General features: G+C 70.8%; 50 protein-coding genes, 1 tRNA gene and 1 pseudogene (1 of these 52 cut by a window edge). 24 read left to right on the top strand and 28 right to left on the bottom strand.

Going from position 1 to position 56,923, the window contains the following annotated elements; genetic code table 11:
• Window positions 1–71 precede the first annotated feature (71 nt).
• Window positions 72–869 (top strand): SMP-30/gluconolactonase/LRE family protein, encoded by a 798-nt coding sequence (locus HS104_07915; protein ID MBE7479894.1) that lies wholly within the window; start codon window positions 72–74, stop codon window positions 867–869.
• Window positions 870–895: 26 nt separating this feature from the next.
• Window positions 896–2,056 carry a DUF2330 domain-containing protein gene (locus tag HS104_07910; GenBank protein MBE7479893.1) on the top strand — a complete coding sequence of 387 codons (1,161 nt, stop codon included), beginning with the start codon at window positions 896–898 and terminating at the stop codon, window positions 2,054–2,056.
• Here HS104_07910 and HS104_07905 read toward each other — a convergent pair whose 3' ends face one another.
• Window positions 2,057–2,254 carry a hypothetical protein gene (locus HS104_07905; protein ID MBE7479892.1) on the bottom strand — a complete coding sequence of 66 codons (198 nt, stop codon included), beginning with the start codon at window positions 2,252–2,254 and terminating at the stop codon, window positions 2,057–2,059. It lies immediately after the preceding gene.
• A 208-nt stretch (window positions 2,255–2,462) separates the two neighbouring features.
• On the opposite strand from HS104_07905, the pseudogene HS104_07900 reads away from it, so the two are divergent.
• A pseudogene (locus HS104_07900) lies at window positions 2,463–2,633 on the top strand (isocitrate dehydrogenase (NADP(+))).
• Window positions 2,634–2,825: 192 nt separating this feature from the next.
• Here HS104_07900 and HS104_07895 read toward each other — a convergent pair.
• The 3 genes from HS104_07895 to HS104_07885 all read right to left on the bottom strand — a co-directional run bounded on the left by HS104_07895 (window position 2,826) and on the right by HS104_07885 (window position 7,048).
• Entirely contained in the window at window positions 2,826–3,194 is a 369-nt protein-coding gene (locus HS104_07895; protein ID MBE7479891.1) for a glutaredoxin, read from the bottom strand.
• 2 nt (window positions 3,195–3,196) lie between these two features.
• A complete protein-coding gene (gene aceE, locus HS104_07890) occupies window positions 3,197–5,806 on the bottom strand; it encodes a pyruvate dehydrogenase (acetyl-transferring), homodimeric type (protein MBE7479890.1) in 2,610 nt (869 codons plus the stop codon).
• 162 nt (window positions 5,807–5,968) lie between these two features.
• Complete coding sequence (locus HS104_07885) at window positions 5,969–7,048, bottom strand: hypothetical protein (protein MBE7479889.1); 1,080 nt, start codon at window positions 7,046–7,048, stop codon at window positions 5,969–5,971.
• An 87-nt stretch (window positions 7,049–7,135) separates the two neighbouring features.
• Here HS104_07885 and HS104_07880 point away from each other — a divergent pair, with 87 nt between their 5' ends.
• Window positions 7,136–8,185, top strand: coding sequence for a hypothetical protein (locus HS104_07880; protein ID MBE7479888.1), 1,050 nt, complete (start codon window positions 7,136–7,138; stop codon window positions 8,183–8,185).
• Window positions 8,186–8,189: 4 nt separating this feature from the next.
• On the opposite strand, the gene HS104_07875 is transcribed toward HS104_07880, so the two are convergent.
• Window positions 8,190–9,368: a metallophosphoesterase gene (locus HS104_07875; GenBank protein ID MBE7479887.1), complete on the bottom strand. Its 1,179-nt coding sequence runs from the start codon at window positions 9,366–9,368 to the stop codon at window positions 8,190–8,192.
• A gap of 83 nt (window positions 9,369–9,451) precedes the next feature.
• Between HS104_07875 and HS104_07870 the strand changes: the two genes are divergently transcribed.
• Both HS104_07870 and HS104_07865 read left to right on the top strand, forming a co-directional pair.
• Entirely contained in the window at window positions 9,452–10,759 is a 1,308-nt protein-coding gene (locus tag HS104_07870; protein ID MBE7479886.1) for a right-handed parallel beta-helix repeat-containing protein, read from the top strand.
• 2 nt (window positions 10,760–10,761) lie between these two features.
• On the top strand, window positions 10,762–11,832 hold the full coding sequence (locus tag HS104_07865; protein ID MBE7479885.1) for a c-type cytochrome: 1,071 nt from the start codon (window positions 10,762–10,764) through the stop codon (window positions 11,830–11,832).
• A gap of 4 nt (window positions 11,833–11,836) precedes the next feature.
• Here HS104_07865 and HS104_07860 read toward each other — a convergent pair whose 3' ends face one another.
• Together HS104_07860 and HS104_07855 are read right to left on the bottom strand one after the other, a co-directional pair.
• On the bottom strand, window positions 11,837–12,559 hold the full coding sequence (locus HS104_07860) for a hypothetical protein (protein MBE7479884.1): 723 nt from the start codon (window positions 12,557–12,559) through the stop codon (window positions 11,837–11,839).
• 24 nt (window positions 12,560–12,583) lie between these two features.
• Window positions 12,584–14,158 carry an FAD-dependent monooxygenase gene (locus tag HS104_07855; protein MBE7479883.1) on the bottom strand — a complete coding sequence of 525 codons (1,575 nt, stop codon included), beginning with the start codon at window positions 14,156–14,158 and terminating at the stop codon, window positions 12,584–12,586.
• Between the two features lie 46 nt (window positions 14,159–14,204).
• Here HS104_07855 and HS104_07850 point away from each other — a divergent pair, with 46 nt between their 5' ends.
• Genes HS104_07850 through HS104_07835 form a run of 4 tightly spaced genes read left to right on the top strand, consistent with a single transcriptional unit; the run spans window position 14,205 to window position 18,018 of the window.
• Window positions 14,205–14,753 (top strand): hypothetical protein, encoded by a 549-nt coding sequence (locus tag HS104_07850; protein MBE7479882.1) that lies wholly within the window; start codon window positions 14,205–14,207, stop codon window positions 14,751–14,753.
• The gene (locus tag HS104_07845) at window positions 14,750–16,000 is read left to right on the top strand and encodes a peptidoglycan DD-metalloendopeptidase family protein (GenBank protein ID MBE7479881.1); all 1,251 of its coding nucleotides are present in this window, start codon (window positions 14,750–14,752) and stop codon (window positions 15,998–16,000) included. The genes HS104_07850 and HS104_07845 overlap by 4 nt, the downstream gene beginning before the upstream one ends.
• Window positions 15,997–17,193, top strand: coding sequence for a 2-hydroxychromene-2-carboxylate isomerase (locus HS104_07840; GenBank protein MBE7479880.1), 1,197 nt, complete (start codon window positions 15,997–15,999; stop codon window positions 17,191–17,193). Before HS104_07845 ends, HS104_07840 begins: the two co-directional genes overlap by 4 nt.
• Window positions 17,194–17,196: 3 nt before the next feature.
• Window positions 17,197–18,018, top strand: a complete 822-nt coding sequence (locus HS104_07835) for a pentapeptide repeat-containing protein (protein ID MBE7479879.1) — start codon at window positions 17,197–17,199, stop codon at window positions 18,016–18,018.
• Window positions 18,019–18,222: 204 nt separating this feature from the next.
• Here HS104_07835 and HS104_07830 read toward each other — a convergent pair whose 3' ends face one another.
• Window positions 18,223–21,423: an AAA family ATPase gene (locus HS104_07830; protein MBE7479878.1), complete on the bottom strand. Its 3,201-nt coding sequence runs from the start codon at window positions 21,421–21,423 to the stop codon at window positions 18,223–18,225.
• Window positions 21,420–22,679 carry a DNA repair exonuclease gene (locus HS104_07825; protein MBE7479877.1) on the bottom strand — a complete coding sequence of 420 codons (1,260 nt, stop codon included), beginning with the start codon at window positions 22,677–22,679 and terminating at the stop codon, window positions 21,420–21,422. The genes HS104_07830 and HS104_07825 overlap by 4 nt, the downstream gene beginning before the upstream one ends.
• Window positions 22,680–22,833: 154 nt before the next feature.
• Here HS104_07825 and HS104_07820 point away from each other — a divergent pair, with 154 nt between their 5' ends.
• The 3 genes from HS104_07820 to HS104_07810 all read left to right on the top strand — a co-directional run bounded on the left by HS104_07820 (window position 22,834) and on the right by HS104_07810 (window position 25,982).
• A complete protein-coding gene (locus HS104_07820; GenBank protein MBE7479876.1) occupies window positions 22,834–24,144 on the top strand; it encodes a 6-phosphofructokinase in 1,311 nt (436 codons plus the stop codon).
• A 140-nt stretch (window positions 24,145–24,284) separates the two neighbouring features.
• The gene (locus HS104_07815) at window positions 24,285–25,127 is read left to right on the top strand and encodes an SUMF1/EgtB/PvdO family nonheme iron enzyme (GenBank protein MBE7479875.1); all 843 of its coding nucleotides are present in this window, start codon (window positions 24,285–24,287) and stop codon (window positions 25,125–25,127) included.
• Window positions 25,128–25,166: 39 nt separating this feature from the next.
• On the top strand, window positions 25,167–25,982 hold the full coding sequence (locus HS104_07810; GenBank protein MBE7479874.1) for a hypothetical protein: 816 nt from the start codon (window positions 25,167–25,169) through the stop codon (window positions 25,980–25,982).
• A 1-nt stretch (window position 25,983) separates the two neighbouring features.
• On the opposite strand, the gene HS104_07805 is transcribed toward HS104_07810, so the two are convergent.
• From HS104_07805 to HS104_07795, 3 genes are all read right to left on the bottom strand, one after another.
• Window positions 25,984–27,069, bottom strand: a complete 1,086-nt coding sequence (locus HS104_07805) for a hypothetical protein (protein MBE7479873.1) — start codon at window positions 27,067–27,069, stop codon at window positions 25,984–25,986.
• Between the two features lie 341 nt (window positions 27,070–27,410).
• Complete coding sequence (locus HS104_07800; protein ID MBE7479872.1) at window positions 27,411–28,085, bottom strand: pseudouridylate synthase; 675 nt, start codon at window positions 28,083–28,085, stop codon at window positions 27,411–27,413.
• Complete coding sequence (locus tag HS104_07795) at window positions 28,082–30,220, bottom strand: tetratricopeptide repeat protein (GenBank protein ID MBE7479871.1); 2,139 nt, start codon at window positions 30,218–30,220, stop codon at window positions 28,082–28,084. Before HS104_07795 ends, HS104_07800 begins: the two co-directional genes overlap by 4 nt.
• An 84-nt stretch (window positions 30,221–30,304) precedes the next feature.
• Here HS104_07795 and HS104_07790 point away from each other — a divergent pair, with 84 nt between their 5' ends.
• Together HS104_07790 and HS104_07785 are read left to right on the top strand one after the other, a co-directional pair.
• On the top strand, window positions 30,305–30,724 hold the full coding sequence (locus tag HS104_07790; protein MBE7479870.1) for a hypothetical protein: 420 nt from the start codon (window positions 30,305–30,307) through the stop codon (window positions 30,722–30,724).
• Window positions 30,725–30,968: 244 nt separating this feature from the next.
• A complete protein-coding gene (locus HS104_07785; GenBank protein ID MBE7479869.1) occupies window positions 30,969–31,673 on the top strand; it encodes a hypothetical protein in 705 nt (234 codons plus the stop codon).
• Here the strand turns inward: HS104_07785 and argS are convergent, their stop codons facing one another.
• Together argS and HS104_07775 are read right to left on the bottom strand one after the other, a co-directional pair.
• The gene (gene argS / locus HS104_07780) at window positions 31,674–33,398 is read right to left on the bottom strand and encodes an arginine--tRNA ligase (GenBank protein ID MBE7479868.1); all 1,725 of its coding nucleotides are present in this window, start codon (window positions 33,396–33,398) and stop codon (window positions 31,674–31,676) included. It lies immediately after the preceding gene.
• Window positions 33,395–35,044 carry a fumarate hydratase gene (locus HS104_07775; GenBank protein MBE7479867.1) on the bottom strand — a complete coding sequence of 550 codons (1,650 nt, stop codon included), beginning with the start codon at window positions 35,042–35,044 and terminating at the stop codon, window positions 33,395–33,397. Before HS104_07775 ends, argS begins: the two co-directional genes overlap by 4 nt.
• Before the next feature lie 135 nt (window positions 35,045–35,179).
• Here HS104_07775 and HS104_07770 point away from each other — a divergent pair, with 135 nt between their 5' ends.
• A complete protein-coding gene (locus HS104_07770) occupies window positions 35,180–37,144 on the top strand; it encodes a PAS domain S-box protein (GenBank protein MBE7479866.1) in 1,965 nt (654 codons plus the stop codon).
• On the opposite strand, the gene HS104_07765 is transcribed toward HS104_07770, so the two are convergent.
• Complete coding sequence (locus HS104_07765) at window positions 37,132–37,743, bottom strand: DTW domain-containing protein (protein ID MBE7479865.1); 612 nt, start codon at window positions 37,741–37,743, stop codon at window positions 37,132–37,134. The two genes, HS104_07770 and HS104_07765, sit on opposite strands and share 13 nt — an antisense overlap.
• Window positions 37,740–38,054 carry a hypothetical protein gene (locus HS104_07760; protein ID MBE7479864.1) on the bottom strand — a complete coding sequence of 105 codons (315 nt, stop codon included), beginning with the start codon at window positions 38,052–38,054 and terminating at the stop codon, window positions 37,740–37,742. Before HS104_07760 ends, HS104_07765 begins: the two co-directional genes overlap by 4 nt.
• Before the next feature lie 295 nt (window positions 38,055–38,349).
• Between HS104_07760 and HS104_07755 the strand changes: the two genes are divergently transcribed.
• The 3 genes from HS104_07755 (at window position 38,350) to HS104_07745 (ending at window position 40,427) form a co-directional block, all read left to right on the top strand.
• Window positions 38,350–38,733, top strand: coding sequence for an RNA-binding protein (locus tag HS104_07755; GenBank protein MBE7479863.1), 384 nt, complete (start codon window positions 38,350–38,352; stop codon window positions 38,731–38,733).
• A 58-nt stretch (window positions 38,734–38,791) separates the two neighbouring features.
• Window positions 38,792–39,934, top strand: coding sequence for a cysteine desulfurase (locus HS104_07750; GenBank protein ID MBE7479862.1), 1,143 nt, complete (start codon window positions 38,792–38,794; stop codon window positions 39,932–39,934).
• 190 nt (window positions 39,935–40,124) lie between these two features.
• Entirely contained in the window at window positions 40,125–40,427 is a 303-nt protein-coding gene (locus HS104_07745; GenBank protein MBE7479861.1) for a hypothetical protein, read from the top strand.
• Between the two features lie 100 nt (window positions 40,428–40,527).
• Here HS104_07745 and HS104_07740 read toward each other — a convergent pair whose 3' ends face one another.
• The 5 genes from HS104_07740 to HS104_07720 are packed head-to-tail and all read right to left on the bottom strand — an operon-like array spanning window position 40,528 to window position 43,613.
• Complete coding sequence (locus HS104_07740) at window positions 40,528–41,181, bottom strand: sigma-70 family RNA polymerase sigma factor (protein MBE7479860.1); 654 nt, start codon at window positions 41,179–41,181, stop codon at window positions 40,528–40,530.
• On the bottom strand, window positions 41,139–41,969 hold the full coding sequence (locus HS104_07735; protein MBE7479859.1) for an arsenite methyltransferase: 831 nt from the start codon (window positions 41,967–41,969) through the stop codon (window positions 41,139–41,141). The genes HS104_07740 and HS104_07735 overlap by 43 nt, the downstream gene beginning before the upstream one ends.
• 57 nt (window positions 41,970–42,026) lie before the next feature.
• Window positions 42,027–42,422 carry an arsenite efflux transporter metallochaperone ArsD gene (gene arsD / locus HS104_07730; GenBank protein ID MBE7479858.1) on the bottom strand — a complete coding sequence of 132 codons (396 nt, stop codon included), beginning with the start codon at window positions 42,420–42,422 and terminating at the stop codon, window positions 42,027–42,029.
• A gap of 17 nt (window positions 42,423–42,439) precedes the next feature.
• Complete coding sequence (locus HS104_07725) at window positions 42,440–42,772, bottom strand: winged helix-turn-helix transcriptional regulator (protein MBE7479857.1); 333 nt, start codon at window positions 42,770–42,772, stop codon at window positions 42,440–42,442.
• 34 nt (window positions 42,773–42,806) lie between these two features.
• Window positions 42,807–43,613 (bottom strand): DNA alkylation repair protein, encoded by an 807-nt coding sequence (locus tag HS104_07720; protein MBE7479856.1) that lies wholly within the window; start codon window positions 43,611–43,613, stop codon window positions 42,807–42,809.
• Between the two features lie 193 nt (window positions 43,614–43,806).
• Here HS104_07720 and HS104_07715 point away from each other — a divergent pair, with 193 nt between their 5' ends.
• Window positions 43,807–43,977, top strand: a complete 171-nt coding sequence (locus tag HS104_07715) for a hypothetical protein (GenBank protein ID MBE7479855.1) — start codon at window positions 43,807–43,809, stop codon at window positions 43,975–43,977.
• A 76-nt stretch (window positions 43,978–44,053) separates the two neighbouring features.
• Here the strand turns inward: HS104_07715 and HS104_07710 are convergent.
• Together HS104_07710 and HS104_07705 are read right to left on the bottom strand one after the other, a co-directional pair.
• Window positions 44,054–44,129 (bottom strand) — tRNA-Asn (locus tag HS104_07710).
• Window positions 44,130–44,174: 45 nt separating this feature from the next.
• Window positions 44,175–45,806 (bottom strand): hypothetical protein, encoded by a 1,632-nt coding sequence (locus HS104_07705; protein ID MBE7479854.1) that lies wholly within the window; start codon window positions 45,804–45,806, stop codon window positions 44,175–44,177.
• Between the two features lie 91 nt (window positions 45,807–45,897).
• On the opposite strand from HS104_07705, the gene HS104_07700 reads away from it, so the two are divergent.
• Window positions 45,898–47,469, top strand: coding sequence for an oligosaccharide flippase family protein (locus HS104_07700; GenBank protein MBE7479853.1), 1,572 nt, complete (start codon window positions 45,898–45,900; stop codon window positions 47,467–47,469).
• A 75-nt stretch (window positions 47,470–47,544) separates the two neighbouring features.
• On the opposite strand, the gene HS104_07695 is transcribed toward HS104_07700, so the two are convergent.
• Window positions 47,545–48,519: a hypothetical protein gene (locus HS104_07695; protein ID MBE7479852.1), complete on the bottom strand. Its 975-nt coding sequence runs from the start codon at window positions 48,517–48,519 to the stop codon at window positions 47,545–47,547.
• A 15-nt stretch (window positions 48,520–48,534) separates the two neighbouring features.
• Entirely contained in the window at window positions 48,535–49,500 is a 966-nt protein-coding gene (locus HS104_07690; protein ID MBE7479851.1) for an ABC transporter ATP-binding protein, read from the bottom strand.
• 240 nt (window positions 49,501–49,740) lie between these two features.
• On the opposite strand from HS104_07690, the gene HS104_07685 reads away from it, so the two are divergent.
• Genes HS104_07685 through HS104_07675 form a run of 3 tightly spaced genes read left to right on the top strand, consistent with a single transcriptional unit; the run spans window position 49,741 to window position 53,896 of the window.
• Entirely contained in the window at window positions 49,741–52,131 is a 2,391-nt protein-coding gene (locus HS104_07685; protein MBE7479850.1) for an OmpA family protein, read from the top strand.
• Window positions 52,128–53,342 (top strand): hypothetical protein, encoded by a 1,215-nt coding sequence (locus HS104_07680; protein MBE7479849.1) that lies wholly within the window; start codon window positions 52,128–52,130, stop codon window positions 53,340–53,342. The genes HS104_07685 and HS104_07680 overlap by 4 nt, the downstream gene beginning before the upstream one ends.
• A 32-nt stretch (window positions 53,343–53,374) precedes the next feature.
• Window positions 53,375–53,896 carry a hypothetical protein gene (locus tag HS104_07675; protein ID MBE7479848.1) on the top strand — a complete coding sequence of 174 codons (522 nt, stop codon included), beginning with the start codon at window positions 53,375–53,377 and terminating at the stop codon, window positions 53,894–53,896.
• 6 nt (window positions 53,897–53,902) lie between these two features.
• On the opposite strand, the gene rbfA is transcribed toward HS104_07675, so the two are convergent.
• The 3 genes in view from rbfA to infB are tightly spaced (at most 33 nt apart) and all read right to left on the bottom strand, a layout consistent with a single transcriptional unit that may run on beyond the window.
• Entirely contained in the window at window positions 53,903–54,247 is a 345-nt protein-coding gene (rbfA, locus tag HS104_07670) for a 30S ribosome-binding factor RbfA (protein ID MBE7479847.1), read from the bottom strand.
• A 26-nt stretch (window positions 54,248–54,273) separates the two neighbouring features.
• Window positions 54,274–54,648, bottom strand: coding sequence for a DUF503 domain-containing protein (locus tag HS104_07665; protein MBE7479846.1), 375 nt, complete (start codon window positions 54,646–54,648; stop codon window positions 54,274–54,276).
• 33 nt (window positions 54,649–54,681) lie between these two features.
• Window positions 54,682–56,923 carry the 3' portion of a translation initiation factor IF-2 gene (gene infB / locus HS104_07660; GenBank protein MBE7479845.1) on the bottom strand. The gene runs 392 nt beyond the window's last position, so 2,242 of the gene's 2,634 nt are visible here — the last part of the coding sequence; the start codon falls outside the window, past its right edge; its stop codon occupies window positions 54,682–54,684.

Raw genomic sequence — 56,923 nt, 5'->3', positions numbered from 1 at the left:
CAGGCAGCAGCGGCGCGAGCGGAGCGGCCGGGAGCGGCGGGAGCGAGCCGTGGGTCGATCCCCTCGCTGGCATCGGCGCAGTCGAGAAGGTTGCCGGCGGCTTCAGCTTCACCGAGGGACCGGTGTGGTTCGCCGCGACCGGCAAGCTCTACTTCACCGACATCCCGGCCTCTCGCATCCACGAGCTGACGCCGCCGAGCAGCGTGAGCATCTTCCGGGAGCCGAGCGGTCAGGCCAACGGCCTGGGCGTGGACGCGGCCGGTCTGCTCGTGACGTGCGAGCACCAGGGCCGGCGCGTCAGCCGCACCGAGAGCGGCGGCAGCGTCACGGCCGTGGCGGCCACGTACCAGGGCAAAGCGCTCAACTCGCCGAACGACGTGATCGCGAAGAAGGACGGCACGCTCTACTTCACCGATCCGCCCTATGGCGGCAACCCGAACGAGCTGGGCTTCCAGGGCGTGTTCCGCGTGGATCCGAGCGGCACGCTGCACCTGGTCAGCGACGACATGTTCCGGCCGAACGGCATCGCGCTCTCGCCGGACGAGAAGATCTTGTACGTGACGGACTCCGAGCAGAGCTTCCTGCGCCGCTACGACGTCGGCAGCGACGGCGTGCCTTCCGGCGCCAAGAAATTCGTGGACACCTCCCCCACCCCCGACGGCATGGCGGTGAACCAGCAGGGAGATCTGTTCGTGAGCACTCAGGCCGGCGTCGAGGTCTACAAGGCCGACGGTACGAAGCTCGGCGTGATCCCCGTGGCGGAGCAGCCGTCGAACTGCACCTTCGGCGGCGCGGACGGCAAGACGCTGTACGTGACCGCGCGAAAATCCCTGTATCGAGTCGCGCTCGGCGTCCCGGGTTTGCCCTGAGCCGCGGTCGCGGCACACTCCCGCTCATGCGCTCTTGGGTGTTCGTCGCGGCTCTGCTCTCGGTGTCGTATTTCGCTGAAGGCTCCGCCCGTGCGTGCGGAGCCGTGGTCACGGACGAGAAATCCGTCGTCGTCCAGGCGCAGCAGCGCGTGCTGATCTCGCTGCGTGCCGACGGCTCGAGCAAGATCGTGGTCCAGCTCGGCATCCCGGAGGCCAGCGCGCCCTTCGGTGCGATCACGCCGGTGGGCGGCCAGCCGACCCTGGATCCTGAGCCGGTGGACGCGGAGGAGCTCGACGGGCTCGAGCGGACCACGCGCCCCACGGTCCGGGCAGAGAGCGCGGCCTCCGACTCCGGCGGCTGCGGCTGCGGATCGGCCGACGCAGCAGGTGACGGCAAGGGCCTGGGTAACGGCGGCGTGAACGTGATCCAGATCGTGGACATCGGCCCGGTCACGGCGGCGGCGCTCGCGGCGGACACGACCGCGGCGCTCACCCAGTGGCTCGGCGACAACGGCTTCGTGGTGCCGGCGGCGGACCAGCCGGTGATCGACTCCTACGTGGGCCCGAACAAGTTCTTCATCGCCTTCAAGCGGAGCAGCCAGGCGGCCGCCGGTCCGAGCAGCGTGGGCGTGAGCTTCTCGGTGCCCGGCGATCAGCGCGGCTACCCCTTGCGCATCTCTCGCGTGGGTGCCGGCTCGCGGCTCGGGATCCAGGTGTTCGTGGCCGCGCCCGAGGTCATCTCGCCGACCGGCTCGGCGCCCGCCGGCAACTTCCAGACGCTCACGCTGGCCGACTTCTCGGCCCAGGCCCTGTACGACGACTACACCGGCACGCTGTTTTCCGGTATCGCCCAGAAGGGCGGCAAGGCCTTCGTGGTGGAGGGCGTCTTCGCAGCGAACAGCGGCTGGCGCGGCCAGCTCGGGCCGAAGCTCATCGCCATCACGGAGTCCGGCCAGGTGCTGTCGCGCCTGGCCACCGTGGTCGCGCCGGCGCAGCTGACCGAGGACGTCTCGTTCACCGGCAACGCGCCGAAGGACGTTCCGAGGGACGTGATGGCGCTCTGGCTGCCGCTCGGCGGTCCGGGGCGTGGCGAGCAGCACCGGGATCTGTACCTGGCGGTGTGCGGCCTCGGTCTCGTCGCTTGGAGCTTGCGCCGCAGCCTCCGGCCGGCGACGGCTCCAAGCTGATCAGTCGTCGCAGGTGCCGTCGCTCTTGCAGGGCTTCCCGCCGCAGTCCGACGAGCTCAGGCACTCGACGCAGTAGCCGACCGAGAGCTTGCAGCGCGGGTCGCCGGCCTCGGTGCAGTTGGCGTCGGAGGTGCACTTCTTGGTGCACTTCCAATCCGCGCCGCAGGTTTCGCCCGACGGGCAGTGCGACTCCTGCAAGCACTCGCGGCAGGTCTGCTGGTTCTGGCAATGAGGCTTGCTGCTGGAGCAGTTCGCGTCCGTGAGGCAGTCGACGCAGGTCAGGGTGCTCGGCTTGCAGATCTTGGGGCTGACGCAGGCCGGGCTGCAGGTGGCGCCGCCGGTGCCGCCGCCGCCCGAGGTCGTGCCACCACCGCCGGAGGTCGCGCCACCGCCGCCAGAGGTCGTGCCACCTCCACCCGAGGTCGTGCCACCGCCGCCGGAGGTCGCGCCGCCGCCACCCGAGGTCGTGCCGCCGCCACCCGAGGTCGTGCCACCTCCACCCGAGGTCGTGCCGCCGCCGCCCGAGCTGCCGCCGCCGCCCGAGGTCGTGCCACCGCCCCCCGAGGGCGCGCCAGCGCCGCCCGAGCTGCCACCGCTCCCCGAGCTCCCGCCGGCGCCCGAGCTGCCGCCACCGGTCCCACCGCCGCCGGACGCTTCGTACTGATCGAGATCCTTGGCGCTACAGGCGGCCACGAGCGCAGCGACCAGGGCGAGTCCGAGACGCGAAGTCATCGGCATAGGGTCGCGCACCGGCTGGCCCCGCGCAACTTCAGGCGCCCTCGAGCCGCTTCTTCAGGCTGCCGTCCTCGAGGGCCGCGAGGGTCAAATCCTCGCCGCCGAGGAGCGTGCCTTTGACGAACACTTGCGGGAACGTGGGCCAGCCGCTCCAGAGCTTGATGGCGAGCCGCCGGCGCCACTCCGACAGGTAGCTCCCGTACTCGAGGTAGCGGTACTCGACGCCTGCCCGATCGAGGGCCTGACGCACCTTCCTGACGTGGGGGTTCTGGGCCATGCCCACCACCACCACCGGCGAGTCCTCGATGGCGCGTTCCACCTCGCGGACGACCTCCGGGTGGAAGGACGCGATCTTGTCCTGGGCGGGTCCCGAGATCCTGCTTTCGTCGAGCACGTTTCGCATGGTCACACGCTGGTGGGGTCGATTTTGTCGGCGTCCACGCCGAGCTCGGCGATGGCGCGGGCCACGGTCTTGGCGTCGAGCACGCCCTCGAGGCGCAGCGCGTCGAGCGCCGCGATGGCGATGTTCTCGGCGTCCACCTCGAAGTGACGGCGCAGCGCCTCGCGGGTGTCGCTCATGCCGAAGCCGTCGGTGCCGAGCGGCACGAAGCGCCTGGGCACGAAACGCGCGATCTGATCGGGCACGGCCTTCATCGAGTCGCTGGCCGCGATGATCGGACCCTCGGTTCCGCTGAGCGCGCGGGTCAGGTAAGGCAGCTTCGCGGGCGCCTCCGGGTGCAGGCGAGCGAAGCGCTCGCAGTCGAGAGCGTCACGCCGGAGCTCGACGTAGCTGGTGACGCTCCACACATCCGCGGATACGTCGTAGCGCGCGAGGATTTCCCGGGCGCGCAGCACCTGCATCAGGATCGAGCCGGAGCCGAAGAGCTGCACGTGCGCGCGCTGCTTCGTCGCTGTGGTCGAGACGGGGTAGAGCCCGCGCAGGATGCCTTCCTTCGCGCCCTCCGGCATGGCCGGCATGGCGTAGTTCTCGTTCTGGAGCGTGATGTAATAGAAGACGTTCTCTTCTTCGCCGACCATGCGCCTGAGTCCATCTTCGATGATCACCGCCAGCTCGTAGGCGAAGGCGACGTCGTAACAGACGCAGCAGGGGATCGTGCTCATCAAGAGGTGGGTGTGCCCGTCTTGGTGCTGGAGCCCCTCGCCGTTCAGCGTGGTCCGCCCGGCGGTGGCGCCCAGCACGAAGCCGCGCGCCATGCTGTCACCGCCGGCCCAGAACAGGTCGCCAGTGCGCTGGAACCCGAACATCGAGTAGAAGATGTAGAACGGGATCATCGGCTGGCCGAAATTCGAGTAAGCCGTGCCCGCGGCGATGAAGCTGGCGGTGGAGCCGGCTTCGGTGATGCCTTCTTCCAGCACCTGGCCGTCCTTGCTCTCGCGGTAGTAGAGCAACTTGCCCTTGTCGACGGGCTCGTAGAGCTGGCCCTGCGACGAGTAGATGCCCACCTGGCTGAAGAGCGCGTCCATGCCGAAGGTGCGCGCCTCGTCCGGCACGATGGGAACGACGCGGCGACCCAGACGCTTGTCGCGCAGGAGCTTGGACAACATGCGCGCGAACGCCATGGTGGTGCTGGCCTCGCCCTCGCCGGTGCCCTGCTTGAACTCGTCGAACATCTCGCTGTCCGGCAGCTCCACCTTCACCTGGGCCATGCCGCGGCGCTTGGGGATGGAGCCCCCCAGGGCGCGCCGCCGCTCGAGCAGGTACTCGACCTCCGGGCTGTTCTTGCCCGGGTGGTAGAACGGCGCGTCGTCGAGCTTGTCGTCCGGCACCGGCAGGTGGAGCACGTCGCGGAACTTCTTGAGCTCGCCCTTCTCCAGCTTCTTCTTCTGGTGGGTGACGTTCGAGCCCTCGAAGCTCTCCCCCAGGGTCCAGCCCTTCACCGTGTGCGCCAGGATCACCGTGGGCCGGCCTTTGTTGTCCATGGCGCGTTTGTAGGCGGCGTAGAGCTTGCGGTAGCTGTGCCCGCCGCGCCGGAGGTGCTCGATCTGCTGGTCGGTGAGGTGCGCGACCATCTCGAGCAGTCGCGGATCGGTGCCGAAGAAGTCGCGGCGCGTGTAGTCACCGGTGGCGGTGGTGTACTTCTGCCACTGCCCGTCCACGACCTCGTTCATGCGCCGCCGGAGCACGCCTTCGTGATCCTTGGCCAGGAGCTCGTCCCACTCCGGCCCCCAGATGACCTTCACCACGTGCCAGCCGGCGCCGCGGAACACCGCCTCCAGCTCCTGGATGATCTTGCCGTTGCCGCGCACCGGCCCGTCCAGGCGCTGAAGGTTGCAGTTCACGACGAACACCAGGTTGTCGAGGCCCTCGCGCGCGGCGATGCTCAAGCTGCCGAGCGCCTCCGGCTCGTCCGTCTCGCCGTCGCCGAGGAAGGCCCAGATGCGTGACTTGCTGGTGTCGGTGATGCCACGGTTCGTGAGGTAGCGCGCGAAGCGCGCCTGGTAGATGGCCGTGAGCGGGCCCAGGCCCATGCTCACCGTGGGGAACTCCCAGAAGCCCGGCATCAGCCGCGGGTGCGGGTAGCTCGAGAGCCCCTGCCCGCGCTCGGCCTCGCGCCGGAAGTGCTCCATGGTCTCGATGGACAGGCGCCCCTCCAGGAACGCGCGCGCGTAGATCCCGGGCGCCGCGTGGCCCTGGTAGTAGATCAAATCGCCGGCGCTGCCCTCCTCGTCCTTGCCGCGGAAGAAGTGGTTGAAGCCGATCTCGTACAGGCTGGCGCTCGAGGCGTAAGTCGAGAGGTGGCCGCCGATGCCGGGGTACTTCACGTTGGCGCGGTGCACCATCGCCACGGCGTTCCAGCGCACGATGCGCCGGATGCGCTTCTCCATCATCTCGTCGCCGGGAAACGCCGGCTCTTCGTCGGTGCTGATGGTGTTGACGTAGTCGGTGGAGAGCGGCCCCGGCGGCAGGATGCGGAAGCGCCGCGCGTTCTCCAGCACGCGCTTCAGCAGATACTGGGCACGCTCGCGCCCGCGGCTCTGGATCACCGCCTCCATGCTCTCGATCCACTCGCGGGTCTCGTCCGGATCCTTGTCGGACGCCTCGGGGGTGAAGCTCGTCGATTTGGGGAATTCGCTGCGGCGCGCGTCGTAGCTCAGGTTGTCGTTCACGGCGCGACCGTACCACGAGTCCCCACGCCGCAAGGCGTCACGGCAGCGTCACTGACAGGGCGGGTCGGACAGGCTCGTGATCCAGTCGCCGATCAGCTTCACCGCCTGCTCGTCCACGAGCTGCGTCGCGACCGGCGGCATCTGGACCGGTTGCGTCCGCGACGCGATGCGGCACATCAAGATCGACTCGCCGGGCTTGCCCGGCACCACGTCGTGAGTGAGCCCGCAGGTGCCGCCGCCGGCGGAGGTCGGCGTCTTGCACACGCCGTAGGTCGCGGGCGAATTGCCCGGCCCGGTCTTGGCCCAGTCGAGCAGGAGCCCGCTCGACGCGGCGATGCGTCCTTCGGCGTGGCAGTGCGCGCAGTTGGCGTCGAAATAGGAGCGCGTGCGCTCGGTCACGCCGCCGCTGCCGGCTGGATCGGAGAGCGTCTCGCGCTCGGCCGGCGGCGCCTGGTCGAAGAAGCCCAAGCTCGCGAGGTGGTCGAGCTGATTCACCGCGCCCTTGCCGTAGTCGTGGCTTCGATTGAGCTGCCGCGTGCGGCCGCCCAGCGTGTCGAGCTGGGAGCCCAAGCCGTGGCACTCCTGGCACAGGTTCGTGTTCGGTACTGCGTAGTCGAGCGAATGGCTCTTGCCCGCCGCGTCGACGAAGCTCACCGGGATGTCCGCGCCGGCCAGCGTGCGCACCGCCTCGGTGCCCGCGTCGTCGTACACGTAGGTGTGCGCCGTCCAGCCCGCGCTCTCGCGCACGAGCAGCCGGGTCTCGAGCAGGCGCTCGCCGAGCCCCGGGTCCCGAGCGTCGTTCAGGTAACCGAAGGTCTTCACCAATACCGCGCCGACCGGGAACTTCCAGATGTCTTGGGGCTGATAGCCGATGACCTTGCCTTCCGGAACGTACAGGAAGCGGTGCTTCTCGGTGGCGTCCGACCAGAGCGGCGAGACCACCTCGTAGGGCACGACGCGCTCGGCCGGCTTCCCGGCGCCGTCGAACAGGTGCCACTCGGCCAGGCTCTGCCAGGGTGCCCCCTCCGGCGGCGGGGTCACCTGGAGCTGCTTCGACGAACCAGCATCGCCGTCGGAGCCGCAGCCCGAGAGCGAGACCAGGAGGGTGGAGAGCAGCAGCCTACGCACACCGGGAGTCTAGCCCGCACGCCGCGGCCCTGACTACTCTCGGCCATCTCCGCCTCACCCGCCCTCTCCGATCTGCTCGGCCGTCCGATGACCGGCGTCGCCCGCATCGGCCTCGAGCACTGGCGCTGTCAGCGCTTTCGCTGGCTCGCGATCCTGGAGTACTCGCTCGCGTTCCTGTGCCTCTTGTGCGCGCTGCCGCTGATCGTCCTGGCGATGGTGTTTTCGGAGAGCGACGTCGAGATCCCGAGCATTCGCACGCGCTTCTACCAGCGCTGGCACCAGCTCCGCGTGCTCCTGTACGACCCGCGCGGCCAGACGCTCGCGTACCTGGACTTCGTGCCCGGCGACGCGGAGACCGGCTACCGCACGGTGGCGTCCATCCTGCACGCCGCGATGCGCGAGCAGGTCGTGGTGATCGAGAGCATCGTGCAAGGCGGCGCGCGCGAAGTGGCAGAGATCTGGTACGGCGGGCGCCCGCTCCTGGCCCACCCGGAGGAGCTGAACGAGGAGCGGTCGGCGGCCGTGCTCCGGCAGCACGGGGTCGAGATCGTGAACGAGCCCGACGCCTTGGTGGTCGTCGAGGAGAGCTCGCCGGCGACGGGAGCGCAGCGCGTGCTCGGCACCATCCTGTTCGTGCTGTGCCTGCCGCTCTTGTTGGTGCTGGCCTTCTCGCCCGACGGGCGGCGCCGCTTGCGGCATGCCTGGGCCGACGTCCGCGGCAAGGGACCGCCGCCCCGCGCCGTGGTGGAGATCCGCGCCGAGAGCCTCCGCACTCATCACGCCCGGGGCGACGAACGCTGGGACGAGCAGATCGTGGACGGCGCGGATCTACTCGGCATCACCTTCTCGCCGAGCTTGGGCTACGACGAGAACGTCACCCGCCAGGCCGCGAGCCTGCGCCTGATCGGCCTCCAGCGTTCCTCGACGCTGCCGCTCAAACGCGCCAATCACGCCGAGCGCGCGCTGCGGGACCTGCTCCTGTCGGCCACGCTGCGCCTGCGCCGCGCGCGACCGGAGCTCGGCTTGGCCGCGCCGGGGCCGGCGCCCACGCGCTGCCCGTTCTGCGCGGCGCTGTACCTGATGGACCCCGGCACGCGCTGCCCGAGCTGCGGCGCGCACGCGGGGCAGACACCGTGAGGGCTCACGCGCATGTCAGGGTCAGCTCCGTGATCTCCGCCGGCGCGCCCAGGCGCATGGGCGGCCCCCAGTAACCGGTGCCGTTGCTGACGTAGACGAGCGCTCGCCCGAAGCGGTGCAGGCCGCTCACCACCGGCTGCTGGAGGCGCACGAAGAAGTTCCAGGGGAAGATCTGCCCGCCGTGAGTGTGGCCGGAGAGCTGCAAGCCCACGCCCAGCCGATCGGCCTCGAACACCTGCCGCGGCTGGTGCGCCAAGAGGACGAGCTCCCGTGACTCGTCGCGGCCCTCCAGCGCACGCGCCAGGTCGGCGCCGTGCCCGCGGCCGAAGCGGTGCGCCGAGTAGTCGTCCACCCCGGCCAAGTCGAAGCTGGCCTCGCCCTCACCGATGCGCACGTGCTCGTTGCGCAAGACCCGGATGCCGAGCCGGGTGAGCTCCGCGCACCAGGCCTCCGCGCCCGAGTAATACTCGTGGTTGCCCGTCACGAAATACACGCCGTGCTTGGCCCGGAGCTCGGCCAGCGGCGCGACGTGCTCGCGCAGCTGAGCCACCGAGCCGTCCACCAAATCGCCGGTGATGGCGATGACGTCGGGCTCGAGGGCGTTGGTCTCGCGCACCACGCGCTCGATGAAGCCGCGCTGGATGGTCGCGCCGACGTGAACGTCGGTGAGCTGCACGATCCGCGTGCCGCTGAGCTCGCTGGGCAAGCGGGGGAGCGGCACCGTCACGCGCTTCACGATCAGCTCGGTGAGGCCGGAGCGCGCCGCCACGGTACCGGCGCCCCCGGCGACCAACGCCACCCCGACGCCCAACATCCGCGCGACGGTGAGCCGGCGCTCCGGATCGTCCGGCGGACCTTCGCCGAACAAGCGGCTGACCACCCCGACGCCCAGACGGCTGACGTCCACGACCGCCAGCAGCATGACGACGATGAACAGGACGCCCATCCAGCCGAAGGTCCCGAGCAGCACCGGACGCATGCCCTCGAAGCGCTGGCCGCGCGCCAGCGTGAACGTGATCGGGATGCTCAGGAACAGCGCGATCAAGAGGCCGGTCAGCACGCGATGCCACATCACGGGCAGCGCGAGGTCCCGCACCAGCCGCGCCCAGATGTAGTAGTGCAGGCTCCCCGCCAGCGAGAGCGCGACCGTGAAGAACAGGACGAACGACAGCGTGCGCGGCACGAGAGCGCTTCATAAGCACGGGATCGGCCCGCGGCCAGCCCCCAGGCTGGGCAGGGCCGAGGCATTTCCGTAGAATCGTCGCAATGACCAAGCTCAACTCGGCGATCTCGATGGCCTTGCTCGGCTTCTCGCTTCTCGGCTGCGGGGACGACGAGGGCGCCGGTGGAAGCGGCGGCAGCGGCGGCAGCGGCGGCAGCGGCGGCAGCGGCGGCAGCGGCGGGCTCGCCTGTCCGGGCGGCGAGGACGTGACCGGCTGCAGCGCGGTGCTCTCTCCAGGCCCGGACGACACCAGCGCGCTCCAGACCGCGCTGATCGACGCCAAGAGCGGCGACACGGTGTGCCTGTGCAAGGGCACCTACAGCCTGAAGAAGGAGGTGTCGCTGACGGTCCCGAACGTCACCGTGCGCGGTCTGGGCGCCAACATCGACGACGCCGTGCTCGACTTCGCAGGTCAGACCCAGGGCGACGACGGCTTCACCGTCACCAGCGACGGCTTCACCATCGAGAACCTCGGGATCAAGAACTCTCCGGGCAACGGCATCGTGGTCACCGGCGCGGAGGACGTGACCTTCCGCAAGCTCAAGGTCTGGTGGGACGCCGGCTCGGTCACCTCGAACGGCGCCTACGCCGTCTACCCCGTGAAGAGCACTCGGGTCCTCATCGAGGACTCCGAGGTGATCGGCGCCGCAGACGCCGGCATCTACGTGGGCCAGTGCAACCAGGCCATCGTGCGCCGCAACAAGGTGCACGGGAACGTGGCCGGCATCGAGCTCGAGAACACCAGCGACGCCGAGGCCTACGAGAACGAGGCCTGGGACAACACGGCGGGCATCCTGGTCTTCACCCTGCCCAACTTGGAGAAGAAGGACGGGAAACGCGCCAAGGTCTACGACAACGACGTGCACGACAACAACCGCGCCAACTTCGCCGAGCAGGGAACGATCGTGGCCAGCGTGCCGGCGGGCACCGGTTTGCTGATCCTGGCATCCGACGACAACGAGATCGCGAACAACCAGATCACCGGCAACAAGAGCGCCGGAGTGCTCGTCGTCAGCCTCACCACGCTGAACATCGTGCTTCAGACCACGCCGGATCCAGCGACCGATCCCGACCCGGAGAAGACCTACATTCACGGCAACACGTTCACCAACAACGGCAGCGACCCGCAGGACATCCTCGGCGCGTTCAACGTGAAGCCGCTGGAGAACGTGGTCTGGGACGGCGTGGTCAAGGCCGGGGTCACCGAGCCGATGCTCTGCCTGGGCGATCCACCGCTGCCGAGCTTTCGCAACATCCACGCGCCCGGCGGGATCGTGGACAACACCGTCCACACGACCGACGCCGCGCCCCATCAGTGCAAGCTGCCCGAGCTGCCCGCCCTCTCGTGGTGAGCATGCGGGTCGTCGCATTGGGACTCGCGGCCCTGAGCTGTAGCGGCGCGCCGGAGGAGCGCGAGCCGGAGTACGACGGGCCGCCCATCCCCTGGGCCTACGCGCCGTTCCCAGCGGTGAGGGCGCCGAAGGACAACCCCACCACGCCGGAGAAAGCCGAGCTCGGGCGCCTGCTTTTCTACGATCCCGTCCTGTCGAGCGATCGGCAGGTGGCCTGTGCGACCTGTCACAGCGAGATCTGGGGCCTCTCCGACGGTCTCGCCCGCTCGGTGGGCATCGGCGGCAAGGGGCCGACCGGCCCGGGCCGCACCGGGCCGAACGTCACGCGCCGAAACGCGCCGACTTTGTGGAACGTCGCCCACGAGAAACAGCTGTTCTGGGACGGGCGCTCGCCGTCGCTCGAGGCGCAAGCGCTCGAGCCGCTCCTCGACCCCAAGGAGCTCGGTCGCGCGCCGGACGAGGCCGCCTCTGAGCTCGCGACCATCCCGGAGTACGCGGCGCGCTTCGCCGCGGCGTTCCCAGCCGACGCCGAGCCGGTCAGCGCGAAGAACCTGGCGCGGGCCATCGCCGCCTTCGAACGCGGCTTCGCGACGCGACGCGCGACCTACGACCGCTACGTGGACGGCGACGCAGGTGCCCTCGACGCCGAGACGATCCGCGGCATGCAGCTCTTCGCCGAGGCCAGGTGCGCGAACTGCCACGCGCCGCCGCTGTTCGACAGCCCGCGCTTCGCGAATCGCGGCGCCGGGGACGCGACGGATCTCGGCCGCTGGGAGATCACCGGCCAGGCGGGCGACGAACGCGCATTCGCCGTCCCCACCCTGCGCAACGTCCGGGACTCGGAGCCCTACTTCCACGACGGCTCCGTGCAGAAGCTCAGGGACGCGGTGGCTCAGGAGGTCGCCCGCTCCGTGGCGGAGGGCGACTCGCGCGCGCTCGCCGCCGACGAGATCGACGCCATCACGCGTTTCCTGGACAAGGCGCTGACCGACGTGAGCGAGGAGCCGGACCGGCCGGAGTCCTTGCCGAGCGGGCTGCCGGTGCCGAAGGACGGCTTCCGGATCCCGCGCTGAACGCTCACTTCCCCATCGAGTCCCGCTCGAGGGCGAAGCGCTCCTCGATCACGCCTTTCAGGTTCTCCACCAGGTCACGCTTCGACTCGTCCGACCACTCCTTCTCGGGCTTGCCCTCGAACCACTTGAGCTCGTCGGAGTTGGTGGTGCGGAAGCGATAGCGCGCCTTGATCTCCCCCGCCGGCATGGCAAAGAGCAAGAGGTCGCCCTGGACCTCGCCGGGCTCGAAGGTCTTCGACGCCATCATGACCTTCGGCATCGTGATCTTCTTCGGCCGCACCACGGCGATGTACTCCCAGGCCAGGCAATCCTCCAGGTAGCCGACGTCGCTCTTGATGTCGCTGTCACTCTTGCCCTTGAGGTTCTTCTCCACCGCGTAGGCGCACAGCGAGAGCTTGGTGTCGTCGAGGTCGATCTCACCGTCCGTCGGATCGCGGTGGACGTCGAGGAGCCACTTGTCGCCTATGGTGATGAACTTCGTCTTCTCGAGCTTGACCGTGAGCGGCTTCTCGCTCTTCACCGCCGGCTCGCTCTTGGCCTTCTGGCTCATCTCCGGCAGCTTGTCCAAGAGCGCCTTGACCTTCGGCGCGAGCTCCTTGAAACGCTTGACGTGCTCCGGCTCGGTGTAGACCGTCGGCGCTGGATCGGGCTCGCTCTTCTTCTTGCAGGCGAGGAGCGCGCCCAAGAGGACTCCAAGCCACAGCATCGAGTGCAATCGGGGCTTCATCGGCGCGGAGCGTATCGCGACGACTCAGGCGAGCACCAGCGCTCCGATGCGCAGCCCGTCCACCGCTGCGCTGACGATGCCGCCGGCGTAGCCCGCGCCTTCGCCCGCCGGGTAGAGCCCGGCGAGGTCCAAGGCCTCCAGCGTCTCCGGATCCCGGGGCACCCGCACCGGGCAGCTGGTGCGCGACTCGACGCCGATGAGCACGGCCTCCTCGCTCAGATAGCCGCGCATCTGCCGTTCGAACTGCCGGAGCGCGCGCCGCAGGCGCTCGGACAGGGCGAGCCCGCCCGCGTCGAGCACGTCCGCGACGTTGCCGGCGGCGAGCCCTGGGACGTAGCTCGACTCGGGTACGCGGGTCGAACCCCGCCCCGCCGCGAAGTCGGTCGCGCGCGTAGCCGGAGCCCGGAGCGCCCCGCCGCCGGCCTCGAGCGCGGCGCGCTCGATGCGGCGTTGCAGCTCCACGCCGGCGAGCGGACCGCGGAGCCCCGCGGCTTCGAGGTCCTCCAGCTCGACCGCGACCACCAGACCCGAGTTCGCGTAGGGCGAGTCGCGACGCGACAGGCTCATGCCGTTCACGACCAGGCCGTCGGGCTCCGTGCTCGCCGGCACCACCCAGCCGCCCGGGCACATGCAGAACGAGAACACGCCGCGCTGCTCGACCTCCGTGACCAGGCGGTAGGCCGCGGCGGGCAGCTTGGGGTGCCCCGCGGCCTGGCCGTATTGGATGCGATTGACCAGGCTCTGGGGGTGCTCGATGCGCACACCGAGCGCGAAGGGCTTGGGCTCGAGCCTCACGCCCGCGCGCTCCAGCAGCTCGAACACGTCCCGCGCCGAGTGACCGGTCGCGAGCACGACGGCCTCGGCGGCGAGCTCTGTGCCGTCGGACAGGCGCACTCCGGCCACCCGGCGCCGGCCCGTGGATCCCTCTACCAACAGGTCGCTGACCCGTGCGCCGAAGCGGAGCTCGACGCCCACGCCCTCGAGGCGCTCGCGGATCGCGCTCACCACCTGCGGCAGGCGGTTCGAGCCGATGTGCGGGCGAGCCTCGGTCAGGATCGAGCCCGGCGCCCCGTGGAGCGCCAGCACCTCGATCACGTCGCGCACGTTGCCGCGCTTGTGTGAGCGCGTGTAGAGCTTGCCGTCGCTGTAGGTGCCGGCGCCGCCCTCGCCGAAGCAGTAGTTGCTGTCCGGATCGACCACCCCCTTCTGGTTCAACAGCTTGAGATCGCGCCGTCGCGGCTGGACCTGCTTGCCGCGATCGACCACCACCGAGGCGATCCCGCGCCGTGCCAGCGCGTAGGCCGCGAACATCCCGGCGGGGCCGTCGCCCACGATCACGACCCGCGCGGGCGGCGTGACCTCCCGCGGCGGGGGCTCGCCGAGCGCGAGCGACGCGGGGGCACCGATCCCTATCAGCACGTGGAACCGAATGCGTCCCCGGCGCGCGTCGAGCGAGCGTTTCCTCACCTCGAGCTCGGGCAGCGACTCGGCGCCGACGCCGAGCTCCCGGGCCACCCGCGCGCGCAGGGCCGACGGGTCATCGGCGTCGTCGAGACCGAGCTCGATGCTGACTTCTTCGGGGAGCTTCTCGCGGGACACGGTGAGCGGTGTCGCAGCATAGCGAGAAATGAGCTAGCCTCGAGGGATGCGCGGCGCGGTCTGGCTGCTCCTCGGGAGCGTCGCTCTCGGGTGCAGCTCCGAAGAGAGCACCCCCTCCGACGTCGGGCGCCGGAGCGCCCCGGTGGTCCTGCTCCCGGAGAGCGACAATCACGTCTCCGGCGTGCTCGGGCGCCCCGCCGAGCTCGGCGCGGGCCGCCGGGTCGAGGCGCGCACCGGCGACGAGCCCGGCGAGAGCGATCTCTGGCTGGTGGAGGCGGACGGCTCCGCAGCGCCGCTCTGCCCCGCGCTCGGCCCCGATGAGCTGCCCCTGGCGATGCCCGACGGGCGGGTCGTGTTCATGTCCGGCCGCACCACGGTGACATCGCTCTGGATCGCCGATCCGAAGACCGGCACCGCGACGCAGCTCACCAACCACGGGCTCGTCGCCGGCAAGCCCTGGAAGAACTTCGTGCCGCCGCCCTCCGGCGACGGCGCGCGGGTCGAGGACGGCGCCATCGTCTACGACGACGGCAGCGGCCGCGTCTGGCGCGTCGAGCTCGCGACGGGCAGAGCGAAGGTCGAGGCCACGCCGTGAAGCGCGTGGCCTTCGCCGTGGCGGTCCTCGCCTGCGCCGGCTCGGCGTCGGCGCAGAACTACCGCTTCCCGATCGAGCTGCCCAGCTCGGGCACGCAGCCCTACGTCACCGCCTACCGAGATCAGGACACCGGCACCGGGCTGAAGGACTGGAACTGCGGCACCACCACCTACAACGGCCACAAAGGCAGCGACTTCGGCATCGGCAGCTGGCCGGTCATGGACGCCGGTAGCCGCTGGATCGTGGCCGCGGCCGACGGCAAGGTCATCTTCGTCAACGACGGCTGCGACGACCACTGCTCCACCGGCGCCTGCGGCTGCGGCAGCGGCTTCGGCAACTACGTCCGCCTCCAGCACGCCGACGGCAAGACCACGACCTACGGCCACATGATGAAGGGCTCGATCGCCGTCTCGCTGAACGCCGACGTGAAGTGTGGCCAGCACCTGGGCAAGGTCGGCTCCAGCGGCAACTCGACCGGGCCGCACCTGCACTTCGAGCCGCGCAACTCCAGCGCCACCTCGCTCGAACCCTTCGCGGGCTCCTGCGGCGCCTCGTCGAGCCTGTGGCTGAGCCAGGGCAGCTACAAAGGGCTGCCCGGCGATCAATGCGAGAACCCGACGCCGCCGGAGGTGGACGACTCGTCGCTCGCGAGCGAGTCGCCGGCCGGCACCATCAACGTCGCGCCCGGCGCGAGCTTCCAGAAGAGCTGGGTGCTCCAGAACACCGGCAACACGACCTGGAGCGCGTCCGGCGGCTACACGCTCGCGCACACCGGTGGCGACGCCCTCGGCGGCAGCTTCCCGGCGGCGCTCGGCGGCGGCGAGAACATCGCGCCGAACGCGCAGAAGACCTGGGCCGTGGCGTTCGTGGCGCCGACCTCGCCGGGCAGCTACAGCGGGGACTTCCGCATGGACCGCGCCGGCAAGGGCGCGTTCGGCGCGACGCTGCACCTCGACGTCGTGGTGACGGACTCGGGCGGCGGCGGCGGCGCGAGCGGGGGCGGCGGCGCGAGCGGCGCGGCCGGCAGTCCGCCGAGCGGCGGCGCGGGCCCGAGCGGCGGCGGCGGTTCGATGAGCGCCGGCGGCAAGGGCGGCACCCCCGCGGTGGGCGGCGCCGGCGCGAACGCTGCAACGGCGAGCGGCACGGACGTCCAGGGTGGCTGCGCGTGCCGCGCTGCGCCGGTCTCCGAGAGCCGGCTCGAGTGGCTCGCGCTCGCGGCGCTCGCGCTGCTCCGCAGACGCCGATGACGCGCCGGCTCGAGTTCCTCTACGACTTCTCCTGCCCGTTCGCCTACCTCGCGTCCACGCAGGTGCGCGCGCTCGCGGAGCGAACGCGGGCCGAGCTGGTCTACCAGCCGTTCCTGCTCGGCGGCGTGTTCAAGGCGCTGGGCGGCGAGCCGATGGCGAGCATGGCCCCGGCCCGCGCGCGCATGAACGGCCTCGACATGTACCGCTGGGCGGAGCACTGGCGCGTGCCGCTGGTGATGCCGCCGGGCCATCCGAACCGGACGGTGCTCGCGCTGCGCGCCACCCTCGCCTCGGACGACGTGCCCCGGGCGAGCCACGCGCTGTTCGAGGCGTACTGGGCCGAGGGACAGGATCTGTCGCGCCCCGAGGTCGTCGAGCGCGCCCTCACCGGGGTCGGCTTCGACGGCGCGGCGCTCGTGGCCCGCGCCGACGACGAGCGCGCGGAGCTCTTCGCGCGCACCGAGCGCGCCGTCGAGCTCGGCGTGTTCGGCGCGCCGGCGTTCGTCGTAGAGGGTGAGCTCTACTGGGGACAGGATCGCTTGGACCAGGTCGAGCGCGCGCTCGGCGGCACGCCCCCGGCGCCCGCGCCTCGAGCCCGGCGCGCGGGCGCGCGGGTGGACTTCTGGTACGACTTCTCGAGCCCCTTCGCCTACCTCGCCTCGACCGCCATCGAGGGCGTGTGCGCGCGAACCGGGGCCGAGCTCCGCTTTCGGCCGTTCTTGCTCGGCGGCTTGTTCAAGGCCATCGGCACGCCGGACGTTCCTTTGTTCAGCTTCCCCGAGGCGAAGCGGCGGTACTTCGAGCGCGATCTCCAGCGAGCGGCGGCCGAGCGCGGCGTGACGCTGCGCTTCCCGTCGGGCTTTCCGATGCGAACCGTGCTGCCGCTCCGCTTGGTGCTCGTCGCTGGTCACGACGCCGGTCGCCTGACCCACGCCCTCTACCGCGCGGCTTGGTGCGACGACCGGGACATCGCGGATCCAGAGGTGCTCGCCGCGATCTGCGCGGAGCTCGACCTCGATCCCGCGCTGGTCGAGCGCGCCGGCTCCGAAGCCGCAAAGCGAGCGCTCCGGGAGAGCACCGACCAAGCCGTTTCCCTGGGCCTGTGCGGCGCGCCGTCCTTCGTGGTCGACGGCCAGGTCTACTGGGGCCAGGACCGCCTGGCGTTCGTCGAGCGGGCGCTGGGCACGCTTTGATCGATGGACGCCCGCCCGAGCCTCGTGGAAGGCTCCGGACGGATCCGCATGGCCAAGTCCACCATCCCTCCCGACGCCGCGCCGCGCTTCGACGGCGCCGATCTCACCGGCGCTCGCTTCGAGGGCGCAAACCTCGAGCAGGCGCGCTTCAAGTCCAGCAAGCTCGACGGCGCTCGCTTCGAGGGCGGCTCGCTCTCGCGGGTGCGCGTCAAGAACACCACGCTGATCGGCCTCGACGTCGACGACATCGACGCCAAGGCGAGCCGCATCGCGAACGCCGATTTGACCTCGCTCAGCCTCACCGACGCCAACCTGTCCCACGCGGAGCTCCGGGACATCGACGGCACGAAGCTCCGCCTGACCGACGCCAAGCTCGGCGAGGCGCGGCTCGAAAACGTGGAAGGACGGCGGCTCGAGCTCTCGGACGCGAACCTCGCCGGCGCGCACCTCACGAACGTGGACCTCTCCAGCGCCGTGCTCGACGACGCGAAGCTCGCCGGCGCCAGCCTGAAGAACTGCGACCTCGGCGGGGTCACCATCACGGACGCTTCGTTCGCACGGGCCATCCTCGAAGACGTGGACGCCGCCGGCTGCACGCTGACCGACGCCAAGCTCGCCGGCGCCCGCTTCATCGACGTCGATCTCGAGGGCGTGACCCTCGAGAACGCCAAGCTGACGGGCGCGCGCCTGCACAACGTCGATCTGTCGAACGCCAAGATCGATGGGGCCACCCTGGCTGGCCTGACCATCAACGGCTTCAAGATCGACGAGCTGATCGCCGCGGCCCGCGCGGCCCAAGGGACGGGCACGCAGCGGATGCCGTAGCCCCTACTTGGGCGATCTTGCCACCATCAGATCGCGATCGGCAGGAGTGGCGAAGACCCCACGGAAACGACCGGCGGGGCCGGCGGATACCGGTCCGGTGCGGAGGAGGAGTCGCCCCTTCTTCGCAGGTCGGGCGCTCTCGAGTCCCCCGTGAAGACGGCAGCGCTGCGGGCTTTCCAGGTGCCGAACGCGCGCGAGTCGAGCCTAACCCGAGAGCTCCGCCTGGGAGCGCTGCCGGGGCGGCTCGCCCCGCCGGAGCTCGTGGACGGTGAGCGCCGAGGCCGGAAGCGCCGCCACCGCTGCGCTGACCATGTGCTCGTGGTGGGTGAACAGGAGAACCTGGATCCGGGACGCGGTCTCCGCCAGAACCTCCAGCGCCGCTCGCGAACGCTCGTCGTCGAAGTTGATGAGCACGTCGTCCAGGCACAGCGGCAGGGCTTCGTTGGCACCCGCGTAGTGCTCGAGGCTCGCCAATCGGAGCGCCAGGTACAGCTGGTCGCGCGCGCCGTCGCTGAGGCTCTGGATCGGCACCCGCGAGCCGTCCTTCGCCACGGCGCAGAGCACCGGCGGCTCGGCATCGTGATCCACGCGGAGCTCCGAGTAGTTGCCCAGCGTCAGCCGCGGGAAGAGCTGATTGGTGCGCGCGAGCAGCGGCGCCTGATGAGTCGCGCGGTAGCGCTCCACCTCGTCGTGCAGGATCAGCCACGCCGTCCTGACCCGCGCCCAGCGCTCCGCCGCGCTGCGGAGCTTGGCCAAGATCGCCTCGGCCTCCACCTGCGCGTCCGCCGCGCTCTGCCGGTCGTCGAAGCGCGCGAGCCCGCTCTCCGCCGCGAGCACGCGGTCGCGAGCGGCATCGCGCGCCGCGTCGAGCTCGACCAGGGCGTCCTCCAGCTCGACCGACCCTCTGCGAGCCTCGTGCAAGCTCACTCCGAGCGCCCGCTCCCGCACCTCGTCCAGGCTTGCCGTGCCGCAGAGCTCGGCGAGGTCCCGATCGAGCTCGGCTATCTCGCGCTCGGCCTGGCGACGCGTCGTCGCCGCGGCCTCGGCTTCGGGCAGGAGAGCCGGGTCGCTGACACCAGCGGCACCGAGCAACATCGAGAGCTCACTCTGCGCTGCCTCGGAGCGGGCCTCGAGCTCGTTCGTCCGCTCGACGGCACGGACGCGCCGCGCCTCCAGGTCAGCCCTCTTCCGCGCGGCCTCGCGGTGCGCGCGGTACTGCTGGATGATCCGCGTGGCCACCTGGTCCGGCTCCTTCGCCACCTTGTCGGAGAGCTCGGGCAGGAAGCGCAGCGCCAGCGTCGTGACGTCGCGCTCGAACCCTTCGCAGGTCTGCTGCATGCCCCTGATGCGGTGCTCCAGCGCGTCGCAGGTGTCGAGGTCGGCGGTCAGCTCGCCCATCGCGACCTGGACCTCGTCCGCTTCCGCGGGGCTCGCCTCGGCCCCGAGCCCCAGGTGACGAACTGCGTCCGCCCAGCGCTCAGCCCAGGCGCCCAGCGCCCGCTCCACATCCTCACGAGCGCTCGTCTCGCCGGCGAGCGCGGCGCGCGCGCTGGCGAGCGCCACGTCCAGCTCGCGGCGGTGCTCGCGCGCGCGCACCCAGCGCGCCACCAACGCGCGCATCTCGTCGGGCGAGCGCGGCAACACGCCCGTCTCGACCCAGAGCGCGCGCCACTCGGAGTCCAGGCCCTGCTGCTCGGCGTCCAGCGACGCGCGCTCGGCCTCCAGGGCCTCCAGCGCTTCCGCGCACCTGGCGCGCCGGTCTTCGAGGCTGACGAAGCGCTCGACGCGCTTGGCCTCGCGCCGCAAGCGATCCGCGAGGTCGTCGGCTCGGCGCGCGAGCCGCTCGAAGCTCTCGACGACCGCTCGATCGACCCGTGCCCCGCTCCCGAGCGCCTCGCCGATCGGCACGAAGGCGGCGTCGCGGGCCTCCCGCACCCGGCCGAGCTCGGCTTCCGTCGGCACCTCGCCGGCCAGAGCCACCTCGGCGAGCTGCGCGCGAGTGGTGGCGGCGTCGCTGTCGAGCGCTTGGCGCCGGTCTGCGAGCTTGTCTCGGGCGCGCTCGAGCTTCTGCTGGCGGCGCGCGAACGACTCCACGCTCTCCTGGCTGGGTAACACGCGATCGATCAGCTCGGCAGGTGCACCCGCGTCGGCGAGCTCGCGCGGCGCCAGCGCTCGCCTCTCCTCGAGCTCTGCCACGACTGCGCGCTGCTCGGCCTCTCGCTTCCTCGCCTGCCCGAGCTCCGTCTCGAGCCGGGCCCGCTCCACCGTGAGCGCCTTGACGCGCGCCACCTCCGCGCGCCGCGGGATCAGCGCCCGCGCGTCGGAGTCCAGCGAGCGCCCGAGGGCCGCCAGGCGGCGGCTCACCAGGGCTCGGGAGGCCGCGAGCTTGCTCCGCTGCCGCCCCAGGTCAGTCCGATCGCGGCGGTACTCGCCCAGTCTCTCCTGCAGGGCGTCGATGCTCGCGTCGTCGAGCGCGAGCAGCTCGTCGGAGACGACCAAGCCCGCCAGCTCGGCGGCGATCTTCTCGAGCTCGGCCTGATTGTATCGGGCTTCCCGCTCCGCCGAATCCAGCTCCCGCAGCGCCAACAGGCGGCGTTCCGCTGCGTCCTCCGGCAAGAGCGGCGCGCGCGCCACCGGCGTGAGGCGCTTCTCTGCCTCGTCCCGCTTGCCGATGATGGGCAGGACGGCCACCAGCTCCTGGGCCGCGGCGAGCTTCCTCCTCAGCTCTGCGCGCCTCTGCTCGAGCTCCAGGAGCTCCGACCGGGCAGCCTCGAGCTCCTGCTTCTGCTGCGTCCAGGCCTGCGGCTGCGTGGACTCCGTGCGCACGCGCTTCATGGCTTCCGCGTACTCGCGGAGCGCCACGTTGATCAGGGGCTTCCTCGCGTGAGCGCGCGGATTGAAGAGCCCATCGGCCTCCGCGCACAGCTCGTCCAACAAGCGCTTGACGCTGCCGCCGCCGATCCCGGCGTCGAACAGGCTCTGCCCCACGTCACCGCCGCCTCGCGCCAGCTGCTCCCCTCCTTCGCGCAAGCGCTCGTGGTCGAGGCCGAGCTCGGTCTTGAACACGCTCTCGCTCACGCCGCCGAGCAGCCGCGCGACCGCGTTCTCCTCGAGGGGCTCGCCGCTCGGGGAGAGCAGCGTGTTCTTCCGGCCTTTCCTGCGCAAGAACGAGAGCTCACTGCCGTCCGCGGCGCGCACCCGCCCCGACAAGAGCAGCTCGTCGTGCAGGTAGGTGTCGGGCGACGAGTGTGGGACGCCATAGAAGAGCGCGGTGATGGCGCGCAGCGCGGTGCTCTTGCCGGCCTCGTTCCGCCCGTGGATCAGCTGCAACCCCGGCGCGGAGAGATCGAGCCGAGCGTCGGTGAAGCCACCGAAGCGCAAGAGACCGAGCTCGAGCAGCCTCATGCGTCGTCCTCGCCGGTCAGACGTGGCAACAGCAGCTGCTCGACGTCCGCGAGCAGCGCGTCGATGCCGCCGGGGACTTCCCAGTCGAGCGCGAGCGGTCCGCTCCTGAGGGGCGAGGGCAGCTTGGCGCTCAGGGTCAGGAGCTCACGGCCGAGGTCCGCTCGAGCCTCGGCCGTCTCGCGGAAGCGTCGGATGCCTCGCAGCACCTGCCCCACGGCGTCGTCGCGGGCGGCCATGTCCCCGAGCTCGACCGGACCCCGCGTGGAGAGGCGGATCTTCTCGATCCACAGGTCGTCGCCCCCGAGCTCGCTGCCGAGCGCCCGCACCTCCGCCTGCAAACGCGCCGGATCGCGCCGCAGCCCCGCGTGGGCGGCGCTGGCGCCGCCGATCACCACGCGCGCGCAGAGCAACCGACCCTCGGCCTCGACCACCGCGCGCGAGAGCGCGTCGCGCACCCTGCCGAGGACTTCGTCCACGCTCGACGCGCTGGTCGCGTCGATGTCGCACGAGTCGAAGCGCACCACGTCGAGGGGGCGATGCTCGACGCTCACGATGCGCCCGTCGCCGACCTCCAAGAGCGTCGCGCCCTTCGGCCCCGTCTCGCGGGCGTGTCGCCCCTGGAGGTTGCCGGGGAACACCACCCAAGGGTCCTCGCTCAGGACCTCTCGCTGATGCACGTGGCCGAGGGCCCAGTAGTCGTAGCCCTTGCTCACCAGGTCCGCGAGCGTGCACGGCGCGTAGGGCTCGTGGCCTTCCCGACCGGTGACGCTGGTGTGCAGGAGCCCGATGTTGAGCAGTCCCGTCAGAGGCTCTGGGTAGGCGCTCACCAGATTGGCCGTCACGGCCCGGGTCTCGAAACCCTGGCCGTGCACCACCACCCCGAGGTCGTCGAAAGGAACGCTCTCCGGGCGCTTGACGGAGAGCTCGCGCACCGCAGCCGGGAGATCCAGGTGCTTCTGCAGCTGACTGGCGGCGTCGTGGTTGCCGCGCAGCCACACCACTCGCACGCCGGCGCTGGCCAAGCGGCCGAGCTCCCGGCGGAAGAACAGCGCCGTCGAGTAGTCCTTCCAGTCGCCGTCGTAGACGTCGCCCGCGAGAAGCACGAGCGACGCTTGCTCTTCCAGCGCCATGCTGACCAAGTTCACGAACGCCGCGCGGGTGGCGCCGCGGATGCGGTGCACCGGGGCGCCGTCGTAGCGCTCGAGCCCGGTGAGCGGGCTGTCGAGGTGCAGATCGGCGGCGTGGACGATCTTCATCCTGTATCCCCGGAGGCTTCTACCACGCTCGGCGCCCGGCGCTGCGCGGGGTCGGACGCAGTCTGTCACAGCGGCGAAAATTGTGCGGCGGGACGCCGCGTTTCGCTCGTCGAGCGCCTGCGCTAAGTTCCGCTCCGTGACTCAACCCTATGCAATGGCGATCTGCGTCGGCGGCGGCCCGGCGCCCGGCATCAACAGCGTGATCGGTGCGGCCACCATCCGGGCGCGCCTGGCGGGGGTCCCGGTGCTGGGGATCCGCGACGGCTTCCAGTGGGTCATGAAGGGCGACATCGACCATGTGATGCCGCTGACCGTGGAGAACGTCAGCCGCATCCACTTTCGGGGCGGCAGCATCATCGGCATCTCGCGCACCAACCCCACCAAGGACGAAAAGGACCTCGAGAACACGGTCATCTCGCTGCTTCGCATGAACGTCGACCGCCTGATCACCATCGGCGGCGACGACACCGCCTACGCGGCGCTGCGCCTGAGCCAGCAGGCCCAGGGCCGTATCCGCGTGGCCCACGTCCCCAAGACCATCGACAACGACCTGGACTTGCCGGAGAACATCCCGACCTTCGGCTTCCAGACCGCGCGTCACGTCGGCGTGGGCATCGTCAAGGACCTTCAGGTCGACGCCTACACCACCAGCCGCTGGTACTTCATCGTGACCATGGGGCGGAAGGCCGGGCACCTGGCGCTCGGCATCGGCAAGGCCGCGGGGGCGACGCTCACCTTGATCCCGGAGGAGTTCAAGGCACCCGAGCTGCGCATCGACCACATCGTGGACACGCTGGCCGGCGCCATCATCAAGCGCCTGTCGTACGGCCGCAGCGACGGCACGGCGGTGATCGCCGAGGGCCTCGTCGAAAAGCTCTCGGCGGAGGATCTGAAGGGCATCACCGACGTCGAGCGCGACGCCCACGATCACCTGCGCATCGCGGAGATCAGCTTCGGGGAGATCCTCAAGGCCAGGGTGCAAGCCCGGCTCAAGGAGCACGGCATCAAGACCACCATCGTCGCCAAGAACATCGGCTACGAGCTGCGCTGCACCGACCCCATCCCCTTCGACATGGAGTACACGCGTGATCTGGGGCACTGCGCGGCGGAGTACCTGCTCGAAGGCGGCACGGACGCCTTGATCACCATCCACCACGGCGTCTTCAAGCCGCTCCGGCTCGACAAGATGATCGACCCGGAGACCCAGCGCATGCGGGTGCGCATGGTGGACACCACCACCGAGCACTACCGCATCGCCCATCGCTACATGCTGCGCCTGAGGCGCGACGACTTCCGGGACGCCCACGAGCTCGCGAAGCTCGCGGCCACCGCCCACATGTCCCTCGACGACTTCCGGGCGCGCTTCGAGTACCTGGTGCGCGACGAACCGGCACCGATCCAGTTTCTGCCCGGCTACTCCCCGCCGGAGTCCACGCCCATCCCGCCGCCGGTGCGCCCGGGCTGAGTCCGGGCGCCCGCGGCATGATGACAATTGGCCGCACGCACTGCTGACGAACTGTCTCGGCTCGAGGAGCGGCGGCCGTGGTTTCGCACACTTGCAGCGACGCTCTCGCCTGGAACGATCTTTGAAGAGATAATGGCTCGATGCTGGCGCTCGTCCGGACCTTGCTGCCCTGGTCCGCGCCGGTCTCTCTCCTCGGCCTCGCCCTGGCCAGCGCCGAGCTCGGCGCGGCGCCGCCGAAGGCTCCCGCGCCACAGGCGCCCCCCGAGCCCGCACCTAGCCCGGGCTCGACCGGCGTGCTGAGCCGCGCGCTCGAGGCGCCCGCGCCCTTGGGGCCCGAGTCATGTCCGAGCGGGATGCTCCTGGTCGAAGGCAGCTACTGTCCCAAGGTAGAACAGAAGTGCCTTCGCTACCTCGACGCCAAGGAGGGGCGCTTCGGCGGCTTCCGTTGCGCGGAGTACGCGCCGAGCCGCTGCCTCTCGGCGGAGCGGCGGAGCATGCGCTTCTGCATCGATCGCGACGAGCACGTTGCCAACGGCGAGAGCTTGCCGCAGAACCACGCCAGCCTGCGCATCGCCGAGAAGACCTGTGCGAGCGAGGGCAAGCGCGTCTGCCGTGAGAGCGAGTGGAACTTCGCCTGCGAAGGGGAAGAGATGCTGCCCTACCCGTACGGTCTGTCTCGGGATGAGAGCGCCTGCAACGCCGACCGCAGGGATCTAGTGGATGCCGAGGGCAAGCTGCGCGACCATCGCGCGCCGCCAGGCTCACACCCGCGCTGCCTGAGCCCCTTCGGCGTGCGCGACATGAGCGGCAACCTGGAAGAGATGGTGGCCCGCGACGGCCCGGGGCCGACGGTGCCCGCGATGAAGGGCGCCTACTGGCAGCCGAGCAGGAATCACTGTCGCGCGGCGCAGACCAAGCACGACGCCTGGTATCACGGACCCGAGACCGGCTTCCGTTGCTGCGCCGACGCGCCGAGCCCCTGACGCGAGCGCGCGGCGCCGACTCCTGATATGCTCCGACGCATGCGCGGTGCTCTCGCCTGGCTGGCGCTCGGAGTCGTCTCCGTCGCAGCGCTCGGCGCCTGCGGCGTCGAGGAGGAGGGCGGGCTCTCGACCGGCGGCTCCGCGGGGAGCAGCGGCGGCGGAACCGCTGCGGGCGGCGCCGCCGGCTGGACCAGCGGGGGAAGCACGGGCGGCGGCGGCAGCCCAACCGGCGGCGCGGGCGGTGCGACCGGCGGCGCCGGCGGCGCGGCGGGCTCGGGCGGCAGCGCAGCGACGGGCGGCGCATCGGGCAGCGGCGGCTCGGCCGCGACCGGCGGCGCATCGGGCAGCGGCGGCTCGGCCGCGACCGGAGGCTCAGGCGGCAGTGGCGGCTCGGCCGCGACGGGAGGCTCGGGCGGCAGCGGCGGCGCGACCGGTGGCAGCGGCGGCGCCACCGGTGGCGGCGGCGGCGCGACCGGTGGCAGCGGCGGAACTTCTGCGTCGCCGTGCCCGACCGCGCAGCCTACGAGCGGCTCCGGGTGCAGCGCGGTCGCGGTGGGCTGCCTGTACGGGGGCAACCAGTGCGCTTGCTGGGGCGGCACATGGCACTGCAACGCGTGCCCGACCAGCGCCCCTTCGAGCGGAAGCTGCACGACCGGCTGGGCTTGCAACTACGGCAGCACCGCGTGCGGCTGCGACTACATGAGCCCGAGCTGGAGCTGCCTGACCTGCCCGACGACCAAGCCAGGCGACGAGACGAGCTGCAACAGTCAGAGCGCAGTCTGCGCCTACGGCAACGGGTTCTGCCGTTGTCGCTGGAACAGCTCGGCGAGCGCGATGCGCTGGGACTGCCCCTGAGCTACGGACAAGCCGCCTGTCCGCCGCCGCTGGCGTAGGCCTTCACCTTGTTCACGAGGTTGCCCCCGTCGGTGCTGGGGTTGGTCTGCCCACCCATGCCGGAGCCAAACGCGGCGCCGACACCGTGGGCCGCTGCGACCTCGTTCATGTGCGTCAGGAAGTAGTCGACCCGGTTGTCCTTCCACTTCTCGTTCTGGTTCGGCAGGCTCATGTTCCCCACCGGGAGCTGCCACCAGAACACCGGCTTCTTGGCGCTCTCCCCCAGCGCCTTGGCCCAGGCGAACGCCTGGGTGAAGTTCGGCAGCGTGGCGTTGGTGGCGTCCCACCAGCGGTTCTGCCCCTGCGACTCGTACCAGGCCGCGTCGCGATCGGCCGCGTCGATCACGACGAAGTCGGCGTTCGGGCCGGCCGCCGCCAGGAACTTCCCCAGCTTGTCGGCGTGGCCGGCGACGTCGAAGGTCGGATCCTTGTTCAACAGCACGTCGAACTTCGTCGCCCAGCCCGAGCCGTGCAGGCTCACCTTGGCGTTCGGCGCGTACTTCTTGCTCATCGCGATCAGGCACTGGCCCATGCCGGCAATGGTGTTCGGGAGCGAGCCGCAGTCGGTGGCGTTCGCGCTGGCGACGGCGGCGGGGATCTTGGCGGGATCGTCGTTGACCTGCTGGGCGTAGCCCCAGAAGTCGGGCTCCAGGTGCAGGAAGGCCACGTCGCTTCCGACCTGTTGCACCACGAAGCGCCAGTCCGCGTAGTAGCGCGCCATGAACGTCGCGTCGTTCGCTTTGGTGACCTCGGCGGCGCCCTCGGCTACCCCGCTCGCTTGCAGGAGCATGTAGTAGGTCAGCATCGGGATCTGGCCGTCCGCCTTGGCCTTCTGCACGAAGTTCCGCGCATAGGCTCCGGGAGGGTCCTTGTCGTATTGCCAGCAGCCCCACCACGCGCAGCCAGGTCCCGAGTTGGCGCAGCTCGTGCCCGCGGCGGTGCATCCCGTGTCGCACTTGGCGCAGGGACCCGCACCGTCGGCGATGCCACCGGAGAGGTATAGGTAACGCACGTCGAAGGGTGCGGCCTTCGCGATGTCGTCGGCCATCGACGCGCCGACGAGCGTCTTCGACTTGCCGAGCGAGGCGAGGAAGTCTCCGGCCAAGCAGCTGCCGGCTCCGCCGGTGCCCGCGCCGCCGCTCCCGCCGCCGCCGGAGCTACCGCCACCGCCGGAGCTACCGCCGCCGCCCGACGCCCGCGCCGCCGCCGGTCGCGCCGCCGCCACCGCCCGCCGCGCCCCGCTCGCGCCGCTCCCCCCGCCGCCGCCGGCTCCGCCGCCGGAGCTCCCGCCGGTGCCGGCGGATCCGCCGCCGCCATCGTCGTCACCGCACGCGACTCCCACGCTCGCGAACGCGAGCACCACTCCGAGGCCCAGCCACCGCCCGCTCGTCATGCAGGGCATGTTAGAGCATCGAAGAGCTCGGCGGGGGCTCCAAGGCACGCCAGCGCGCCGCGCAGATCGTCGGGCAGCGGAGCGCTCACCGTGAGCGCGCCCGCCGGGCGCCTGACCTCGAGCGACAGCGCGTGGAGCCCCAGGCGGCCGAGCGGGGTCTCGCCGCGGATCTTCCGATTGAACCAGCCGGTGCCGTAGTTCGCGTCCCCTGCGATGGGGTGCCTGATGTGGGAGAGATGGCGCCGGATCTGGTGGAAGCGTCCGGTCACCGGCCGCGCCTCGACGAGCGAGCAGTGGTCCCCCGCCCAGAGCCGCCGGAAGCGCGTCAGCGCGGGAACGCGCTCGCCGCCTTCGGCGCGTGGCACCGGGTAGTCCAGCACCAGCTCTTCGGGAGCGACGCCACGTACCAGCGCGAGGTACACCTTTCGCACCGCGCCGCTCTCCAGATCGAGCTGCCACGCGCGCGCCGCTTGCTCCGACAGGCCGAAGGCCAGCGCGCCGCTGGTGCCGCGGTCTAGGCGGTGCAGCGGCCAGACCTTGGCGCCGATGGTGTCGCGCGCCCGCGTCATCGCCACGTCCGAGTCCGGCGCGAGCTCGCTCCTGTGGGTGAGCAGGCCCGCTGGCTTGTCGACGACCAAGAGCGAGGCGTCGCGATACAAGATCGGGATCACGATTGACCGCGGGGCCGCTGGCTGTGACGCATGCCGAGCGCTTCCTCCGGCAGCTCGACGCGCCCCAGCGCGGCCTCGGCAGCTTCCAGGCGTCGTGCCGCGACGGAGAGGCCGTCGTGGAGGTCGCGCCGCTCCGAGCTCGAGAGCTGTCGAAACAGCGTCTCGAGCGCGCGGCGATTGAAGGCCAAACCGAGGGGCGAGCCCTTGTCCAGGTTCAAGTCGATGGACCCGCCGAGAAGCCCGATCGCTCGCTCGTGATCGCCGCTCTCCCGAGCGATGTCCGCCAGCGCCGCGCTGGTGCGGGCCAGGCCGATCACGTCGCGAATGCGCTGCTGGATTTCCGCCGCGGCGAGCAGGTGATCGATGGCCTCGCGCGGGCGTCCGGCGGCCATCTCCAACCGGCCCAACGTCTCCCATAGCCGGCCCAGCTCGAGCTGCCTGTCCAGCTCGCGGAACACGGACTCCGCGCGGGCGGCGTGCTCGATACCGACCTCGAGCGCGTCGCGCTCGTGCCCGGGTCGCGGCGGCGCGTGCAGGACCAACCGGCCGAGCAGGTGATCCGTCTCCGCCATCTCGAAGCGCGCGGTCAGATCGTCACGCGCGCGTTCGGCGAAGATCTCCCGAGACTTCTTCAGCAGGTGGTGAGCGCGCACGGGATCGCCAGCCCGGACCCATACCGCGGCCTCGTCGTTCAGGAGGCGCGCGGCGTCGAGCGGCTTGCCCGCCTCGAGCAAGGCGTGGCTGGCCTCACCCAGCTCCGACAGAGCCTTCTCCAGCGAACGCGCGTCGCCCATGTCGTAGTGAACGGCGGCCGAGAGCGCTGCGACCTCCGCTCGGAGCTCGACCGGATCGGTCGGTAGGAGGCGGGCGGAACACTCCCCGAGCAGCTCCAGTGCATCCGACAGGCCGCTCGGCTCGCCCTCGACCCGCGCGCGCCACTTGACGCGGGCGAGCGCGAGCAGCGCCATGATCCGGAGCAGCCGCCGCTTCGAGCTGACGCTGGTCTTTCCCAGCAGCTCGAGCGCCCGCTTCGCGAGCGCGGCGGCCTCTTGGTGTGCGCCGCCCTCGGCGCTGCGGTGCGCGGCAGCCACGTACTGCTCCACCGCGAGGTCGACGTCCCCGGCGGCTTCGGCGTGGCGCGCCGCGCGGCCCGGCTGCGCGCGCTTGGGGGCGCCGCCGCCGATGGTCGGGGGTGGCGCGGACGGCCGCGGCATGGAAGGAGGCGGCAGCGTCGCAGCAGGCGGGATCGAGCGCGGCTCCTCGCTACGCGACGGCGGCCCCTCCACGCGCTTCGGCCGGACCCGCTCCGCCAAGAGACGCGCCAAACGCTTGTGCCAGGCGCTGGAGAGCGACGGCAAGAGCTCGTGGCGCTCGGCCTCGGCCACCGCTTCCGGCATCTGCATGCGTCCGCCGCCTTCGTCCGTGAGCGGGACGCCGAGATCCTTGGCGCTCTGCAGCGCGTACAGCACGTCGAGCTCGGACTGCCCAATCAGCGCGGCGACCAGCGAGGTCTCGAAGCTCGGCCCGATCAACGCCGCCGCGCGCAGCACTCGACGCACGTCGGCCGGCAGCTCCACCTGCGCCGGCGCGCGCCGCGCGGACTCGGGGATCTCGGCCCCGACCACCACGGCTTCGGCCCCGTAGGTCCGCTCCAACATCGACAGCAGCTCTTGGGCGGCCGCCTCCGCCGGGCGCCGCCGGAAATGGAACACGACGCCCGTCTGCAGCACACCCGGGCGCTCCAGCACGTGCCCCAGCGCGCGGAGCGACGCCGAGTCCATCGACTCTGCCCGCTCGAAGACCACCGATAGTGCCCGGGTGTCCTCGGCCCGCAGGCGATTCAGCGCATCGACGATCAGCGCGCTCGGATCGCGCTCCGGGACGTCGCCGAGCAGGCGCCGGCGCAGGCCGGTCCAGACCCGATGCGCGGCCTGGTCGAGCATCGGCGACGAGCTCGACTCGGCCAGCTGCTCCGCGCGCTCTCGGAGCTCCGACAGCGCCCCCAGGGGCGCTGGGTGCGCCTTGCAGTCGATACGGACGACCAGGAACGGCGGGGCGTGCGCGGGCTCGATTGGCATCGCGCCGATCACGGCGCTGGGCTGTCCTTCGAGCGCGCGCTGCCAGACGGCGTCCATGACAGGACGCGTTTAACCCGGGTCGCGGCGCCGGACAACCGGAGCGAATTGAGCCTACCATCCGCCCATGCTGGAGGAGCTGACGTGAAGACCGCCCCGAAGCTCGGGCTCGGCTGCGCTGCCTTCACGCCGCTGCTGTCGGCGGTCGTCCTCGGCTGCTACATCGCCTACGAGCTGATCAGCTACGACCTCGGCACCCGAGGCCTCGGCGCCACGCCGGACCCCGTGGGCACACTGCTCGACGGCCCGTTCGAGGCGGGCCACTTCATCGCGTTCGGGGTGGTCATCGGCGCGATTGTGCTGCTCGAGCTCGGGATGACGGTGGTGCTCGCGCTGCACGCTGCGCGCGACCCGCGGCTGCCGGGCTGGGCCGTGGCGGTCTGGGTCGCGGGGTTCTTGTTCGCCGGGCCGCTGGCGCTGCCCTTGTACGTGGCCCTGTACGTGCTCCGAGAGCCGCCCCCCAAACGCGTGGCCGAGCTCGAGCGACCGCCGATCGCGGCCTAGGAGCGCCCCGAATTCGCGCTCCGCTGGCGGCAGCAAATGCCACGCGACGCTTCCGTTCGGTCGAAACGGCCGGCGCCGGTCCCGGCCGGTCTTCGCACTCACTCATCAGTGGCGGATCGAGATCTGATCATGACCAGAGGGCTCGGCTGATCGCCGAGCGGCGCGAGCCGAGCCGCTCGGTCGCAGACCGAACCAGGGGCACCCCCCCTAGGCCGCGCCGCGCAGGTTGCGCTACCGTTCCCTCATGGCTCAGCCGCCTGGCTACCCGCCGCCGCCCCCTGCCGGCGGCTACCCGCCGCCCCCGGGTGGCGCCCCGACCGGGCAAGCGCCCGCGACCGGCGCCGATCCCTACGCCGCGCAGCGCGCGCTCGAGGAGTGGGCCTCCACTCGCGGCTACACCCTGAACACGAACCCGGACTTCGCCTGGTACCAGGGCTGGTTCCCGTTCCAGTACGCCTTCCGGCTGGCGCGCGTCGGCCGCGAGCTGCGCGCTCAATTCGGCGAGGCGGCGTTGTTCGTCGTCGAGGCCTTCGAAGCCGACGACGTCAAGCGGGTGGCCGGCGAGGACCGCCACATCTACGCCTTCGTCACCTCGCCCAAGCTCACCTCTCGCGTCTCGCTGCGGGCGAAGTCCGGCGGCGGTCTGGTGAACGAGGTGTCGCGCGGCCTCGGCTCGCTGCTCGGCGGCTCGAGCGCCGGCTCCATGCTCGGTGACCCGACGCTGGAGCAGCGCTTCGACGTGGCCACGCCGAGCCGCGACGAAGGCAACCGCGCGCTGCCGATGCCGCTCCGCCAGTTCCTGCTCCAGACGAGCTGGCGTGGCATCCTGGAGACGCGTCCGAGCGGGATGCTGATGATCCCGTACGATCGGCGCAACTTCGACGTCGCGACGTTGGATCAGGTCATCAACAACGTCGGGCAGATCTACCAGCTGGCCACCGCCGGCTGATCACATGCGGTCCGGCGCCTGGATCCCGAGCAGGCCCAGCCCGCGCTCGACGATGCGGGCGGTGAGGTCCGAAAGCGCGAGCCGCGACGCGCGCTCCTCGGGGGTCGCCGCTTTGAGCACCGGGCAACTTTCGTAGAAGGTGCTGAACGCCGTCGCCAGCTCGAACAGATAGCCGCACAGCTTGTGGGGGTGGAGCGTGGTCGCGACGTCGTCGACGACCGTCGGGAAGGCGAGCAGCCGGAGCGCCAGCGCCTTCTCCGCCGGCTCCGCCACCACGATGGCGTCCGGGGGCGGCACCGCGGCTTCGCCCTTGCGAAAGATGGAGCGGATGCGTGCGTGCGCGTATTGCAGGTACGGCGCGGTGTTGCCTTCGAAGGCCAGCATGCGTTCCCAATCGAAGACGTAGTCCTTGATGCGATCGCTGGACAGATCGGCGTACTTGACCGCGCCGATGCCCACGGCCCGGGCGATGGCGTCCTTCTCGTCGTCGGCGAGTGCGGGGTTCTTCTCCGCCACGATGGCTCGTGCGCGGGTCACGGCCTCCTCGAGCAGGTCGATCAGGCGCGTGCTCTCGCCCTCCCGGCTCTTGAGCATCTTCTTGTCCGCGCCCAGCACGGAGCCGAAGGCCACGTGCTCGGCCCGCGCCGGCGGCACGAGCCAGCCCGCGAGCTTGGCGGCCTCGAACACCATGGCCAGGTGCTGGGCTTGGGGCGAGCCCACCACGTAGATGATGCGCGACGCCCCGAGTCTCTCGACGCGGTAGCGAACCGCAGCCAGATCCGTGGTGGCGTAGCCGTATCCGCCGTCCTGCTTCTGGATGATGAGCGGCAGCGGCTCGCCCTCGCGACCGCTGAACCCGGGCGGAAACACGCACACCGCGCCCTCGCTGTCCACGGCCAGGGCCTTGTCGCGGAGCTCCTGCACCACGCCCGGGAGCAGCGGGTTGTAGAGGCTCTCGGCGGCGATGTCCGCGTCCGAGAGCGCGATCCCGAGCAGCGCGTAGACCTCCCGGAAGTAGCTCTTCGAGGCGTCCACCAGCCGCCGCCAGAGCGCGAGCGTGGCCTCGTCCCCTCCCTGAAGGAGGACCACGCGCTTGCGCGCGCGCTCCGCGAAGCTCGGATCCTCGTCGAACTTCTGGCGCGCGGCGCGGTAGAAGGCGTTCAGATCCCGCACCGAGTGCTCTGCGCTCTCGGCGCCGCCGTCCAGCAGGTGCTCGATCAACATGCCGAAGGGCGTGCCCCAATCACCCAGGTGGTTCTGGCGCACGACGCGGTGACCGCGCGCCTCGAGCACCCGGCCGAGCGCGTCGCCGATGATGGTCGAGCGCAAGTGCCCGACGTGCATCTCCTTGGCCACGTTGGGCGACGAGTAGTCGATGGCGACGGTCTCGGTCCGGGTCGCCGGCTCGAGCCCCAGGTTCGTCCGTGCCGCGTCCGCGAGCGCGCGCGAGAGCCAGCCCTTGCCGATCCAGATGTTGATGAAGCCGGGCCCGGCGATCTCGGTCTTCTCGACCAAATCGCCGGGGTCGAGGGCGGCGACCAGCGCCTCGGCGATCTGCCGCGGCGGCTTGCCCATTCGCTTGCCCAGGGGCAGCGCGAGGTTCGCCTGGAAGTCCGCATGCTGGCTCGGGCGCAGCACCGGATCGGCGTCGGCGTGCTCGGGGCCGAAGGCCTTCTCGAGCGCGTCCCGGAACAGCGGAGCCAGCGCGACCAGCGGGTCGCTCACGGGGCCACCACGGGCAAGCGCTTGTCCCCGCCACCGGCGATGTCCGCGAAGAAGTCGTGCCCCTTGTCGTCCACCACGATGAAGGCCGGGAAGTCCACGACCTCGATCTTCCAGACGGCCTCCATGCCGAGCTCGGGGTACTCGAGCACCTCGACCTTCTTGATGCAGTCCTTGGCGAGGCGCGCCGCAGGTCCGCCGATGGAGCCGAGGTAGAACCCGCCGTGAGCCTTGCAGGCGTCGGTGACCGCCTTCGAGCGGTTGCCCTTCGCCAGCATGATCAGGCTACCGCCTTCGGACTGGAAGAGATCCACGTAGGAGTCCATGCGCCCCGCGGTCGTCGGACCGAACGAGCCGGACGCCATGCCCGCCGGCGTCTTGGCCGGCCCGGCGTAGTAGACGCAGTGGTTCTTCAGGTAGTCCGGCATGCCCTCGCCGCGATCGAGCCGCTCCTTGATCTTGGCGTGGGCGATGTCGCGCGCGACCACCATGGGTCCGGTCAGGCTGAGCCGGGTCTTGATCGGATACCTGGAGAGCGTCGCGCGGATCTCGCTCATGGGACGCGTCAGGTCGACGCGCACGACCTCGCCGCCGAGCTCGGCCTGGGTGGTGTCCGGGAGGTACTTGGCCGGGTCCGTCTCGAGCTGCTCGAGGAACACGCCCTCCGCGGTGATCTTGCCCAACGCCTGCCGATCCGCGGCGCAAGAGACCGCGATCGCGACCGGGCACGAGGCGCCGTGACGCGGCAGGCGGATCACCCGCACGTCGTGGCAGAAGTACTTGCCGCCGAACTGCGCGCCGATCCCGGTCTTCTGCGCGAGCGCGAGCACCTGCTCTTCCAGGCTCCGGTCGCGGAAGCCGCGGCCGAGGTCGTTGCCCTCGCCGGGCAAGCTGTCCAGGTAGCGCGCCGAGGCGAGCTTGGCGGTCTTGAGCGCGTACTCGGCGCTGGTCCCGCCGACGACCACCGCCAGGTGATAGGGCGGGCACGCCGCGGTGCCGAGCGAGCGCATCTTCTCCTCCAGGAAGCGCAGCATGCTCTCCGGGTTCAACAGCGCCTTGGTCTCCTGGTAGAGGTAGCTCTTGTTGGCAGACCCGCCGCCCTTGGCCATGAACAGGAGCTTGTAGGCGTCGCCGTCCGTCGCGAAGATCTCGATCTGCGCCGGCAGGTTCTGGCCGGTGTTCTTCTCGCGGTACATGTCCAGCGGCGCCAGCTGGCTGTAGCGCAGGTTCGACGTCTGATAGGTGTCGAACACCCCGCGCGCGATGGCCGCCTCGTCGCCGCCGCCGGTGACGACCCACTGGCCCTTCTTGCCCATCACGACGGCGGTGCCGGTGTCCTGACACATCGGCAAGACCCCACCTGCGGAGATGTTCGCGTTCTCGAGCAGCTCGCGGGCCACGAAGCGATCGTTCGCGGAGGCCTCCGGGTCATCGAGGATGCGCCGCACTTGAGCCAGGTGACCGGGGCGGAGGAAATGGGCGATATCGCGCATGGCCTCGCGGGTGAGCAGCGTCAGCGCCGCTGGCTCCACGCGCACGAAGCGCTGCCCGGCTGCTTCAAAGGTCGAGACGTGGTCGGTCGTGACGCGACGGTAGGGCGTGTCGTCGGCGCCGAGGGGAAGAAGCTCCTGGAAACTGAACTCGGTCATGGCACGGGCGCAGCATTAGCCCCGACCTCGGAGCGCGTCGAGCCGGCGCGCGGCGCCGGCAATAATTGCCGCGCGACACCCGCTCGCCCGCTGCTACTTTACGTCCGCTCCGGACCGGCACACGCGGGTACGTCAGTGGACGAGCTCGAGAACCTTCGCGGGAGAATCGTCGAGCTCGAGGCGCGAGCAGCGGAGCAGAGCAAGCTCGATGCCGCCTTGCGTGAGCGGCTGGAGAGCGTGGCCAGGAACGCGCCCGACTACATCATCGAGATGGACCGGGCGGGCGTCATCACCTACATGAACCGGCCCGCGCCCGGCCGAACCCTGGCCGACATGCTCGGCTCGAACGTCGAAGAGTGGATGGAGCCGGGGGCCCGCCCGGCGTTCGCGCGGACCCTCGCTCACGTCTTCGAGCGCGGCGAGCCGGCGAGCTACGAGTCGGTGGGCGCGGTGTCCGGACGCGCTTACATCAACCGCGTCGGCCCCGTGCTCGAAAACGGTCAGGTGACGCGGGCCATCCTCATCACCCACGACGTCACCGAGCTGAAGGCCGCGGAGACCCGCCTGCGCGAGAGCGAGGGGTGGTTCCGCACCCTGGTGGACGGCTACTTCGACGCGCTGGCGGTCTCGGAGCAGGGGCGAATCATCGAGGTGAACGCGGCCTGGGAGAAGCTGTTCGGCTACGGGCCCGGCGAGATGATCGGGCTCACCCCGGCCGCCCTGACCACCCCCGAAGGCGCGGCTATCGTGATGGAGCACATCAAGCGCGGGGACGAGTCGGCCTACGAGGTGCCCGGCAAGCGCCGGGACGGGAGCATCTTCCCCGGCGAGGTCCACGCGCGCAACGTGAGCTACCGCGGCAGGCCCGCGCGGCTCTCGTTCTTCCGCGATTTGAGCGAGCAGCACCGCGCGCGGGACGAGCGCCAGCGCCTGGAGCAGAAGATGCTGGACGCGCAGAAGCTCGAGACGCTCGGCGTGCTCGCCGGCGGCATCGCTCACGACTTCAACAACCTGCTCCAGGTCATGCTCGGCAACGTGGAGCTCGCGACGCTGGAGCTCGGCTCCCACCCGGCCCAGGCGGGCGTCCGCCGCTCGCTGGACCAAGCCCGCGAGGCAGCCCTGCGCGCCAGCGAGATCGTCCACCAGATGCTGGCATACAGCGGCCAGGGCCCACGCTCGATGTCGGCGATCGCCGTCTCGGACGTGGTCCGCGAGATCGCCGAGCTCTTGCTGGTCAGCATCTCGAAGAACACCGAGATCACCCTGGAGCTCCCCGACGGGCTGCCCACCACCTTCGCCGATCCGAGCCAGCTCCGCCAGGTGATCATGAACCTGATCACCAACGCCTCGGAGGCGCTTGGCGGTCAGAGCGGCAAGGTCCGCCTCCGAGTCGGAAGGGCCGCGCTGAGCCCGAGCGACGCGCCCGACCTGGCGGTGCTGCCCGCCGAGCTGCCTCCCGACGCGGTGTTCATCGAGGTCGACGACGACGGCGTCGGCATTCGCGAGGACGTGGTTCGGAGGATCTTCGATCCCTTCTACAGCACCAAGTTCCCGGGGCGCGGTTTGGGGCTCGCGTCGGTCGCCGGCATCGTGCGCGCGCACGGAGGCGCGATCCGCGTCCGGAGCGTGCCCGGACATGGCTCCACCTTCACGGTGTACCTGCCTGTCGCGACGGGATCGGCGGCGAGCCGAGCTCCCGCGCTGGCCCCGCCCGAGCCCCTCCCCGCGAAGCTCGACGCGCGCGTGCTCTTCGCGGACGACGAGCCAAGGCTGCTCGAGCTCGTCGCGCGCAGCCTCCGTGCCGCGGGGCTCACGCTGACTACTGCGCGCGATGGCCTGGAGGCGCTCGAGGCCGTGGAGGCCGACCCCGGCGGGTTCGACGTGGTGATCCTCGACTTGACCATGCCGCGCTTGGGCGGCGCCGAATCGCTGCGCAAGATGCGCGCCCTGCGCGCCGATCTGCCCGCGGTCCTGCTCAGCGGGTACAGTGAGACGGACATCGCCGGCGACCTGAGCCGCGGGCCCACGCGTTTCCTTGCGAAGCCGTTCCTCGCCGACGCGCTGCTCGCCTGCCTGGCGGAGCTGCTTCAGCCGGCGTGACCGCCGAGCGCGCCGCCAGAGCTCCGCATGTGCCGCGCGCGCACCAGGAATGCGTCGAGCACCTGGAGCAAGGCGCGCTCCACGTCCGCGCCTTCCAGCACTCCGAGCGCCGAAGCGACGGCTTCGAAGGTACACACGGCCCCGGCGTGTGGTTGTCTCCGGAGGTCGTAGCGCGACGGAACCGGCGCGGGCAGACGGACCACCTCCGCTCCGGACGTCCACGCCTCTCGCGTCAGCATGCGGCGCGCTTGCTTCCAGCTCCCGTCCGGGACGACGAGGGTGAGCGGACGGTCTCCGGCGCCGTCCGCCGCCCCGAGCTCCCGCGCGTCGGGCGCGGGAAACAACACGAGGCGGCGCTCCGGCCCTGGACGGGCCTGCACCAGACCGAGCTGCCCGCGGATCGAGAGCCGCGAGCGCTCGAGTGCCGCCAAGGCCAGTCGCCCGGTGTTGCTGGTCTTGGCCAGCTCGTTCTTGTGCATCAAGAGCACGAGCTCGGTGCGCGTGCGGAGCCGCGGTAGGCTTGCGCAAAAGCACAGCTCGGTCGAGAGCCCGCAGCGCTCGCAGCGCTGCAAGCGCCGACTGCGGATGAGCTGGGTCACTCGGCTTCCCGCGCCGCGATCACGAAGCGCAGCACCGCCTCGCGACCCGAAGCGTCGAGCTCCGCGAGCTTGCCCATCTTCACCATCAGCTTCTGCCATTCCTCCGCCGAGTGGTCCTTCGGCGCGGGTAGGGCGTGGCAGGTCTTGCACTTCTGGGCGAATAGGTCGCGCCCGTGCCCGAGGGACTGCTCCGAGGCGTCTGGCCAGCGCTTCTGGGCCGCGGTCAGCATGGCCGGCGTGACCGCCCCCCCACCGCACCCCGAGAGCAGCACCCCCGCCAAGGCCCACCCCCAAGTCGGCCGAAAAGCCATCGAAATTCTCCCTTTCGGGCCGTGTTAGCACGGTTCCTGGCAGGCCCGACAATCGGCCCCAGGGCCGATTGCGGTCGGCCGGAGCGCGTGATAAATCCTGCGCCGTCGCGAACGTCTCTGGCACTCGGCTCACTGCTCTCTCGTTTTTCTGGGAACGCGGAAGGTCGGTTTCTTCGGGGCACGGTCACGAAAATGGGCGGCGGCTGGCGCCGCCACCCTCCCCGGGCCGCGGCGCCTCGGGGTGGGTCGAATGGACGCCCCGGCGTCTCCCGAGCCGCAACGAGAGAACAGAAAAATGAGCAATCGACTGTACGTGGGCAACCTTGCGTTCCACACCACCGAAGACGTGATCCAGCGCGCCTTCGCCGAGCACGGCGAGGTCGCCGAGGTGAAGCTCGTGCTCGACCGCGAAACCGGCCGCTCCCGCGGCTTCGCCTTCGTCTCCATGGCGACGGCCGAGGCCGCCCAGAAGGCGATCGAGGCGCTGAACGGAGCAGACCTCGACGGCCGTCCGCTGCGCGTCAACGTCGCTGAGGAGCGCCGCGGTGGCGGCGGTGGCGGCGGCGGCGGTGGCTTCCGCGGTGGACGCGGCGGCGGTGGGGGTGGTGGCGGCGGTGGGGGTCGCGGGGGCGATCGCGGCGGACGCGGCGATCGCGGCGATCGCGGCGGACGCTGGTGAGAAGCCGCTGACGGCAGGGTGAGCCGGTGCTCGCGCGCCGGCTCGCTCTCATTTTACCGTGCTCGACGTGGCTCCCATCTACCTCGACCACAACGCCACGACGCCGCTCCTGCCCGAGGTCGTCGAGGCGATGCTGCCCTACCTGCGGGAGCACTTCGGAAACCCGTCGAGCAGCCACGTGTACGGCGCTCGGACGAGCAGCGTGGTGGCGCGCGCGCGAGAGCAGGTGGCCGTGCTCCTCGGCTGCGACGCGGACGAGGTGGTGTTCACCTCCGGCGGCACCGAGGCCAACAACCTCGCCATCCGGGGCGTTTGCGAGGCGCTCGAGCGGAGGCGCGGCGTCGTCACCACGGTCATCGAGCATCCCGCGACCGCGCGCCCCTGCGCTTGGCTGGAGCAGCACGGCTGGCGCGCCACCCGCCTCGGCGTAGACGGCGAAGGCCGAGCCCGGGTCGCCGACGCCGAGCGAGCCATCGACGCCGACACGGCGCTGGTCACCATCATGCACTCGAACAACGAGACCGGAGTGCTCCAGCCGGTCGCGGAGGTGGCCCGCCTCGCGCACGCCGCGGGCGCCCTCGTTCACAGCGACGCCGCGCAGTCCCTGGGCAAGGTCCCAGTGCGTGTCCGCGAGCTCGACGTCGATCTGCTCTCCGTCGCCGGCCACAAGCTCTACGCGCCCAAGGGCGTCGGCGCTCTGTACGTGAAGCGCGGCACGCCGCTGGTGCCGCTCGTGCTCGGCGCGGGCCACGAGCGCGGGCTGCGACCGGGAACCGAGAACGTGGCATCCATCGTCGGGCTCGGCGCCGCGTGCGAAGCGGTCGGGCGCGACCTTCACGAGTCGGCGCTGCGCATGACGGCGCTGCGCGACGAGCTGTGGAGCCGCCTCGAGCGCGCCGTCCCCGGCCTCGCGCTCTCCGGCCACCGCGAGCTCCGCCTGCCGAACACCCTCAACGTCCGCTTCCCGCGCGTGTCGGGGAACGCCGTGCTCGCCGGCGCGCCGGAGATCGCCGCGTCCACCGGCTCGGCGTGCCACGAAGGCCACGAGAGCGCTTCGGCAGTGATCCTCGCGATGGGCGTCGCTCCCCCGGACGCCCTGGGCTCGGTGCGCTTGACGCTCGGGCGAGGCACGAGCGCCGACGACGTCGCGCGGGCGGCGGACGCTCTAGCGAGATCCTGGCGACGAAGCGTCGAGAGCTGACGAAGGCGCGCTCCCTCACGCCAGCGAAGTGTGCGGTTCAGCGTGCGCTTCAGCGTGCGCTTCGGCGCGCGCTTCAGCGTGCGCTTCGGCGCGCGCCCCCTGCCCGGCTCGCCCGTCGCTACGACACGCCGGACGCGCCACAGCTTGACGAAGGCGCGCTCCCTCACGCCAGCGAAGTGTGCGGTTCAGCGTGCGCTTCGGCGTGCGCTTCAGCGTGCGCTTCGGCGTGCGGTTCAGCGTGCGCTTCAGCGTGCGGTTCAGCGTGCGCTTCAGCGTGCGCTTCGGCGTGCGCTTCAGCGTGCGCTTCGGCGTGCGCTTCGGCGCGCGCTTCGGCGCCGCGCGCTCCCCCTGCCCGGCTCGCCCGTCGCTACGGGGTGTCCCTATTCGCGCTCCGCTGGCGGCCGCCAACGCCACGCGACTCTTCCGTTCCGTCGAAACGGCCGGCGCCGGTCCCGGCCGGCATTCGCACTCGCCTGTCAGTGGCGGAACGTGATCTGATCATGGCAAGACTGCTCGAGTGATCCCGGGGCTCGGCTGACCGCCGAGCGGCTCGTATCGAGCAGCCTCGTCGCCCACCGAACTAGGGACGCCCCCTACGGCCGCGCCAGCGCTTGGGGAGGCGGCGCATCCTGGCAGCAGCCGGCAGGCAGCTTTCCGTCGGGCCGCGGCTCGCAGGACACGACGCGCCCCCGCGCGTCGAGCGCGATGTGGCAGCAGTCCTCGAGCGCGCGGCGCAGCTCGCGCCGGCCGCGCTGGACGCGAGACTTCATCCCCGAGAGCGAGATCCCCAGCATGTCGGCGGCTTGCTTCTGCGTGAGCCCCTCGAGCTCGGTCAGGGTCAGCGCTTCGCGGTAGTGCTGGGGCAGCATCGCCACGAACGGCGCGATGGTGCTGGCAAGCTCCTGCATCACGGCACCGTCGTCGTCTGGATCGAGCTCGTCGGGACGCTCCTCGGCGGCGGGGTCATCTGCGACGCGGTGCTTCGCGGCGGCGCGCTGGTGGTCGGCGATGGCGCTGCGCGCGATCTGGTACACCCACGGGCCGAAGCGCTCTTCGTCGCGCAGGCCCGCGAGGCCGCGTTGCATCCTCAGGAAGACCTCCTGCACCACGTCGTCCACGTCGGCCGGGGCCCGCACGCGGCGCGCGACGAACGGCCTCAGCTTGGCCTCGAGGTCGCGCCACGCGCCACGCTGTGCGGGCTCGATCACGCCGAGGGCTCCGGCGAGCAGCACGACGGTCCGCAGCACGCCTGGCCTCCGGGCTTCACCGCTTCGATGGTCGCCGACGCGATGTAGTCCTCGACGCCCGACCCGGGCATCCACTCGCGGATGAACTCCCGGCTCCCCGCCTTCACCTCGACGCGGATGCCCTCGAAGCCGGCCACGCGCAAGAGCGCCCCGATGGTCTCGACGCTCGCCGCGCCGGCCACGCAGCCCGTGAGCGCGAGCACGTCGTTCTGGAGAGCCTCGGGCAGCTCCTTGATCATCACCACGTCCGAGATCGCCAAGCGCCCGCCCGGCTTCAGCACGCGAAAGGCGTCCTGGAAGACCGCGCGCTTGTCCGGGCTCAGGTTGATCACGCAGTTGGACAGGATGACGTCCACCGTCCCGTCGGCGACCGGCAGGTGCTCGATCTCACCCAGTCGGAACTCGACGTTCTTCGCCTCGAGCTTCTGGGCGTTGACGCGCGCCTTCGCCACCATGTCGGCGGTCATGTCGACGCCGATGACGCGCCCGCTCGGGCCCACCTGCCTGGCGGCGAGGAAGCAGTCGAAGCCCCCGCCCGCTCCGAGGTCGAGCACCGTCTCCCCCGCCCGGAGCGCGGCGATGGCCTGAGGGTTGCCGCAGCCGAGCCCCATGTTCGCGCCCTCCGGCACCGCGGCCAGATCCTCCGCGGAGTAGCCGAGCCCGAGGCTCGCCTCCGCGCCCGGCCCGCAGGTCCCCGGCGCGCAGCACCCGCTGCTCGCCCCGCGCGCGATGTTTCCATACTGCTCGCGCACGGCCGCGCGGACCTGATCCTTGCTCTGTTCGTTCATCTTCATGGCCTCCACACCCCGATGACGGGGACCGGAACGAAAGGACGCAGCTTGCCCTCAGCAGCAGCCCGATTTCGGCTTCGCCTGGGTCCCCGTGCTCGGTCCGCAGCAGCCAGTCTGCGCTGCCGGCGCCGCCTCGAGCTTCCGCACCACGACGCCCGCCAAGGCCGCGAGCGTCTCGCGGGACGGGTAGGCGCCCTCGACGGCGATGCGATCCCCGACCAGCACGAGCGGGAGCACCTCGGTCCCCCGCTCGTGCGCCGCCTTCACCGCAGGCGTCTCGGCGAACGCGCCTGGCTGCTGCGCGAGGTTGAAGCGCTCGACGCTCACGCCCTGCTTTTGAAGCCAATCGACGTCCGCGGCGAAGCGGGCGAGCTCGGGATCGACGCTCGGTCCGCAGACGCCGGTGGAGCAGCAGAGGGCGGGATCGAACACGCGGATGGTCACGGACATGGGGTTTCCTTTCGAGGTCACAGGCCCCCGATCAGCGCCTTCAGGCGGCGCAGCGCGCGGGGCTCGATGCAGTAGCAGACCCGAGGACCGTCCACGTCGCCGCGGATCAGCCCGGCCTCCTTGAGCACCTTCAGGTGCTGCGAGACGGTGGATTGCGCGAGCGGCAGCTCCTCGACGATGTCGCCGCAGATGCACGCGTTCTTGCGCACGAGGATGCGGAGGATCTTGACCCGCGCCGGATGTCCGAGCGCCTTGGCGAGGCTCGCCAGCTCCTCGTCGGCCTCCCCGCCCTCGATGGGGCGGAGATCCGCCTCTTCGTCCGCCGGCGGACAGCAGGCTTCAGCGTTCATCGTAGATTGACGATAGCTCACTCGGGGCACCCCGTCAAACCGCGAGGCGCGCTCGGACCTTCGGGGAGGTGAGCTCCCGGATGGCGTCGGTCGCGACCCAGCGGGCTGCGCGCGCCGCCGGATCGCCGCCCCGCCCGCCGGCGGCGCGCTCGTTCGCGATCGCGAGGATCCGCCGCGCGCGCGCCACGGCGGCCGTGTTCAGCGGCCGGCTGCGCTTGCCGATGTTGCGCAGCGCCCAGTTGACGGCCTTCTTGACGAAGTTGCGCTCGTCGAACGCGCCCCGCTCGATCAACGGCAGGAGCGTAACGAAGGCTCGATTCGCGGCGGTCTCGTCGTGGACGGCGAGCCCTGCCATCAGCGCGAAGCCGGCGCGCTTGACCCACTCCTCGTCTCGCCTGGCCCACTCGGTCGCCTTGGGCCAGGCGTGCTGGGTCCGGTCGAAGAGGCTCGTCGTCGCCTGGTCGCAGACGTCCCACGAGTCGAAGTCGCTGGCCCAGGCCTCCATCTGCGCCGCGGTGACCGCCGCCGGCTCGTCGACGAAGCACGCCAGCAGCCGCGCTTCGTGGTTCCCGGTCGCCCACAGCGCGAGCGCCAGCTCGTGGTCCCGACCGAGGCGCTTGGCGACCTTGCGCAGCTCGCAGACCGACACGCCGAAGGCGTTCTCCACGTTGATGCCGTAGCGCGCCATGCCCGCCCGGTCGCGCGCGCTGCCCTTGCCGCGAAGCTCGTCGAGGATCGCGCTCACGCGCTGGTCCCTGCCCCTGCGTGCGTTCACGCCGAGCCTCCGCTCTGCGCGAAGCTCCCGCGAGCGGTAGCCTTCGAGCTCATCACGCTGCTCCATGGCAGGACGAACCGACAGCGCCTGGTGCGCGGTCGCCGCCCTCGACGAGCCGTGGCGTCGGCTCGGTTCAAGAGCAGGACGGCGATGATCCGAAAGGAGAGTGAGGTCATGCCGGCGTGGGCCCCGGGGCGAGAAGCCTTCACTTTCGGCAAGTTTGAAGGCGCCCTGCACCAGGGACGCATGGTTCGGTGCAGTGCCGATCACCACCCCACGTCGCACGCTGATCCACTGCGCGCACGAGGGGCTCTCGCCGGAGCTGCTCCGGCAGGCGACGCTGCAGGCGATCCGTCGCGGCCTCGTCGGGCGTGAAGACATCGCCGAGGTCGAGCGCGGGCTCGCGCCCTTCGGAGGCCTCGGCGCATGAAGTCACCTCGCACCTACGCCTCACCCGAGGCCTTCAAGCACGCGCTCGAACAGCGGCTCTAGCGCCGACTCGAAAGTGGCTCCAGCTCCTGGACTCGAACCAGGGACCCGGCGGTTAACAGCCGCCTGCTCTACCGACTGAGCTAAGCTGGAATGGGGCCGTAAGGGTATTCAGGGGGGCCCCTTCGTCAAGCGCAATCACGGGCACTTGGAATACCGGGCCAGAATCAGGTTCGCGCCGCTCGCGTAGACCCAGCCGGCGTCGCCGTTCGGGTACGCGAAGAAGTCGTCCTTGGCGCGGAAGGCGCTGGTGGTGGTGACCGGCGCGCCGACCGGGTTGCCGGTCGTGATGTCCAGCTCCTGGAGCGTGCGCGTCGTGCCGGTGCGCCAGGCGGCGAGCAGGCCGCCCTTGAACGCGACCAGGTGCGCCGAGTCGTCGTCCACCGAGTTGCTGGTGAGCCAGACTTTGGTCGAGACGTTGCCGGCGGTGTTGAGCTTCGCCACCGCGATGTCCTTGTTGGGCCGTCCCTCGGGCGAGACGTAGGACAGCCAATACCCACCGCTGACCGAGACGAAACCGCCGAGGGCGGCGCCGCTGGTGCCGGCGCAGTTGCCGCTCGGCTCGCTGGAGATGACCTTGCTGTCGGCCCAGAGGATGGACTTCGAGGCGTAGCAGTCCGAGAGACACACCGGACCGACGGTGGTGCCGTTCTGCGCCAGGCGCAGGTCCAGCGAGTGGCTACAGCCCCAGCCCCAGCCGGCGACGCTGCCCGTACCGGCGTTGCCGGAGAGGTCCAGGTGCCGGAGCGTGTCGCCGGTGTGGGCGATGTTGTCGGGCCAGCGCCGGTAGATGGGGAAGTACGCGGTGTAGCCGCTGCCCTTGAAGTGGAGGCGTCCGCCCTCGGCGGCGAAGGTGCTGGAGTAGCTGTACCACTCGCAGCCGATCGTCGCCTGGTTGCAGCCGCCGATCAGATCCTTGTCCACCACGACGGCGCCGCTCGTGTTGAGCTTCACGAAGTAGAGGTGATCGGGGCTCCGCGCGACGAGCATGGCGTAGCCGTCGGTCGTGGCGGTGAAGCCGTGGACGTGCAGGCCCGGTACGCTGTAGTCCGTGCCGAGGCGAGTGCCCGCGGCGTTCACCCGCGTCACGTAGATGTTCCCGCCGCTCATCCAGGCGATGGCCGTATCGCCGCTCGGCATCACTGCGCCGTAGATCGGCGAGCCTCCTGGGCTGCCGCTCGCGGTGATGGTCTTTTCGACCACCCCGCCGGTGCAGCTGCCACCGGTGCCGCCACTTCCACCGGTCGCGCCGCCCGTGCCACCGGTCGAGGTCGTGCCACCGCTGCCACCCGTCGCGGTCGTGCCACCGCTGCCACCAGTCGATGTGGTGCCACCGCTGCCGCCCGTCGAGGTCGTGCCACCGCTGCCGCCCGTCGCGGTCGTGCCACCGGTCGAGGTCGTGCCGCCGCTGCCACCCGTCGCGGTCGTGCCACCGCTGCCACCAGTCGGGAGCGTGCCACCTGCTCCTGCCGTGCCGCCGCTCGCCGCGCCGCCCGCTCCGGCTGCGCCGCCGCTCGCCGCGCCGCCCGCTCCGGCCGCGCCGCCGCTCGGTGCGCCGCCGAGCGACGTGCCGGCAGCGCCGCCCGACGGCGCCCCGCCGAGCGAGCCGCCGCTGCCACCGCTGCCAGCGGAGGCGTCCGTCGCGCCGGCTCCGCCGCTCGCCGCGCCACCGCTGCCCTTGAAGTCCACCTCGTCGTAGCCGAGCACCTGGCTGCACGCCCCGACGAGCAGGACCGCCGAAAAGCCACCGAAGCGGGCTCGTCCCAGCATGGGCCCATGATCGCTCCAGAGCGGGCAAAGGGCAATCGCCCGCAAAAACCAGATCTTTGACCCGAGGCGCCGTGCGGGCGACAAGGCTCAGGTGACCAGCGAGAGCCCCGTGCCCAAGAACTCGGCGGACGTCACGCGCACCGCCGGCCGCGGCGGTCTCGCCGTGGCCTTCGCCAAGATCTACTTCATCCTGGTCGGGCTGGTGCAGCAGGTGATCTTGCCGCGGGTGCTCGGGCTCGACGGCTACGGCGCGCTCTCGAGCGTGCTCAGCATCTCGAGCATCGCGTACAACCCCATCGTCTCGACCAGCATCCAGGGCGTGAGCCGCGCGGTGGCGCAGTCGCCGGACGCTCAGCAGCCTCAGGCCATCCGACGCACGCTGACCATCCACGCCCTGCTCGCCTTCCCGCTCGCGCTCGGGTTCTTTCTGTTGGCGCGGCCCATCGGCGAGGCAGCGGGGGCTCCCCACCTGGTCGGCGCGCTGCGCATCGTGAGCGGAGTGGTGCTGTTCTACAGCCTGTACACGCCGTTCGTCGGCGTGCTCAACGGGCAGAAGCGCTTCTTGTGGCAGGCGGGCCTGGACATGCTCTACGCCACCATCCGCACGGTGGCGCTGGTCGCCGGCGCGCTTCTGCTCGCCGGCTCCTTGGGCGGCAAGGTAGCCGGCTCGAGCGGCGGCTTCGTCGCCGCCTCCGCGGCGATCTTCGTCGTGGCGCTCGGGGTCGTGGGGATCGGCAAGCGGGGGCCGGGTGGCCCGACGCTCGGGCAGCACCTCGGCTTCATCGCGCCGCTCCTCTTGGGCCAGACGCTCTTGAACCTGCTGCTCCAGGCGGATCTGACCTTGCTCCGGGCGTTCGCCGCCGACTCGGCGCGCGCCGCCGGGCTCGGGCCCGAGGCCGCGGATCCGCTCGTGGGGGCCTACCGCGCGACGCAGCTCTTCTGCTTCCTGCCCTATCAGCTGCTGCTCGCGGTCACCTTCATCCTGTTTCCCATGCTCGCCACCGCTCACCGCGACGGCGACCGGGACGCCGTCGCGCGCTACGTGCGCACGGGCGTGCGGCTGGCGCTGGTGCTGATGGGGCTGATGGTCAGCGTCACCTCCGGTCTGGCCGATCCGCTGATGCGCTTGGTCTTCCCGGCCCAGGCCGCCGAGCTCGGGGCGCGCTCGATGCAGCTCTTGACCCTGGGCTTCGGCGCGTTCGCGGTGTTCGGCATCCTGACCACGGTGCTCAACAGCCTGAAGCGCGAGGTGGCGAGCATGGCCATCACTGCGGTCGCGTTCGGGCTGGTCGTGGCGCTGTGCTTCCTGCGCGTGCGCGGCACCGAGTTCGGCGCCGAGCTGCTCTGGCGCACCGCCAGCGCGACCACCAGCGGCCTCGCCCTCGCGACGCTGGCCGCTGCCGTCGTCGTGTACCGCACGGCGGGCGCGGTGGCTCCGCTCGTCACTCTCCTGCGAGTTCTGGGCGCGATGGCGGTGACGATCACGATCGGTCGCGTCCTGCCCCACCCCGGCAAGCTGATGACGCTCGGGTACGCTGCCGCGCTCGGCGGCATCTACGTGACGTTGCTGCTCGTCAGCCGCGAGCTCGGCAGGGCCGACCTGGCCACCGTGAAAGCGGTGCTCGGCAAGAAGGCTTCGGCGAGCAAACCGGGCCCGCGATGAGCGGAGCGAGTCGCGTCGGGGGTCCGGGGGCCGTGCCCCCGGGGTGAACTGCGGCGGGAGTGGGTGGGCGGGCCTTCAAACGGGCCCGACGAAGTAGGCGCGGTTGAGCTTGGCGTCGAACCACGCCGCGCGCATCTTCAGCGGATCCGGCGCGTTGGCCTTCCCGGCGAAGAACGGCGCGGAGCCCATGGGCCAGGACTTCCAGACGAACGCGCCGTCCAGCTGGTACACGTTGCCGTTCGCGTAGCCGGCGTAGGCGCGATACCAGTCGCCTGATTTCAGGTAGAGCGACGGGTCGCGCACCTCGAAGTCCCAGAGCACCGTACCCGTCCCCTGCGGCGGCCCCGGAGGCGCCTCGTCCGGCACGGTCACCTTCTGCTCGAAGACGACGCTGTCGTCCGACTTGTAGTCGTAGATCACCGCCGTCGGATTCGAGAAGATGGTGATGGACTCCGCCACGATCGTCGGTGAAGCGACGTGGTAGGTCGAGCGCGGCGTGAGCCCGCCGAGCTCGGGGAACTTCGCGCTCGTGGCCACCGGCGTCTTCCAGGCCGAGCCGGAGCGCACGTGGAACTGCCCCGAGTCCGTGAACACCAGCAACCGATCGTAGTGCTCGAGCTGGACCACCGACGCGATCCCGGTCGAAGGCGGCGCGTTCGTGCCGCTCCAGACCAGCTCGAGCGCCGTCGGCGCAGACCAGACACCGCTGCCCCAGTCGTAGGAGAAGAGCGTCCAGCTCACGCTGCCGCCGCCGCTCCCGCCCGAACCACCACCACCGCTCGGGGCACCGCCACCGCTCGGGCTGCCGCCGCCACCGCTCGGGCTGCCGCCGCCACCGCTCGGGCTGCCGGCGCTCCCACCACCACCGGACGTCGTCGCGCCGCTGCCGCCGCTGTTTCCATCCGGCCAACTGCCGTCGCCGATCGCACCGCCGCCACCACCGGCGCCGCCACCACCGGAGGGGCCGCCGGTGTCGGACTCACCCAGGACGAGGCAGGCGTTGGCGAGCGCGAGGGCCGATCCCCAGAGCAAGGCGAAGGCGAGGCGCATTTCCCCCATGATAGCTCACGTCGCCGCGCTCGGCGCGCGACCTTCTCCGCTGCTCTCGTCGATGGCTTCCCGCACGAACAGATCCTCCAGGGTCTCGTGGCGAGGGGTGACCTCCGCGATCGCGACCCTGGCGTCCAGGGCAGCCCGGAGCAGCTCGCTCACGCGCGACTGCCCCTCCACCTCGACGATCAGGCGATCCGCCGCGCGCCGGCTCCCGTGCCCGAGCTCGGACACGAGTGCTTCGAAGGCGGTGTCGGCGCCCACGAGCACCACGTCGGTGCGCTTCACGTCGCTCTTGAGCAGCTCGGCGAGGCGGCCGCTCACCACCACGTTGCCTTGGCGCAGGATGGTGACGTGGTCGCACAGCGTCTCGACGTCGCTCAAGATGTGCGTCGAGAAGAAGATCGTGCGGCCCGCCTTGCGCTCTTCGAAGATCAGATCGCGTACCTCCTTGCGCCCGACCGGATCGAGCCCGCTCATCGGCTCGTCGAGGATGAGCAGCTCGGGATCGGCGACCAAGGCCGCGGCGAGCCCGGTGCGCTGCAACATGCCCTTGGACAGTCGGCGCACGGGACGCTCGGCTGCGTACCAGATGCCGACCTGTTCCAATACGGCGCGCGAACGGTCGCGGACCTTCTTGCCGGTGAGGCCGGAGAGGCGCGCGCACATCTCCACGAACTCGACGGGCGTGAGGTAGGGGTAGACGTAGGGGTTCTCGGGCATGAAGCCCACGCGCTCCATCGCCTTGGCGCTCGGAATGGAGTGACCGAAGATGGTCGCCGTGCCGCCGCTCGGCGCGATCAGGCCCGTGAGCATCTTGATGGTCGTGGTCTTGCCGGCGCCGTTCGGACCCAGGAAGCCGAAGATGTCGCCGCGCCGAACGTCGAAGCTGACGCCCTTCACCGCCTCGACGCGGCGCCGTGCCAGGCCGTGACGAAAGACCTTCCTCAGGCCCTTGACTGCGATCAGCACCTCGCTCACGCGGTGGGCAGCTTACCTCCGCCCCACTCAGCGTCCAACTAGCTAGATTCCCTTGGAAAATCTCGGCGTGGTGGGTGGACGCCGGTGCCGCGTCGAGAAATCGCCCCTCCCGTCCACGACGAGCCGAGCGAAATCGCGCATTTCGGCGGCGCGACAAAGGGTGTTAAAACCCGGCCCGGCCGTGGCTCGGGTGCGAGCAAACGGGCTCGCTCGGCCGCGTGGTTTTTTTAACGAGGGAAAATGAAAAGCTCCGGTCTCGCCTCTCTCTCCCTGCTCGGCTCTCTCACCTTCGCTTCCAGTGTCCTGGCGCAGCAACCGCTGCCGCCGCCACCCGAAGGTGGTCAGCCCGCCCCCGGCGCGGAGCCCGCGCCCGCGCCCGCCGCGCCGACTCCGGCACCGGGTGCGCAGCCCGGCTGGGGCGCCCCTCCGGCTGGCGGCGCACCGGCGGGAGATCCGAACGCGGCTGGCGCGAGCGGCAGCGCGAGCTGGTCGCTCGGCAGCGGTATGCAGACGAGCGGCGAAGCGAGCGGAGCCGGCGGTGGCGAGATGGATCCGGAGACGGAGCGCCAGTGGCGCCGCACGTCGCTGATGATCCAGAACAACCTCGCCGCTTCGACCGGGCTCCTGCACACCTCGTACGCCGGCTCCGGCGCTCCGGGGTCGCTGCGCGTCGGCTTCATCACCAGCTACTTCACCGGCACCGGCTTCCTGTGCGAAGGCGGCCGCTGCAACTACAACACCTCCAACAACCCGGCGGGCGCCACGGCCGACGACGAGGTCACGCGCATCGGCGCCCACCTCAGCATGAACGCGACGCTCTTGCCGTTCCTGGAGGCCTATCTCGGCTTCCACGCCACGGCGACGGAGAACGATCAAAGCCGCCCGCGCCTGCTCCAGGTGCTCGGCGACACCAACATCGGCCTGAAGGGCTTCATGCCCTGGCAGCCGGACTCGGTCTTCTCGGTGGGCGGCGAGCTTCAGCTCTGGCTCCTGAACGGCACGGGCGGCGTCGGCCTCGACGGCTCGGGCACCAGCTACGCCATCCGCGGCCTGGCCACCGCCGATCTGAACAACCACACCAACCCCGACGACCGCATCCCGCTGAAGATCAACGCCAACCTCGGCTACAAGTTCGACAACTCGGGCGAGCTGGTGGGCGACACCGAGAAGGCGCGCAACGGGCAGAAGATCACGCGCATCGAGCGCTACGGCCTCGACATCAACCGCGTTGACACCTTTCAGATCGGCCTCGGCCTCGAGGGCATGTTCGACTACGTGCGGCCGTTCGCGGAGTGGACCATCGACGTACCGATGAACCGCCAGGACTACGTGTGTAACGAGAGCCGCAAGGAGGTGGGCGACGGCTGCTTGGGTACCGACGCCGGCTTCGGCAGCTCGCCTTCTCGCATCACGCTGGGCGCGCGCGCCTATCCGGGCATCGACGGCCTGAGCTTGCTCGCCGCCTTCGACATCGGCACCGGCGCCACCTCGAACTTCATCCAGGAGGTCGCGCCCGAGTCGCCGTGGACCCTGTACCTGGGCCTGGGCTGGGCGGCGGACACCAAGAAGGAGCCCCCCATCATCAAGGAGGTGCAGGTCGAGAAGCCCGCGGTCGCGCCGGTCGCCGCCGACCGCTACGTCGCCGGCACGGTGGTCGAGAAGGGCGCGAACACGCCGGTGGGCGGCGCCATCATCCGCTTCGACGGCCGCAACCTGACCGGCATGGTCGCGAACGACGACGGCACCTTCCGCACCATCGACCTCGAGCCCGGCACCTACACCTTCACGGTGAAGGCCGACGGCTACCGCGACGGCCAGTGCCAGGCGACCATCCCCGCCGCCGGAATGGGCGCCGCCCCGGCCTTCGGCGCGCCGCCGGGCTACACCGCTCCGGCCTATCCGGGCGCTGCCCCAGCGGGACCGGGCATGGCGCCGGCCCCCGCCAACCAGCCGACCATCGTCAACATGACCTGCGAGCTCGAGGCGCTGCCGAAGGTCGGCAACATCATCGGCGGTCTGGTCGATGGCGAGAACAACCAACCCGTGGCCACCGCGAGCGTGAAGATCACCGACAAGCTGAATCGCGAGCTCGAGCTCGCGGCCGACGCCTCGGGCGCCTTCCGCTTCGAGAACGTGCCGCCGGGCCCGGCCAAGATCACGGTCACGGCCAACGGCTACTTCACCAGCGTGACCGAGCTGGAGGTCAAGCCGCAGGAAGATCTGAAGGCGACCATCTCCCTCAACAAGCGCCCGAAGGCGCCGAACGTCACGGTGGTGGCCAACGAGGTGAAGCTGAAGAAGCAGGTCCACTTCGCCCACGACGCGGCGACCATCGAGCCCGACTCGCACGCGCTGCTCGAGGAGATCGCCGACGTGCTCAAGAACCGGGCCGAGATCGCCAAGATCGAGATCCAGGGCCACACCGACAACACCGGCTCGCCGGTCTACAACCAGCGCCTGAGCCAGCAGCGCGCCGACGCGGTCCGCGACGCGCTGGTCAAGCTCGGAGTCGATGGCAGCCGCCTCGACGCCAAGGGCTACGGCCAGGACAAGCCGCTGGTGCCCAACGTCTCGCCGGCCAACCGCGCGCGGAACCGCCGCGTGCAGCTGATGATCACCCAGAAGAAGTGATCCCCGAAGCAGGCGCCCGCATCCCGCGCTATCCTCGCGAGATGCGGGCGCTCTCGTTTTTGTGCGTGCTCAGCTGCGTGGCCGGCTGCGCCGACGACGCGGGACCCGAGGACGAAGGCGCTCCCCAGCCGGCGCCGCCGGAGGCGGCCGGCCCCTACGCCATCGGCGTGACCACGGTGGAGGTGCAGAGTGGCGACCGCACGCTGCCCGTCGAGGTCTGGTACCCCGCGCGGGGCGGGGGCGAGCCCGCAGAGTACGTGCTGAAGGTCGGCGTGCTCGAGCTGGCGCGCCTGCCCTCGCCGCGCGGAGCGCGGCGCGACGCCCAGCTCGACCGACGCGGAGCCCCCTACCCGGCCGTGGTCTTCTCCCACGGCAACGGCGGCACCCGCATCCAGAGCGTCTACCTGACGGAGTACCTGGTGACCCATGGCTTCGTCGTGGCGGCGCCGGATCACGTCGGAAACACCTTCGCGGAGCAGGTCAACAAGGCCCTGGCCATCCCGCCGGCAGAAGCGGCGGCGCTGCGCCCGGGCGACGTCTCCCGCGCGCTGGACGCCTTGCTCGAGCGGTCCGATGCGCCGGACGGGACGCTCTCGGGCTCGACGGACGCCTCGCGCCTGGGCGTGGCCGGCCACAGCTTCGGCGGCTACACCACGCTGCGCGTCGCCGGTGCGACCATCGACACCGCCGCCGTGCTCGCGGAGTGCCTGGCCGGAGGCGGCCTGATCTGCGACGGCTGGGAGAACGTCGAGATGCCGGCGTCCCACGCGGATCCGCGCTTCGTCTCGGCTTTGGCCCACGCCCCCGGCGGCGCGCAGGCCATGTATGGGGGCAACCGCAACGGCTTCGCCGACGTGTCCATGCCGGTGATGATCCAGGGCGGCACGACGGACGCGATCACCCCCTGGGCCACGGAGCAAGAGGCCCCCTTCGACTCCTTGCCCGCCCCCAAGAGCCTGCTCGGCATCGAGAAGGCCGGGCACTTCACCTTCTCGGACATGTGCCTGCTCATCGAAGAGCTCGGCTTGACGGTGCAAGAGTTCGACGACGGCTGCGGGCCGAGCAACATCCCGTTCGCCGAAGCCCATGCCATCATCGACCGCTATTCGACGGCGTGGTTCCAGCGCACCCTGCTCGGGGTGGACGTCTCGAACGTCCTCGACCCGAGCGCCCCGCTCGGACCAGGCGTGGCATCGTTCGAGTCGAAGTAGTGTATCGTGAACGCCAACGCGGAGGTCGGCTGATGCGGGTGTTCCACGTCGTCTTGGTGTTGGGCGCGCTCCTGGCGTGCAAGAACAAGGGGAACGAGCAGCAGCAGCAGCCACAGCCGGCGGTGGAGCTCCCCCCGCCGGCCTCGCCCCCGCCAGCGGTCGTGGAGGCACCAGCGGCGACGAGCTGCGCACGCCTCGGCCTCTACTACACGCTCGGCGGTGGCGTGCAGAAGGGCGGCGTGAACATCAGCTGCGACGGCAAGTGCAACGACCTCGAGGAGAAGGACGACGGCGCCAAGCTGAAGGCGAGCTGCCTGGTCAACTGCAGTGCCATCGGCTCCGCGCGCTCGAAGTTCGCGGGCTCGCTCAACGTCAACCTGGACCTGAACCGCTCCGAGAAGGATCCGATGCGCTACTCCGGCACCATCGGCGACGGCAAATCGTCGCCGAACCCCGTGAGCCTCACGTTCAAGCAGAAGTACACCGAGGCCAACGGGCAGATGACCGAGAAGAACATGCGCTGGAGCATGACCTTGCGCCCCTGCAAGCAGTGACGGGGCTCACTTCTTCTCTGCCCGGGCCTCGGCCTCGATCTCGTGGAGCAGCTCGTCCACGCGCCGCACGTTGTCGTGACCCAGATCGTAGGTGAAGCGCAGCTCGGGCAGCTTGCGCAGGTCGAGCCGCGGGCCGAGCCCACGCTTGAGCCGGCTCGACGCGTGACCGAGCGCTCGGAGCAGCGCCTTCTGCGCCTTCGGATCGGACTCCTCGGCGAGTGAACGCACCGACAGGGTCGCCACCGAGAGGTCATCGCTCACGTCCACCTCGGTGATCACCACCGTGGACAGGCGCTCGTCGCCCAGCTCGCGGAGCAGCTCCGTCAGGTGCATGCGCACGAGGCCCGCCACGCGGTCCGCTCGGCGTCCGCCCCGGCTCACTTCTGACCCCACTTCTCGGCTAAATCGGCGAAGTCGCCCGGCGGGTTCGAGCGCGAGCCCTCGGCCCGAGACTCGATGCCGCCGCGGATCCCTTCGCCGCCCTCGCCGAACGAGAGCACCTCGGTGCGTACGTCTGCGAGCACGCCGTCGGGCAGAGAGCTCGCCAGCTCCGTCAGCTGGGAAATCACGCTGACGCAGTAGGCGGAGTCCCGCGCGACCGTCACCGCGCCCAGGGTCGCCACCTGGTGGCGCTCCACGTCCCCGACCTCGGAGATGCTAACGGGCAGGCGCGCCCGCGCGCGCTCCTTGAAGCTCTTGACGACCTGGCGCCGGTCCTTGAGCGAGCGGGCGCCGGGGATCTGAAGAACCAAGCGTGCAACTCCTACGAACATGTTCGTGCGAAATCACAAAGTCTGCTTCACTTCTTCCATCTCGAAGAACTCGATGAAGTCGCCCTCTTTCAGGTCGTTGTAGCCCTCGAGGCCGATACCGCAGTCGAAGCCTTCCTTGACCTCGCGGGCGTCGTCCTTGAAGCGCTTCAGACTCGAGACCTTGCCGCTCCAGACCACCGTGCCGTCGCGGACCAGACGCGCGGTGGCGCTGCGGCGGGCGAGTCCCTGGACCACCATGCTGCCGGCGATGGTGCCCGCCTTGCTGAGCTTGAAGACCTGGCGGACCTCGGCCTTGCCGAGCTCCTTCTCGACCAGCGTCGGGGCGAGCAGGCCTTCCATGGCGGCCTTCACGTCGTCGACCACGTTGTAGATGATGCTGTACTGGCGGATCTGCACGCCTTCCTGCTGAGCCAGGCCGGTGGCCTTGCCCGCGGGGCGCACGTTGAATCCGATGATGATGCCCTTGGCGGCGACGGCCAGGTTCACGTCGCCTTCGGTGATGGCACCGACCGCGGCGTGCACCACGCTGACCTTCACCTTGTTGGTGCTCATCTTCACCAGCGCGTCGCGCAGCGCTTCCACGGAGCCCTGCACGTCCGCCTTGATGATCAGCTTGAGCTCCAGCTGATCGGTCTCGGACATTGCCTTGGCCAGATCCTCGAGCGAGACACGGGCCGTCCCCGGCATCAGGCTGCGCCGCTCCTTGACCTTGCGGCTCTCGGCGATCTCCTGCGCCTTCTTGACGTCCTTGATGACGTGGACGGGGTCACCCGCCGAGGGGACGTCGTCCAGACCGATCACGCTCACAGGCGTCGCCGGGCCCGCCGTCGCGACCATGCGGCCACGATCGTCGAGCATCGCGCGCACCTTGCCCCAGGCCGCACCGGCCAGGATGGTGTCGCCGCGGTTGAGGGTGCCGTCCTGAACCAGGATGGTCGCCACCGGACCGCGCCCGCGGTCGAGCTCGGCCTCGACCACCACGCCGGTGGCGGGCTTCTCCGGGTTGGCCCGGAGCTCGAGCACCTCGGACTGCAGCACCACCTTCTCGAGCAGGTCGTCGATGCCGGCGCCGGTGTGCGCGCTGACCTCGGCGAACATGGCGTCGCCGCCCCACTCCTCGGGCACCAGGCCGTGCTCGGACAGCTCGCGCCGCGCGCGCTCGGGCTGAGCGTCGGGCTTGTCGCACTTGTTGATGGCGACGATGATCGGCACCTGAGCGGCCTTGGCGTGGTTCAGCGCCTCGACCGTCTGCGGCATCACGCCGTCGTCCGCCGCGACCACCAGGATGACGACGTCGGTGGTCTGCGCGCCGCGGGCGCGCATCGCCGTGAACGCCTCGTGACCGGGCGTGTCGAGGAACGTCAGCTTGCCGTGAGGTGTGTCCACCGAGTAGGCGCCGATGTGCTGGGTGATGCCCCCGGCCTCTCCGGCGACGACGTTCGCCTTGCGGATCTTGTCGAGCAGGCTGGTCTTGCCGTGGTCCACGTGACCCATGACGGTGACGACCGGCGGCCGTCCCACGCTGTTCTGGTCCTCCTCGGTCTCGAGGCCCTGGGCCGCGACGAGCGCGTCCTCCTCGCTCACCGCCACGTCCGAGACCTCCCAGCCGAACTCGCTGGCGACGATCTTCGCGGTGTCCGCGTCGAGGGTGCTGTTGATGTTCACGCCCGTCATGCCCAGGCGCATCAGCTTCATCAGCACCTCGGTCGCCTTGATGCCCATGCGACCGGCCAACGTCTGCAGGTTGGTCGAGCCCTCGATCTTGACGACCTTCTTGTGGGCCGAGCGCTCCTGCGTCACGACCTGGCCGGTGCCCTTCGGCTTGACGAACTGGCCGATTCCGCGGCCGCGCATCTGCCCGGGACGACCGCCCATGGGCCGTCCCATCGGGCCGCCCATGCCTGGACCGCCACGCTGCCCGCGGGCGCCGAGCCCGGTTCCGGCCTTGGCGTCGTACTGCACGCGGCGCGGAGTCGGCTGAGTGCGCGCCGGCATGGTCACGCCCGGCCGACCCTCCCAGACCTCGATGCCGGTCTTGGGTGGGCTGGACGGACGCGGCGCCGGAGGCGGCGTCGGGGACGGAGCGGGCGCGGCCTCCACGGGCGGCGGCGCGGCTTCCACCGGCGGCGCCACTGCTTCTACCGGCGGCGGCGGAGCCTCGACGACCGGAGCCGACGGCAGAGGCGCCGAAGCAGGCGGCTGCGCCTCCACCGACGGCGGCGCGACCTCCTCGACGCTGGGCGGGGGCTCCATC

This window comes from Polyangiaceae bacterium (assembly GCA_015075635.1).
In the GTDB taxonomy this organism is placed as follows: Bacteria; Myxococcota_A; Polyangia; order Polyangiales; family Polyangiaceae; genus JADJKB01.
This window is presented reverse-complemented; position numbering and strand designations above follow the sequence as displayed.

Bases quoted from the DNA above. Each gene is read 5' to 3' on its own strand.
- HS104_07910 (MBE7479893.1), top strand. From the start codon at position 896: ATGCGCTCTTGGGTGTTCGTCGCGGCTCTGCTCTCGGTGTCGTATTTC.
- HS104_07895 (MBE7479891.1), bottom strand. From the start codon at position 3,194: ATGCGAAACGTGCTCGACGAAAGCAGGATCTCGGGACCCGCCCAGGAC.
- aceE (MBE7479890.1), bottom strand. From the start codon at position 5,806: ATGGAGGCGGTGATCCAGAGCCGCGGGCGCGAGCGTGCCCAGTATCTG.
- HS104_07880 (MBE7479888.1), top strand. From the start codon at position 7,136: ATGACCGGCGTCGCCCGCATCGGCCTCGAGCACTGGCGCTGTCAGCGC.
- HS104_07870 (MBE7479886.1), top strand. From the start codon at position 9,452: ATGACCAAGCTCAACTCGGCGATCTCGATGGCCTTGCTCGGCTTCTCG.
- HS104_07865 (MBE7479885.1), top strand. From the start codon at position 10,762: ATGCGGGTCGTCGCATTGGGACTCGCGGCCCTGAGCTGTAGCGGCGCG.
- HS104_07860 (MBE7479884.1), bottom strand. From the start codon at position 12,559: ATGAAGCCCCGATTGCACTCGATGCTGTGGCTTGGAGTCCTCTTGGGC.
- HS104_07850 (MBE7479882.1), top strand. From the start codon at position 14,205: ATGCGCGGCGCGGTCTGGCTGCTCCTCGGGAGCGTCGCTCTCGGGTGC.
- HS104_07840 (MBE7479880.1), top strand. From the start codon at position 15,997: ATGACGCGCCGGCTCGAGTTCCTCTACGACTTCTCCTGCCCGTTCGCC.
- HS104_07835 (MBE7479879.1), top strand. From the start codon at position 17,197: ATGGACGCCCGCCCGAGCCTCGTGGAAGGCTCCGGACGGATCCGCATG.
- HS104_07830 (MBE7479878.1), bottom strand. From the start codon at position 21,423: ATGAGGCTGCTCGAGCTCGGTCTCTTGCGCTTCGGTGGCTTCACCGAC.
- HS104_07825 (MBE7479877.1), bottom strand. From the start codon at position 22,679: ATGAAGATCGTCCACGCCGCCGATCTGCACCTCGACAGCCCGCTCACC.
- HS104_07820 (MBE7479876.1), top strand. From the start codon at position 22,834: ATGGCGATCTGCGTCGGCGGCGGCCCGGCGCCCGGCATCAACAGCGTG.
- HS104_07815 (MBE7479875.1), top strand. From the start codon at position 24,285: ATGCTGGCGCTCGTCCGGACCTTGCTGCCCTGGTCCGCGCCGGTCTCT.
- HS104_07810 (MBE7479874.1), top strand. From the start codon at position 25,167: ATGCGCGGTGCTCTCGCCTGGCTGGCGCTCGGAGTCGTCTCCGTCGCA.
- HS104_07805 (MBE7479873.1), bottom strand. From the start codon at position 27,069: ATGGCCGACGACATCGCGAAGGCCGCACCCTTCGACGTGCGTTACCTA.
- HS104_07795 (MBE7479871.1), bottom strand. From the start codon at position 30,220: ATGGACGCCGTCTGGCAGCGCGCGCTCGAAGGACAGCCCAGCGCCGTG.
- HS104_07785 (MBE7479869.1), top strand. From the start codon at position 30,969: ATGGCTCAGCCGCCTGGCTACCCGCCGCCGCCCCCTGCCGGCGGCTAC.
- HS104_07775 (MBE7479867.1), bottom strand. From the start codon at position 35,044: ATGACCGAGTTCAGTTTCCAGGAGCTTCTTCCCCTCGGCGCCGACGAC.
- HS104_07760 (MBE7479864.1), bottom strand. From the start codon at position 38,054: ATGGCTTTTCGGCCGACTTGGGGGTGGGCCTTGGCGGGGGTGCTGCTC.
- HS104_07755 (MBE7479863.1), top strand. From the start codon at position 38,350: ATGAGCAATCGACTGTACGTGGGCAACCTTGCGTTCCACACCACCGAA.
- HS104_07735 (MBE7479859.1), bottom strand. From the start codon at position 41,969: ATGAACGAACAGAGCAAGGATCAGGTCCGCGCGGCCGTGCGCGAGCAG.
- arsD (MBE7479858.1), bottom strand. From the start codon at position 42,422: ATGTCCGTGACCATCCGCGTGTTCGATCCCGCCCTCTGCTGCTCCACC.
- HS104_07725 (MBE7479857.1), bottom strand. From the start codon at position 42,772: ATGAACGCTGAAGCCTGCTGTCCGCCGGCGGACGAAGAGGCGGATCTC.
- HS104_07720 (MBE7479856.1), bottom strand. From the start codon at position 43,613: ATGGAGCAGCGTGATGAGCTCGAAGGCTACCGCTCGCGGGAGCTTCGC.
- HS104_07705 (MBE7479854.1), bottom strand. From the start codon at position 45,806: ATGCTGGGACGAGCCCGCTTCGGTGGCTTTTCGGCGGTCCTGCTCGTC.
- HS104_07695 (MBE7479852.1), bottom strand. From the start codon at position 48,519: ATGCGCCTCGCCTTCGCCTTGCTCTGGGGATCGGCCCTCGCGCTCGCC.
- HS104_07685 (MBE7479850.1), top strand. From the start codon at position 49,741: ATGAAAAGCTCCGGTCTCGCCTCTCTCTCCCTGCTCGGCTCTCTCACC.
- HS104_07675 (MBE7479848.1), top strand. From the start codon at position 53,375: ATGCGGGTGTTCCACGTCGTCTTGGTGTTGGGCGCGCTCCTGGCGTGC.